This window comes from Mycobacterium sp. MAA66 (assembly GCF_041261665.1).
Lineage (GTDB): Bacteria > Actinomycetota > Actinomycetes > Mycobacteriales > Mycobacteriaceae > Mycobacterium.
Genome location: NZ_JBGCCC010000016.1, coordinates 1 through 55,659 on the forward strand (window position 1 = coordinate 1; position 55,659 = coordinate 55,659).

Sequence of the window (55,659 nt, forward strand, 5' to 3'; positions counted from 1 at the left end):
CGCATTGGGTGCGGGTGGCTTCATCGACCCAGGACGGTAGTTTCGCCATGAAGTTTCCGATGGCGTCGATGTGCTCGGTATTGATGGTGCCATCGCCCTGAGCAGCCGCGGCGTGTTCCCACAATGGCGGCATCGTCTCTCCGGTCAGCGCGACCCGCGGGCCCAGATGCTCGGCGTCGCGGACCCGGCGCCGGGCCTCGGCACTGCTGATCCGCAACCGGATGGCCAGCACCTCAGCCCAGTTCTTCGCCCCGATCTCCTGGGCCGTGGCCTGCGCCTGGGCGGCAGCCAAAATCTGATGATCCACAGCCGGGGCGCAGCGGACCAGCACCTCCCGACGGGACTGCAACTCCAACAACTCAGCCACGCTCAAGCCGGTGTAATCAAACGAGGCGACCTTCGCATGCAACTCCTCCAGCGCCGCGTACGCGGTGAGGATGGTGCTGCGATCCGTTGCCATACTCGAACACTAGTTCGAACCACCGACAAGAAATGACTAGCGTTATTGCGGTGGTCAACCCCGGGTGGTCACATGCGTGCGTTACCGGTTTGCGCAGCATGAAACAATCACAGCCCGTGAAGACCTTCGACGCGCTGTTCGCCGAATTGAGCGAGAAAGCGCAGACCCGGCCGGCCGGCAGTGGCACCGTCGCAGCCTTGGACGCCGGGGTGCATCATCTGGGCAAGAAGATCATCGAAGAGGCCGGCGAGGTGTGGATCGCTGCCGAGTACGAGAGCGACGACGAGCTGGCCGGCGAGATCAGCCAGCTTCTGTACTGGACCCAGGTGCTGATGGTCAAGCGCGGTCTCACCCTCGACGACGTGTACGGCAAGCTATGACCATGCTGCGCGTCGCCGTCCCCAACAAGGGTGCCCTGAGTGAGTCGGCCGCCCACATCCTGTCCGAGGCGGGCTACCGCCGCCGCACGGATCCGAAGGATCTGACAGTCGTCGATCCGGCCAACAAGGTCGAGTTCTTCTTCTTGCGGCCCAAGGACATTGCCATCTACGTCGGCTCCGGGCAGCTCGACTTCGGCATCACCGGTCGTGATCTGGCCGCGGAGTCGATGGCGCCGGTGAGCGAACGACTGGCGCTGGGCTTCGGTTCGTCGACGTTCCGGTACGCGGCACCTGCTGGCCGGGACTGGACGGTGGCCGATCTGGCCGGCAAACGGATCGCCAGTGCCTACCCCAACCTGGTGCGGAAAGACCTGGCGGACAAGGGGATCGAGGCCAACGTGATCCGCTTGGACGGTGCGGTGGAGATCTCGATCCAACTCGGTGTCGCCGATGCGATTGCCGACGTGGTCGGTTCTGGACGGACCCTGGCGCTGCACAATCTGGTGGCTTTCGGTGAGTCCCTGTGTGATTCGGAGGCGGTGCTCATCGAGCGCGCCGACGCGGCACCTGACGCGGCGCGCGATCAGCTGGCCGCGCGGATCCAGGGAGTGGTGTTCGGCCAGCAGTACCTGATGCTCGACTATGACTGCCCGCGTGACGTTTTGGAGCGCGCGACGGCCATCACACCGGGTCTGGAATCGCCGACCATCGCGCCGTTGGCGGACGCTGACTGGGTGGCGGTGCGGGCGTTGGTGCCGCGCCGGCAGGTCAACTCCATCATGGATGAGCTGGCGATCATCGGCGCCAAGGCGATCCTGGCGTCCGATATTCGGTTCTGTCGCTTCTGACCTTTACCGGTGCTAGCGTCTGCTCTGAGTTCTCCCAGGGTTCACAGCCGATTCGGAGGTCGACGTGACGCATGCACTGGTAATGCTGTTGGCGCTGCTCATCGGGGTGGTCGCGGGTTTGCGGGCATTGACCCCGCCCGCGGTCGTCGCCTGGGGCGCCAAACTCGGCTGGCTGCCGGTGGCCGGAACATGGGCCGGCTGGGTAGCCCATCCGATCACGCTGACCGTGCTCACCATCCTGCTGATCGTCGAGCTCGTCACTGACCAGCTGCCCTCCACCCCGGCCCGAACTGTGCCGCCGCAGTTTCTGGCCCGGCTCCTCACCGGCGGTTTTGCCGGTGCGGTGATCGGCGCCGGCTGGCACCATACCTTCACCGCCACCGGGTGCGGCGTGATCGGTGCGGTGCTCGGCACGCTCGCCGGCTTCCACATCCGGCGGACCCTGGTCGAGCGCAACGGCGGTAAGGACCTTCCGGTGGCGATTGCCGAGGACGCCGTCGCGGTGCTCGGCGGATTCGGTGTGGTCGCGCTGGCGACGCTGCTGTAAATGTCTACTGGAGCAACGGCGTTCGACGCCATCATCGTTGGTGCAGGGCAGGCGGGACCGCCACTTGCCGGTCGGTTGACAGAGGCTGGTCATACCGTTGCGGTAATCGAACGCAAGCTGGTCGGCGGCACCTGCGTGAACTACGGCTGCATCCCCACCAAGACTTTGGTAGCCAGCGCCTACGCGGCAAATCTGGCCCGCCGCGGAGCTGAGTTCGGTATCAGCACAGGCGAAGTCGCGGTCGACATGGCCAAAGTCATGGACCGCAAAGACGGCATCGTCACCGCCGATCGCACCGGTGTCGAGAGCTGGCTTGAGGGGATGGACGGCTGCACGCTGCTACGCGGCCATGCGCGGTTCGTCGATCCGCACACGCTGCAGGTGGGTGACCAGACCATCACCGCTGAGCGGATCTTCCTCAACGTCGGTGGACGCGCCTCGGTGCCCGACATTCCGGGTCTGGCCGATGTCGACTATCTGACCAATGTCGGTGTGCTGGAACTCGACACTGTGCCACGGCATCTGGTGATCATCGGCGGCAGTTACATCGGGCTGGAGTTCGCTCAGATGTTCCGTCGATTCGGCGCCGAGGTCACAGTGATCGAACGCGGACCTCGGTTGGCGTCCCGAGAGGACGATGACGTCTGCATTGCGATCAAGGGCATCCTGGAGCGCGAGGGCATCACAATCCACCTGGGCTCCAGCGATATTCGCGTCTCACCACACAGTGACGGCGTCGCGGTGACCACCCGCCCCGACGGCCCGGTGGTCACCGGCACCCACCTACTGGTCGCGGTCGGTCGGGTGCCCAACACCGACGAGCTGGGTTTGGACGCCGCTGGAGTGGCCACCGACGCCCGTGGCTTCATCAATGTGGACGATCAACTGCGGACCAACGTCGAGCACATTTGGGCAATGGGCGACTGCAATGGCCGCGGTGCGTTCACCCACACCTCGTACAACGACTTCGAGATCGTGGCGGCCAATCTGCTCGATGACGAACCGCGCCGGGTCAGCGATCGAATCCCCACCTATGCGTTGTACATCGACCCGCCGTTGGGCCGCGCCGGTATGACCGAGGCTCAGGTGCGGGCCTCGGGACGAAAGGCTTTGGTAGGCAAGCGTCAGATGACTCGGGTGGGTCGAGCGGTGGAGAAAGGCGAGACCCAAGGGTTCATGAAGGTCGTGGTGGATGCCGAGACGCACCAGATTCTGGGCGCGGCCATCCTCGGTGTCGGAGGTGACGAGGTGGTGCACTGCATCCTGGACCTGATGTCAGCCGGGGCGCCCTACACCACCATGACCCACACCGTGCACATCCACCCGACGGTCGCTGAGTTGGTGCCCACCATGCTCGAGGGGCTCAAACCACTGAAATAGCCTGTGTCGCAGCACGTCCGGCAACCAACTGTCGGGTGACCAGGGCTACCCGGCGACCCAGATGCTCGCAGGTGGCGACGTCGGATGGGTGCACGCCTGCCGGGTCGGCATCGACGTCGGTGGCCGCCGCGGCGCCCAGCCAGAAGCCCAGCCGATTCAGCTCGTCCTCGCTGGATCCAGAACTGTTCCAACCTGGCCCGAGCCCGAGGCTCACCCAGTGCATGTGGTGTTGTGCAGCGAAAACCGCAAGTGAAACAAGGGAATTGAGTTTGTCGCCGCTCTTGGATCCGGAGTTGGTGAAGCCCGCCGCGACCTTGTCGCGCCAGGTGCCGAGCTGGCACCGGCGGCCGGTCTGTTCGGCGAAGGCTTGGAACACTGCCGAGACGTTGCCCATGTATGTGGCGCTACCGAAGATGATCGCGTCGGCGCTGTCGAGGCGTCGCCAGTCGTCGTCGGTCAGCTCGCCCAGCCGGATCGGTGTCACGTCGGCTCCGGCCGAGCGGGCACCGACGGCGACCGCGTCGGCCAGTACTGTGGTATGGCCGAAGCCGGATTGATAGGCGACGACCACACTGGGGTTGAAGTCATTCTGGGACATGTGTTTATCCGTTCCGGTCCAGCGGGCCGTGACCCGCGATCTGTTCATAGCGTTCGAGCCAGCCGGGCAGCGGTGTGCCGTCCAGCAATGCCTCCAGCCGGTCCAGGTAGGCCTGGGTGCCGGGGCGGAAACCATTGGCGTTGGGCACACCCAGGCCTCGATGCGTCAAGCGCAGTAGAGTCCCGGCACCGTCGGCGCTGAGTTCGTAGCGCACCACGCCGGGCTCGACGATCTGTTGATGCCATTCGTGCTCGAAAACCTTCGGGGGATCCCATACCAGGATGCGGCCGGTCATCCGTTTCATGTCCGGTGGCACCGGGGGACCGGATGCGACGGTTTCGATGGAACCGCCTTCGCGGGCGCTGATCTGGGTCTTGCCCATCCATTGGTCGCGGTGCGCGGGTTCGGTGATCGCCGCCCACACTCGATCGACCGGATGGGCCAGGCGGCGCTCGAAAATCAGTGTGGCGCGGTCACCTTCGACGACTACTTGGCCTTGAAGCTCGATGCCGGTCATGTGTCCTCCGTGAAAGTCGAATCCAGATGACGCTCGAGGGCGTCGAGGTGGTTGGTCCAGTAGTGCCGGTATCGGTCGATCCATCGGTCCATCTCGACGAGCCCGTCCGCGCGCAGGGCATAGATGCGGCGCTGAGCGTCGGGGCGCACTTCGACCAGTCCGACCTCGCGCAGCACTCGCAGGTGCCGGGAGACCGTCGGTTGGGTCAGGCTGGGCAGCGTGGCCACGAGTTCGCCTGCGGTGCGTTCACCGCCGGCCAATGCATCGAGCAGTGCGCGCCGACTGGGCTCGGCGATGGCTTCGAAGACGTCCACAGCACATATATTACATGCCATCTATATAGATGGCAATAAATATAAAGGCCCTCGGGTCACGCGGGCGTGTGCGCGGGATGGTCAGCGTCGCTGAACCAGCAGCGTCTGCGCCGAAACCCCGATGTAGCCCTGCTTGTCGAACAACTCGGCGCTGGTCACCCCGATGCCGTCCGGCCCGATCGAACCGCGGGCCCGCAACGCGAAATCCGAGCCGACCGGCGCGCGGTGCAGGTGCACGGTGGTGTCGGTGTTCATGAACAGAAATCTGTCCGGATCCAGCGCTGCCCCAACGCCATTGGCTGAATCGACCACCATGGCCAGGTGCTGCAGATCAGTCATGTCCTCATCGTCGATCAGCGACACCAGTGGCCGCATCCAGACCACGGTCGCGCCGGCGTCATCGGGCTGCGGCACCCAGGTCACGGTTTCCAGATACCCGGGCCGGTCCTGCCAGGCATGCCGGTGCCCGGTATCCGGCCCCTGGATCAGGGGCGGGTAACGGTCGAGTGCCGCCTCGCGGGTGTCGCTGGTGGCCAGCAACCAGGCGCTGACCCGAGCGACTGCGCGCTGCGAGCCGTCCGGCCCGGCTGCCGTCATCTCCGCGGTCATCATGCAGATGCGTGCCCCGGGGCGTGACACCCAGGCCCGAACCCGTACCGGCGCAACGGGAATCGCGCCCAAGATGTCCAGCGTCAATCGTCCGACGCGCATGCCCGAAGTGGCTATGTCCTCGATCGCCCGAGTCAGCAGGGCCAGTGGGGGAGAGCCGTGCTGGATGCGGGGATCCCAATTGCTGCAGGTGTTCTCGGTGGAGTCGAACAGCGCCCAATCGCCGTCGACGCCGACGCGCCGGTAGTACGCGTCGCTCATGCGGCATCGAAGCTCTGCGGCCAACCCGGATACGGCGGCGGAGTGCCGCCGAATGCCGGACACAGCTGCTGGTGTGTGCACCAGCTGCACAGCCGCGACGGATTGGGCCGGAAATCGCCTGTCTGCCCGGCATTTTGGATGGCGGTCCAGATGGCCATCAACGTCTTCTCGAACCGCTCGAGCTCATCGAGTTCCGGTGCATAGTCCAGCACCTGACCGTCGGCCAGATACAGCAGCCGCAACCGGGCCGGCACCACACCGCGCAACCGCAGCAACGCCACCGCGTAGAACTTCATCTGGAACATCGCTTTGAACTCGGCCAAGGCGCGCGCCGCCGGCGGCGCCTTGCCGGTCTTGTAGTCGACCACCCGCAGCTCTCCGGTCGGCGCGACATCGATCCGGTCGACGAAGCCGCGCAGCAGCGTGCCGTCGGCAAGTTCGACCTCGACGCGTTGCTCGCAGCTCTGTGGATCGAACCGGGTCGGATCTTCCAGCCGGTAGTAACCCGACAGCAGCGTTCGCGCCTCTTCGAGCAGGGTCTCGCGTAACTCCGGTGCGATCTCGGCGGCCAACTCGGGCTTCTCCGCAACCACCGCGTCCCACGCCGGCGTCACCAATGACAACGCGGTATCGGGTCCCCGGTCGGTCGCCGGCAGCGCATAGAGCTGTTCGAGCGCCGCATGCACCACCGAGCCGCGCAGCTGCGCGGTCGACGGTGGCTCGGGTAGCCGATCGATGGCGCGGAAGCGGTACAGCAGCGGACACTGCTTGAAATCGCTGGCCCGCGACGGTGACAGGGCCGGACGCCGGGTGCGCGCGGTGTCGGTACTCATGCGCGACCCGCCTTCGCTGCTCGCTGGGTCCTCATATCGGCAGCCTATGGCCCGGCGCTGACAAAATTGCCCAACCCGGCCGCTTCCGCCGATGCCGCAGCTGGCAGGCTGACGCGGTGCGAATCACCGGACCCTTCACCGTCGGCGACCGCGTCCAGCTGACCGACGCCAAAGGACGCCACTACACGGTGGTGTTGGCGCCCGGTGGGGAATTCCACACCCATCGCGGCATCATCGCCCACGACTCGGTGATCGACCAGCCCGAGGGCAGCGTCGTGAAATCCACCAACGGTGACCAATTTCTGGTGCTGCGGCCTCTGCTGATCGACTACGTGCTGTCCATGCCACGCGGCGCGCAGGTCATCTATCCCAAGGATGCCGCGCAGATCGTGCACGAGGGCGACATCTTTCCCGGTGCGAGAGTCCTGGAAGCCGGCGCGGGATCAGGCGCGCTGACCTGTTCGCTGCTGCGGGCGGTCGGCCCCGGCGGCAGCGTCACGTCCTACGAGGTGCGCGACGACCACGCCGTCCACGCGGTGCGCAACGTCGAGACCTTCTTCGGCGAGCGGCCGGACAACTGGAACCTGGTGATCGCCGACCTCAACACCTACGAAGGTGAATCAGGGGACAGCGAGGCGACGGGCAGTGGCCAGGTCGACCGCGTGGTCCTCGACATGCTGGCGCCGTGGGACGTGCTGGACACGGTGTCCAAGGCGCTGGTGCCGGGCGGCGTCCTGATCATCTACGTCGCGACTGTCACCCAGTTGTCCCGCACGGTCGAGGCGCTGCGGGAGCAGACCTGCTGGACCGAGCCGCGGTCCTGGGAGTCGCTGCAGCGTGGCTGGGACGTGGTCGGTCTGGCCGTGCGGCCGCAGCATTCGATGCGCGGGCACACCGCGTTCCTGATCAGCGCGCGCCGGTTGGCACCGGGCGCGGTGACGCCGACGCCACTGCGGCGCAAGCGCAACATCTGACCGGGCGGGTCAGCGGGTTGCTGTGGGGGAGGTCGTCGGCGCGGCCGGTACCAGTGGCGGTGACGCCGCGGGAGCGGGTGCGGCCGGGGGTGCTCCGGCACCCGGCTTGCCCGGGCTGAGCAGCAGGTTCGCGGTCTGGCGGTTCAATTGCCAGTCGGTGCCCAGCGGGCTGAACTCCATCGGATAGGTGAACTTGTTGGTCGGCGTGGCCACCGAATTGAGGGTCACCGTCGCCACCACGTTGCCGGGATGGTTGGCCGACCATGCCAGATCGGTGGCGCTGACGTTCAGCGGAATGAAGCCGTTGTCGCCGAGCGCCTTGGTGAACGAGGCGAGCTGGGCCTGATCCTCGGTGGTGGCGTGCTCGATCAGACCGACCTTCTGCTCAGGCGGAACCGAAGGGTCGGCGATTCGATACAGCACCGCGGTGAGCGCATCGGCCGTGGGCAATGGCGCGGCGTTGAGTGATGTCTGTACGGCGGTGGTGGCCGATGGCAGCGGCTCGGCGGCCGGCGGCATGTCCTTGTTGCACCCCGCGACCGCCAGTGCCGCCATGGCAGCGACGGCAGACAGCGCGGTGCGGGTCGCGAACAAGGAGAACTCCTAGCTCATCGCTGACAGCAGGACGAGGGCCGAGGATTTCGACAGTTGCCAGCCGGATGGGCTCGGCCCGGCCACGAAGGTCACTGTCGCAGTGGAGCTGTGGCCGTGGGCCGAGGTTGCTGTGACATCGGCTTTCACGGTGTCGTCCTTCTGCACGAGGTTGGAGACCGAGAAGGTCATCGGCAGCTCGCCCTTGGCCACCGCGTTGTTGTAGGCGTTGTCGGCGCTGATCGACTGCAGGCGCCCGATGCCGCCCTGCACGTAGCTGGCCTTCACGCCGCCGAAGGTGCCGGGCGCGGCCAGGCCGTTGAGGGTGTCGATCAGCTCTTGGTTGCTGGGTTCGGGCGACTGGGACATCGGGATCTGCCAAACCACCGGGACGATCGCCGGGTTTGCCGCGGGCCGCAGTTTGGGCACCGCAATGCCGGCCGCTGCGGCGGCGACCAGAGCTACCGCGGTCACACCGGCGACGAGGGACTTGGGGGGCACGGCAATCCTTTCCAGGTACCCGACTTGGATACGACGGTAACAGTGTCGCCAGTGTGTCGAACCTCCTAGCGCACACATGAATGACGAATCGCCGGTAGCGTTGAGGTATCCACCGCACCACATTCCGGTGCGGGAAAGGAGCGCAAGATGCCTGAGTCAGACCGTCCGGACGCAGTTTCTGGTCACGATGCCATCGAGCTGGAGCAGCTTCGCCGTGAGGCGGCTCAATTGCGTGAGCAACTCACCGCGGCCGTAGGTGCTGGACGCATAACCCGCGATGTGAGCCAGCTCGAGGCCCGGATCGACCAGCTGTCTTCGCGCAACGCCAAGCTGATGGACACCCTCAAGGAAGCCCGGCAACAGTTGCTGGCGCTACGCGAGGAGGTCGATCGACTCGGGCAGCCACCCAGTGGCTACGGCGTGCTGCTGCTGGCCCACGAGGACGACACCGTCGACGTGTTCACCTCGGGCCGCAAGATGCGGCTGACCTGCTCGCCGAACATCGACGTCAAGGAACTCAAGCAGGGCCAGACAGTCCGCCTGAACGAGGCGCTGACGGTGGTCGAGGCCGGCAACTTCGAATCGGTCGGAGAGATCAGCACGCTGCGAGAGATCCTGGCCGACGGCAAGCGCGCACTGGTGGTCGGTCATGCCGACGAAGAGCGCATCGTGTGGCTGGCCGAGCCGCTGATCGCCGCCGAGTTCCTGGAGCCCGAGGTGGTCTCGCTGCTGGACGAGACCGACGACGACCTGCGCGCGCGCAAGCTGCGTCCCGGCGACTCGTTGCTGGTCGACAGCAAGGCCGGGTACGCCTTCGAACGGATTCCCAAGGCCGAGGTCGAGGATCTGGTCCTCGAAGAGGTGCCCGACGTTGCGTACAGCGACATCGGCGGCCTGACCCGGCAGATCGAGCTGATCCGCGACGCGGTGGAGCTGCCGTTCCTGCACAAGGATCTCTACCGGGAGTACTCGCTGCGGCCGCCGAAGGGCGTGCTGCTGTACGGCCCGCCCGGGTGCGGCAAGACCCTCATCGCGAAGGCTGTCGCCAACTCGCTGGCCAAGAAGATGGCCGAGATCCGTGGCGACGACGCCCGCGAGGCCAAGAGTTACTTCTTGAACATCAAAGGCCCCGAGCTGCTCAACAAGTTCGTCGGCGAGACCGAACGGCACATCCGGCTGATCTTCCAGCGGGCCCGGGAGAAGGCCTCTGAAGGCACCCCGGTGATCGTGTTCTTCGACGAGATGGACTCGATCTTCCGGACCCGCGGTACCGGCGTGAGCTCCGATGTGGAGACCACCGTTGTCCCGCAGCTGCTTTCGGAGATCGACGGCGTCGAGGGCCTGGAGAACGTCATCGTCATCGGCGCCTCCAACCGTGAGGACATGATCGATCCGGCGATCCTGCGGCCCGGCCGCCTGGACGTCAAGATCAAGATCGAGCGGCCGGATGCCGAAGCCGCGCAGGACATCTTCAGCAAGTACCTCACCGAGAACCTGCCGGTGCACGCCGACGACCTCGCCGAATTCGGTGGCGACCGCGCGCTGTGCATCAAGACCATGATCGACAGGGTCGTGGACCGGATGTACGCCGAGATCGATGACAACCGGTTCCTGGAAGTCACGTACGCCAACGGCGACAAGGAAGTCATGTACTTCAAGGACTTCAACTCCGGCGCCATGATCCAGAACGTGGTGGACCGGGCCAAGAAGTACGCGATCAAGTCGGTCCTGGAAACCCAGCAGCGCGGCCTGCGGATCCAGCATCTGCTGGACTCGATCGTCGACGAGTTCGCCGAGAACGAGGATCTGCCCAACACCACCAACCCGGACGACTGGGCACGGATCTCCGGCAAGAAGGGCGAGCGGATCGTGTACATCCGCACCTTGGTCACCGGCAAGTCGTCGAGCGCCAGCCGGGCCATCGACACCGAGAGCAACTTGGGCCAGTACCTGTAACTGCCGACTGTGAGGGTTGTGCACGCAAAATCATCGGATTGCGTGCACAACCCTCACATTTTTTGCTGAGGTAATTGCGGTGTCGCGGCATCGGCCCGGTAGCGGTTGCGCGCCAGCAGAGTCAGATGCAGATCGTCGAGCAGCGGGTCCACGAAGTCGGCGCGGTACTCGTCGTCGCTGACCGCTCGGGCCGCCAGGTACATGAAGGTCAGCGTGGTCAGGAACATGACCACATGGATCAGTGCCTGCGGGACCGGCAGCGTCATCCCGAGCAGATGACCGTCGGCCGATCCGCCGTTGGTCAAGGCGCGCAACAACTCCGGGCTGATCAGGATCAGGCCGAAGATGAAGAACAGCAGGCCGGTGGCCGCGGCCGCGGTCATCACCTGCACCGTCTGCGACAGCGCGATGACGATGACGCCGTTCACCCGTTCGGGTAGCGTCAACGGTGCGATGTGCGCCGGATCCGGCAGTTCGGCGAACGGCGTCCCGGCCAGGTCGGCTGACCGGTCGGGTTGCGCGGCCTCGCGGCGCATGGTCGGCCTGACGCGGTTCACGGTGGTGGACACCAGGAAAGTCCCGGCGATGACCAACAGGAACAGCAGCGCCCCTTCCAGCCGGTCAGGGCCGACGGTCGCCGCCATGGTCCAGACCGGACCGTTGAAGAACACCAAAACGGTCAGCAGCATGACCGGTAAGGCCCGCACCAGCAGTGCACCCATGGAAGCCAGGTTCTCCAAGGTCATGCGCAGCGCCCAACCCAGAATCGAACCGATTCCCGTTGCGGTTGCCAGGAGTATCGCGGCGATGATCGCCGAGTTGAGGATCACATCGAAGTGCCGCAACGCGAACGGACCACCGTAGGCCGCGCCGACGGTGATGACGGCGACGGAGACCGCCGCGACGGCTGCCCGTGTCCGTCGGCGGGCGATCCGTGACACCGCTCGGCCGACCAGCGCTGCGGTCGGGAGGACCAGCACGACCATTGCCAATTCGAACCATTGGGAACGGGTCGGTGCACCGTCGATGTCGATGGTGTGGCTGCCGGTGACCAGCACGATCGCGATCGAGACCGCCATCATGACCGCGAACGCCGCCAGAGCGGGAGCCGAGCGTGACCAGACATTGCGCAGCAGTCCACCGGGCCGCAGGACCGCGGGCAGGCCTTTGCGCAAGAACCAGGTCTCCGCTGCGAAACGGTCAGCTGCCGCTGATGTCATGGTGCTCAATCATGCATGGCCAGGTGCGACGACGCCGCGATCAACTGAATCGCCACGCCACCAAAGTTTCGGGTCCGTCAGTTTCGCGTGGTAGCTCGCCGGGACCGCGTTTCGGCATCCGTCTAGTCTTGGCGGCATGCAACGGATCATCGGGACCGAGGTCGAATACGGCATCTCATCGCCGTCGGATCCGACCGCGAATCCGATTCTCACCTCGACCCAGGCGGTACTGGCCTATGCGGCGGCCAGCGGTATCCAGCGGGCCAAGCGCACCCGCTGGGACTACGAGGTCGAATCTCCGCTGCGTGACGCCCGCGGTTTCGATCTCGGGCGGACGAACGGTCCGGCGCCGATCGTGGACGCCGACGAGATCGGTGCGGCCAACATGATCCTGACCAACGGCGCCCGGCTGTATGTCGATCACGCGCACCCGGAGTACTCGGCACCCGAGGTCACCGACCCGATGGACGCCGTGATCTGGGACAAGGCCGGCGAGCGGGTGATGGAGGCCGCCGCCCGGTATGTCGCCAGTGTGCCCGGCGCGGCCAGGCTTCAGCTGTACAAGAACAACGTCGACGGCAAGGGTGCGTCGTACGGCTCGCACGAGAACTACCTGATGAGCCGGCAGACCCCGTTCACCTCGGTGATTGCCGGGTTGACGCCGTTCTTCGTATCGCGGCAGGTGGTCACCGGTTCCGGTCGTGTCGGAATCGGCCAGTCCGGTGACGAGCCGGGCTTCCAGCTGACCCAGCGCGCCGACTACATCGAGGTCGAGGTCGGACTTGAGACCACCCTCAAACGCGGCATCATCAACACTCGCGACGAGCCGCACGCCGACGCCGACAAATATCGCCGGCTGCACGTCATCATCGGCGATGCCAACCTGGCCGAGACCTCGACCTACCTCAAGGTGGGCACCAGCTCGCTGGTGCTCGACCTGATCGAGTTCGGCCCGGCCGAGGGCATCGATCTGTCCGACTTGGCGTTGGCCCGCCCGGTACATGCGGTACACGTCATCAGCCGCGACCCGTCGCTGCGTGCCACTGTCGCGTTGGCGGACGGCCGCGAACTGACCGCCCTTGCGTTGCAACGTATTTACCTGGACCGGGTGGCCAAGCTGCTGGACCGCCGCGACCCGGACCCACAGGCCGACCACGTCGTCGAGACCTGGGCGCACGTACTGGATCTACTGGAACGTGACCCGATGGAGTGCGCCGAGATCCTCGACTGGCCGGCCAAGCTGCGGCTGTTGGAGGGCTTCCGGCAGCGCGAGAACCTGTCCTGGAATGCGCCGCGGTTGCATCTGGTGGACCTGCAGTACTCCGATGTGCGCCTGGACAAGGGCCTCTACAACCGGTTGGTGGCGCGCGGCTCGATGAAGCGGCTGGTCACCGAGCAGCAGGTGCTCGACGCGGTGCACAACCCGCCCACCGACACCCGGGCTTATTTCCGTGGCGAGTGCCTGCGCAGGTTCGGCGCCGACATCGCCGCGGCCAGCTGGGATTCGGTGATCTTCGACCTCGGGGGCGAGTCCCTGGTGCGGATTCCGACGCTGGAACCGCTGCGTGGCAGCAAGGCACATGTGGGCGCCTTGCTGGACTCGGTGGACAGTGCCGTGGAACTGGTGGAACAGCTCACCACGTAAGGCTCGTCAACATTGCTCCTCGCGTCCGCAGTGGCATACCGGGCCACGCGGGCGTGGACCGGTAGGGTGAAGTAACCAGATCGAGCATCAGGAGGCTGCGATGGCTCAGGAACAGACCAAGCGTGGCGGTGGCGGCAGCGAGGACGACGACCAGTCGGGTCCGACCGCAGCCGGACAGGAACGCCGCGAGAAGCTGGCCGAAGACACCGACGACCTGCTCGATGAGATCGATGACGTGCTGGAAGAGAACGCTGAGGACTTCGTGCGCGCGTACGTCCAAAAGGGCGGCCAGTGACATCAGGGTTCGGGCCGTTCGCTGATCGACTGGATGTCACCTCACCGCATCTGAATCTGTCCTCTTTTTCGGACTTTCTCGGCCGGCAGGCACCGCATCTGTTGCCGGCCGCGGACGTGAGGAGCAATTGGGCTTCAGTGGGTGACGCTCGGTCCAGTGGTTCCGAGTTGCCCCACGGCACCACGATCGTCGCGCTGAAGTTTCCCGGCGGCGTGCTGATCGCCGGGGACCGGCGGGCCACCCAGGGCAATATGATCGCCAGCCGCGACGTGCAGAAGGTGCACATCGCCGACGACTACACCGCAACCGGCATCGCGGGTACGGCGGCCATCGCCGTCGAGTTCGCCCGGCTGTATGCGGTCGAGTTGGAGCACTACGAGAAGCTCGAGGGCGTGCCGCTGACCTTCCGCGGCAAGGTCAACCGGTTGGCCATCATGGTGCGCGGCAATCTCGGTGCGGCACTGCAGGGTTTCGTCGCGCTGCCGCTATTGGTCGGCTACGACGTCGATGACACCGACCCGGGGAACGCCGGGCGCATCGTGTCGTTCGACGCCGCCGGCGGCTGGAACCTCGAAGAGGAGGGCTACCAGTCGGTGGGCTCCGGTTCGCTGTTCGCCAAGTCGTCGATCAAGAAGCTGTATTCCCAAGTGACCGATGCGGATTCGGCGCTGAAGGTGGCCATCGAGGCCCTTTATGATGCCGCCGATGACGATTCGGCCACCGGTGGACCGGACCTGGTACGTGGTATTTACCCGACCGCGGTGCTGATCGGTGTTGATGGTGCTGAAGAGGTCGGCAACGAACGGATCGCCGCGCTGGCCCGGGAGGTCATCGCCCACCGCAGTGCCCAATCGCCGACACGGCCGGAGCGCGCGGGAGGTAATGACTGATGAGCTTTCCGTATTTCATCTCGCCCGAACAGGCGATGCGTGAGCGTTCCGAGCTTGCGCGCAAAGGCATTTCGCGAGGCCGCAGTGTGGTCACCCTGGCCTATTCCGGCGGCGTGCTGTTCGTGGCGGAGAACCCGTCGCGCTCGCTGCAGAAGGTCAGCGAACTGTACGACCGCGTGGGTTTTGCCGCGGTCGGCCGGTTCAACGAGTTCGACAATCTCCGCCGCGGCGGCATCCAGTTCGCCGACACCCGGGGCTATGCCTACGACCGTCGGGATGTCACCGGACGGCAGCTGGCCAATGTGTACGCCCAGACCCTCGGCACCATCTTCACCGAGCAGGCCAAGCCCTACGAAGTGGAGCTGTGCGTCGCCGAGGTCGCGCACCACGGTGAGACGAAAGCCCCTGAGCTGTACCGGATCACCTACGACGGATCGATCGCCGATGAGCCGCATTTCGTGGTGATGGGTGGTACCACCGAGCCGATCATCGCCGCGCTGAACGAGTCGTACGCCGAGAACGCCAGCCTGGCCGACGCGGTGAAGATCGCCGTCGACGCGCTGCACGCGGGCGCCGGAGAAGACCGGGTGCTCGACGTGGCGACTCTCGAGGTCGCGATCTTGGACGCGGGCCGGCCACGCCGGGCGTTCCGCCGGATCACCGGTGCGGCGTTGGAAGCCTTGCTGCCCAAGGCCGATGCCACACCCGAGGCATCCGCTGGGGCCGACTCCGCCGAGTAACGGCTCAGGTCAGCCGCCGGCCATCGGCGGTGAAGAAGAGCAGGTGTGCGGGGTCGGGTACCAGATGCACCCGACTGGCACGCTGCGGTGGATTGCGCGCATCGGCCCTGGCGGTGATCGAATGGCCGGCGGCGCCGTCTCCGGCGGTAATCCGGCCGTAGAGGTAGGCATCCGCGCCGAGATCTTCGATCAGTTCGACCACGATCTCGATCCCGCTGCCGGTGCCGAACTCGAAGTGTTCCGGACGGATACCGACGGTCACCTCCGGCCCAGCCGCCGAGATCTGCCGGGGAAGGCGAATTACCCAGTCGCCCAGTGAAACCGAGCCATCGTGCACGCGCAGCGTGAACAGGTTCATCGGCGGTGCGCCGACGAACCCCGCGACGAACACGTTGGCGGGGTCGCTGTACAGCTCACGCGGCGGAGCGCACTGCTGCAGTACTCCGTCGCGCAGCACGGCGACCCGGTCGCCCAAGGTCATCGCCTCGACTTGGTCGTGGGTGACGTACAGCGTGGTGGTGGCCAATTTGCGTTGCAGTGCGGCGATCTGTTTGCGGGTCTGTATCCGTAGCCCGGCATCGAGATTCGACAACGGTTCGTCCATCAGGAATACCTGCGGATGACGCACGATTGCGCGGCCCATCGCCACCCGCTGGCGTTGCCCGCCGGACAGATCCTTGGGCTTGCGGTGCAGGTAAGGCTCCAGATCCAACATCCGAGCGGCTTCGAGTACCCGGTCGCGGATCTCGGCCTTCGGGCGGCGGGCGGTCATGAGCGCGAACCCCATGTTCTGCGCCGCCGTCATGTGCGGGTACAGCGCGTAGTTCTGGAAGACCATCGCGATGTCCCGCTGTTTCGGGTCGGCGTCGGTCACGTCGTTGCCGCCGATCAGGATTCGACCGTCGTCCACGCTCTCCAGCCCGGCCAGCATTCGCAGCGTCGTCGATTTGCCGCAGCCAGACGGGCCGACGAGGACCAGAAACTCACCGTCGTCGATGGACAGGTCAAGGCCGTCCACCGCCGGCCGGTCGGAGCCGGGGAAGTGTCGGCTTGCCTGATCGAATGTCACCGTCGCCATCGGTCACTGCCCGCCCAGGCCGGTCATCGCGATGCCGCGGAGGAAGGAACGCTGCGCCACGGCATAGATGCCGATCAGCGGCAGCAGCATCAGGATCGATGCGGCCATCAACACCGGCCAGCGCGAAACATGTTGTCCCTCGGCCCATACCAGTCCCAGCGTCAACGTGGCGATCTCCGGGCGTTGAATCATGACCAATGGCCACAGGAAATCGTTCCACACGTTCACCCAGGTGAGCACCGCCAGCACCATGAGCGCGGGCTTGGTCTGCGGCAACAGAATTCGCCAGTAGATCCGCCAGGGTGAACAGCCGTCCAGCATGGCGGCCTCCTCCAGATCGGCAGGCAACGTCGCGAAGAACTGCCGCATCAGGTAGGTGCCGAAGGCGGTGCCGAACAGCCCGGGCATGATCATCGCCCATGGCGTATCGGTCCACCCGAACACCCGCATGATGACGAACTGGGGGATCACCGTGACGGTCAGTGGCACCATCAGGGTGGCCAGATACAGCAGGAACACAATGCCCCGACCACGAAAGGGCAAACGCGCGAAGGCATATCCGGCCAGCGAACAGAAGAACACCTGTCCGGCGGTGACGCAACCGGCGTAGAGCACGGTGTTGGCGAACATCCGCCAGAACGGCATCAGTGAGAAAACGTCAGAGTAGTTCGACCACTGCGGATGGGCGGGAAGTAGCGTCGGCCGGCCGATCTCCGCGGGAGTCTTCAACGATCCCGACAATGCCCACAGAATCGGGAACAGCGCGCACCAGGCCATGGTGATCAGCACCGAGTAGATCGCGACAGCGCGTAGCACCACGCGCCTGATCTTCCGTTGGGTGCGGGGGATCGACTGCGACATCAGGTCGGCTCCCGGCGCGCGCGCCTGAGTTGCAGCACTGTCAGGGCCAGCAGGATGGCAAACATCACCCAGGCCAGCGCGCATGCGTAGCCGAATTCGCCGAATGCGAAGGCATGCTGAAACAGCATGATGCCCAGCACATAGGTGGCGCTCTCGGGCCCACCATTGCCGCCGGTGAGCACGTACACCTGATCAAAGGCCTGGAAAGCGTTGATCGTCGAGATGATCAGTACAAAGGACAACGCGCCCCGGATCAGCGGCAGCGTGATCCAGAAGAACCGCCGTACCTCACCGGCACCGTCGATCTTGGCTGCCTCGTAGATGGTTTCGGGAATGCCCTGCATGGCTGCCAGCAGGATCACGGTGGTGAACGGCACGCTTTTCCAGACGCTGACCAGGCACAGGGAGACCATCGCCCAGTGCGGGTCGACCAGCCAGGGCACCGGTCCCAGCCCGAGCCAGCCCAGCATGATGTTCAGCAGCCCGTTGTCGGTGTTGAAGACGAACTGCCACACCACTGCCATCACCACCGCAGACACCGCCAGGGGTATGAAGATGATAGTTCGGAAGATGCTGATGCCCTTGAGTTTTCGGTTCAGAGCGGCCGCGCAGGCCAGGCTGATCAGTACCGTGGGCAGTACTGATCCGGCGGTGAACACCACAGTGTTGCGCAGCGCGATGCCGAACAGTGGGTCTTGGGTGAACAGGTGACGATAGTTGGCCAGCCCGACGAATGTTGCGGGCCGGAACAGATCGCTGCGCTGAAAGCTCATGTACAGCGAAAACCCCAGCGGGAACAACATGAATACGATGACGGCGGCCAGGTTCGGTGCGATGAACAGGCGCCCGGCTCGGGCCCGGGTTCTGCCGGATGGCGCCGCTTGGCGGGTCATGCGCCGCTCAGCACACGGTCGACGTCGCGGGACAGGCCGGCCTTCAGTGACTGCGCGGTGGTGGTCCCGCGGAGCACCGGGCCGAAACTGCGATCCATCAGCGCATCGATCTTGGGCCACGATGGGGTGATGGGTAAGTATCCGGAGTGCGTGGGTCCGTCGGTCAGCACCGCCAGATGGCCAATGCGGCTGTGCGCGTCCGCAAAACCGGCCGACCCGAGTGCGGATTTGAGCACCGGGACGAACAGGCCGGTCTTGCCGATGAGCGCCTGCCCGACAGGTCCGGCGGCGAATTTCACGAACTGCCAGGCTTGTCGGTGATGTCGGCTGTCGGCTGCGATGGCCAGTCCGGTGGTGCCGATATTGGAACAGGCCCGGGTTCCGCGCGGCCCGACCGGAAGCGTGGTGATATCGAAGTCGAGGCCGTCGGCGCCCGAGAAGCTCTGGTACCGCCAGTGACCGGCCAATGCCATGGCCGCTTTGCCCGCCACAAACAGATCCATGGTGGACATCGACTGGGCGTCGATGGCGGTGGGTGAAACCCGGTGTCTGGCAGCGAGATCCGCATAGAACTGCACTCCGTCCAGGAAGGCGTCGTCGTCGAAGTTGAGATGCTCGGGATTCGTCCGTGGCTGGCACCATTGGGCACCGTTGTTCATCGCGAACAACCCGGCCGAGTAGGTCGGCACCCAGGTATCGACGAACCCCCACTGGGTGACCGCGCCTGAAGACGTCCTCTTCGTCAAAGCCTGTGCTGCAGTGAGAAATTCGGCGAAGGTCCAGGATTGCTCCCAGCGCGATGGCGGGGACGGCAAGCCGGCGTCGGTGAACAGCTTCTTGTTGTAGTACAGGAAGTTGCCGGACCACTGCTCGGGCAAGGCGTACTGGCCGCCGTCGAAGGTGAAGGTGCGGTACAAGGAGTCGATGCTGTCGCGGTGCAGTTCATCGGTGAAATCCGGATCCTGGCCGGCGAGGGTGTTCAAGTCCAGGAGGACCCCGCGGTCGGCCAGTGTCGCGTAGGTCAGCTCCCAGGCCATCAGCACATCGGGACAGCGTCCGCCGGCGCAGAAGGTCGACATCTGCTGCACCGGATCTGGGCCGGACAACACGATCCGCACGGGGATGTCCGGGTGCCGGCGACCGAACTCCGTGATGACGCGGCGGCGGGCATCGGCTTCCTCGGGATTGGCGGCGAAGAAGAAGCTCAGCGCATTCTCGTCGGGTTCAGCGCAGGCGGACATCCAGGGCGCCAGGGCCGCTGCGCCCAGCGCGGCGGAGCCGCGCAGTAGCGTGCGGCGGTCGAATCGCTTGGCGTACATGGTGCTCCCAGCATCGCGGCCTACCGTCGATGCTGGCACCTCGGCGGCGTGGCGTCGAGGGCCCGACCGAGAGGGCGATCATGACTCGAACCGATGACGACACCTGGGACCTGGCCTCCAGCGTCGGGGCCACTGCCACCATGGTCGCTGCCGCCCGGGCCATGGCCAGCCGCGAACCGGCGCCATTGATCAACGATCCGTTCGCCGAACCGCTGGTCCGCGCGGTGGGTGTGGACTTCTTCAAGCGTTGGGCCTCGGGCGAACTGGACGACGCCGATCCAGAGACGGTGGCGAACCTGCGGCAGATGGCCGACTGGATGGCGGCGCGCACCTGGTACTTCGACCGCTATTTCGCCGATGCGATGGCAGCCGGTGTGCGTCAGGTGGTGATCCTGGCGTCGGGCCTGGACTCCCGGGCGTACCGGTTGCCGTGGCCGGCGGGCACCACGGTCTTCGAGATCGATCAGCCGCAGGTCGTCGAGTTCAAGAATCGGACCCTTGCCGAGTTGGGGGCCGAGCCGACCGCCGAGCGCCGGGCGGTCGCCGTGGATCTGCGGCAGGACTGGCCGACCGCATTGCGGCAGCAGGGTTTTGCCGAATCTGACCGCACGGCCTGGCTGGTCGAGGGCCTGTTGCGCTACTTGCCACCGGCGGCGCAGGGAGGGCTACTGGACCAGATCGGGGAACTGAGCGCCGTCGGAAGCTGGTTTGCGGGAAACGCGCCGACCGGAGACCGGTCCGATGCCGACCGTGTACAGACCCAGATGCATCAGGTGACTGACAGCTGGCAGGACCACGGTTTTGATCTGGACATCTCGGATCTGGCCTACCCCGGGCAAGACGAAGGGCTGGCCGGATATCTGAACCGGGCGGGTTGGCAGACCGTCTTCACCACGACGCCGGAGATGTTCGCCGAAGCGGGTGTGCGGTCGGTGCCGAGCGAAGATTCCCCGTTCACCAACGCCATCTATGTGCGTGGCATCAAGGGTGCGGACCGGCCCCAGCGCTGAGCGCCACCAATCCGCGTAGCAGTACCGCGACGCCGAATTCGAAGGCATCGTCGGCGCGCTCGGGCTTCGCACTGCCGGTGGCCAGCGCCGCGGTCAGTTCGGGGCCGGCCTCGGTGCCCGTCTGCCACGGCTCGTCCGGTGCGGCGACGTCGAGTGCAGAGCCCAGTACGAACGAGTCGACCAGGGTGATGGCGCGCAGCGTATCGGCCGGATCGAACCCGGCGCGGCCGAAGGTGACCGCCAGGATGTTGTACATCGTGAAGGCGTGGTCGCTGTTGACGGCGTGCGCGGTCAGCAGCGGGATAAGCCGCGGATATCGCGCGTAGCTCTGTCGGTAGGACCGCATGATGTCGGCGACCACGTCGGTCCACGGACGGCGTGGATCATCGGCGGGCAGTGCCACTTCGGACATCGCCCGTTCGCGTAGCAGCTCGATGATCTGCTCACGTCCGGCGACGTGGTTGTACAGCGACGACGGACGGACCTTCAGCACCCGGGCCAGTTCCGGGACGGTGAACCCGCCGGTCCTGTTGACCAGATCCATTGCTGCGCTGGCTATGCGATCCGTGGATAGCAGCGGCACTGGCGGGCGTCCCATGGAATCTTTCTACTACCCCTTTACAGACAGGAGTAATTGGGTTCACAATAAAACGAACGTCATTCGTTTTAGGAGCTCGTTGATGATCACCCTGACCGCCACCGCACCCGAGCCGCTGTCGCGCAGCACCGAGTCGAGCCGTCCTCCGCTGCGGGTTGGCCTGGTGCAACACCGGTGGCGTTCCGACGCCGTCGAGTTGGCCGCGGTGTTGCGCGACGGTATCGACCGCGCTGCCGGTGCCGGCGCCACTCTGGTCTGCCTGCCGGAGATCACCCTGCTCCGGTATCCGGCCGACACCCCGGCCGGACCGAACCCGGGAGATACCGCGGAAGACCTGACCGGCGGGCCCACCTTCGCTCTGGCTGCCGAGGCCGCTCGGGCCAACGGTATATTCGTCCACGCCTCGCTGTATGAAAAGTCCTCGGCCGCAGATGGTTTGGGATTCAACACGGCAATCCTGGTGGCACCGTCGGGTGAATTGGTGGGCCGTACCCGCAAGATGCATATCCCGATCTCGGCCGGCTACTACGAAGACACCTACTTCCGGGCGGGTCCCGCCGATGGTGACCCGTACCCGGTCTACTACCCGGATGGGCTCGGGGCCCGCGTGGGCTTGCCGACCTGCTGGGACGAATGGTTCCCCGAGGTCGCCCGCAACTACTCGCTCGGCGGCGCAGAGATCGTGGTCTACCCGACGGCCATCGGGTCCGAACCGGTCTTCCCGGCATTCGACACCCAGCCGCTGTGGCAGCAGGTCATCGTGGCCAACGGCATCAACAGCGGGCTGTTCATGGTGGTGCCCAACCGGATCGGCGACGAGGGCACGGTCACCTTCTACGGCTCCTCGTTCATCTCCGATCCGTATGGCCGGGTGCTGGTGCAGGCCCCGCGCGACGAGGAGGCGGTGCTGGTCGCCGACCTGGACCTCGACCAGCGCCGTGACTGGCTGGAGTTGTTCCCGTTCCTGCTCACCCGGAGGCCCGAGAGCTACGCCGCGCTGAACCGTCCAGTTGATGTCGACCACCCGTACGGGGCCGGCCACGAGGCCACGGCGGTGGTGAAGTGACCACGTACCTGATGCCGGCGGAGAGCGCGCCGCAGGATCGAGTGTGGATGGCGTTCCCCTCCGAGGGCTACTCGTTGGGGGACACCGAAACCGAAGCCCACGAAGCCCGCTCGACATGGGCGGCGGTGGCGCACGCGGTGGGTGAATTCGAGCCGGTCACCATGGTGGTGGATCCCGCTGAACTGGCGGCTGCCCGGCGTTACCTGTCCGCTGATGTCGAGATCGTCGAGGCACCGCTCAACGATGCCTGGATGCGCGATATCGGTCCGACCTTCGTGCACGCCGACGACGGGTCGGTGGCTGCCGTGGACTGGGTATTCAACGGCTGGGGTGCCCAGGACTGGGCGCAGTGGGATCGTGACTCGAAAATCGGTGCAGCAGTTGGTAACTGGTCCGGAGTTCCGGTGCTCAGCTCGAACCTCGTCAACGAGGGCGGCGGTATCCAAGTCGACGGGCTGGGCACCGTTCTGGTCACCGAGACCGTACAGCTGGACCCTGGCCGCAACCCGGGAGCGACCAAGGCCGATATCGAGGCCGAGCTGGCCCGCACCATCGGTGCCGGCCACGCAGTCTGGTTGCCGCGCGGTCTGACGCGCGATGCACAACGCTTCGGTACTCGTGGCCATGTCGACATCGTGGCGGCGATAACCTCACCGGGCCGGCTGCTGCTGCATTCTCAGCGTGCCGACAGTCACCCGGATCACTTGGTGTGCAAGGAAATCCGCGAATCGCTTGCCGAGACTCATGATGCCGCCGGACGGTCCTGGGAGATTGTCGAACTGCCCGCGCCGGACCTGCTGACCGATGCCGAGGGGTACGTCGATTACAGCTATATCAATCATCTCGTGGTCAATGGCGGCGTGATCGCCTGTGCCTTCGGCGATCCGCGGGATGCCGCCGCGGCGGCGATTCTCGCCGAGCAGTACCCGGGCCGCCGGGTGGTCAGCGTCGACGCCCGCCCGCTGTTCGAGCGAGGTGGTGGCATTCACTGCATCACCCAGCATCAACCCTCGGCTATCAGCTAGCCGATGGAGTGCCCCCGCCGTTGATCTTGCGCTCACGCAGGAGATACCCGAGTGCACAACAACGTCGATGCAAGGTCAATGGACGGGATGCCCGCTTGGGCGGCTGACGTCCCGTCCCTGGTTACCTCGTCGAGGTCATCAGCCGATTGATTGCAGCGCCCACCTCGTCGTGGTTGCCTGCTCCGTTGCGCAACACCCATGAAGTCAGGTGTTCGAGCAGCTCGCGGATTTCCAGCAGAGCCTGGATGCGTTGACCCTCATCGGTTTTGCCGGTCAGCACCCGGGACCACAGTGCGTCCAGATCGAGGACGTTGCGTACCGTCGCGTAGGCCAACGCCACCTCGGACGTGCTGACCGACAGTCGCTGCTGCATGCGGTAGATGGTGCCGGGACCGACCCGATTGATCAGTTCACCGGCGACCGACGTCGCAACGATCTCGCGGCGGAGCGGATGACGGTCGATTTCGGCCCGGGCCTGCGCGGCGACGGCGGTGGGGAAGTATTCCCCGAGCCGGTGGACGAACAGTTCGTGGTCCGGGATCTGCGAGGCCAACAATTCCTGGGACACCAGGTTCTTGGATTGGGCCAGCAATACGGCGATTTCGGGCCGGGTCAGGCCCAGTCCGATCGCACGACGGCGGTCCAGCTCCTGCTCCGACGGCAGCCCCTCGACATCAGGGTCGACACCGGCCTCGTCCTGCAGGTTGCCGATCAGCCTTACGTGACGGTCCAGCAGCGAGCCGGCTTCGGCAGCGGCCATGCTGATCGCCAGGATCTGATCGGCATTGTCGGCCAGCACCCGGGACGCGATGTCGTCGGTCGCGGCGGCGAGCAACGCATTGCGGTGCTCGGTCCCGAGGCTGCCGGCATCCAGCGCTATCTTGAGGTTCACCTCGAGATCCGAGGTTGCCACCCCGGCCGCGTTGTCGATGAAGTCGGTGTTGATGCGGCCGCCGCGCAGGGCGAACGCGATCCGCGCCTGCTGGGTCAAGCCGAGATTGCCGCCTTCGCCGATCACCTTGCAGCGCAACTGCGATGCGGCGATCCGAACCCGGTCGTTGGCCTTGTCCTGGGCCTCGGAATCGGTCTCGTGGTCTGCGCGCACGTAGGTTCCGACGCCACCGTTCCACAGCAGGTCGACCGGTGCGCGCAGCACCGCGGCGATCAGCTGGTCGGGCGTGCATGCGGCTGCCTCGAAGCCCAGCGCAGTCCGGGCCTGTGGCGAAAGTGGTATCGATTTGGCGGTCCGCGGCCACACCCCGCCACCCGTCGAGATCAGCGTCGAGTTGTAGTCCTGCCAGCTCGACTTGGGCAGGGCGAACAGCCGGGCGCGCTCGCCGAACGACACCTGCGGGTCCGGATCGGGGTCGAGGAAGATGTGCCGATGGTCGAAGGCGGCGACCAGTTTTATGTTGCGGGACAGCAGCATTCCGTTGCCGAATACGTCGCCGGACATGTCGCCGATACCGGCTACCGTGAACGGGTCGACGTCGATGTCATGACCTGCCTCAGCGAGGTGACGGCACACCGACAGCCACGCGCCGCGGGCCGTGATGCCCATGGCCTTGTGGTCGTAGCCGGCCGAACCGCCCGAGGCGAAAGCATCGCCGAGCCAGAAATCGTATTCGGCGGCAATGGAATTGGCCAGATCGGAGAAGGTGGCTGTGCCCTTGTCTGCGGCGACCACCAGGTACGGGTCCTCGCCGTCGGGGCACACGGTGTGCGCCGGGTGGCGGACGGTACCGTCGACGATGTTGTCGGTGACGTCGAGCAGGCCACGGATGAAGGTGCGGTAGCCGTCGGCGGGATCGACGCCGTCGCGGCGCAGGACGAACGCGCCCTTGGCGCCGGTGGGCACGATGGGTGCGTTCTTGACGGCCTGGGTCTTCATCAGGCCGAGCACCTCGGTACGGAAGTCTTCGGCGCGGTTGGACCAGCGCAACCCGCCGCGGGCGATGGCTCCGCTGCGCAGGTGTACGCCCTCCACGGTGTCGGAGTGCACGAAGATCTCGCGGTACGGGACCACGGGGCCGGTGATGGACAGCTTTGACGAGTCGATCTTGAACGACACGTAGTTCTTGGGATTTCCGTCGGCTCCGAGCTGAAACCAGTTGGTACGCAGTGTCGCCCGCACAAAGGCATGCAGTGCGCGCCGGATGCGGTCGTCATCGAGTGAGGCGGCGGCGTCCACGAGTCCCGCTACCTCACGGTCCGCCGGATCGGCTGATCCGGTGCCGACGGGGTCCAATCGCGCCTCGAACAGGGTCAGTAGTGCGTTGACGAAATCGGGTGCGCTCACGAGTGAATCGACGATGTAGTCATCGGAGAATCCGAGCCCGGTCTGCCGAATGAACCGGCAGGCCGCTCGGATGAGAACTGCTCGGCGCCAGTCGATTCCGGCCGATGCGATGAGCATGGCGTACCGGTCGACCTGCCAGCGTCCGGCGATGGCGGCCTCGCAGGCCTGGTCGACCAGTCCGAGCGTCGAATCCGGTAGGGAGAGGTCGCCGAATTCATAGCAGTGCCCGGCGTCGCCGGATTGATGGTAGGAGGCCACGCGTAGGCCGAAGTGCTCGAACATCGCGCAGACGTCGGCCAGCAGCGGCGGGTGCCCGGGCCACTGTATGCGGGCGCGGGTATTGAGCCCGTCGGTGTCGAAAGACACACGGGCAGAAGATTTCTGCATGGGGAGAACTACTCCGGTCGATTTTGGGGTAGGAGAGTTGAAGGGGACAGCGAGGGAAATTTATTGCAGCGCGATGTATTTGGTCTCGAGGTATTCCTCGATACCCTCAGATCCGGCCTCGCGGCCGATGCCCGATTCCTTCACCCCGCCGAACGGCGCCGCCACGTCTGAGATGACGCCGCGGTTGACACCCACCATGCCGGCCTCGATCGCTTCGGCAACGCGCAGCGCGCGGTCCAGACCTTGGGTGTAAATGTAGGCAGCCAAGCCATATTCGGTGTTGTTCGCGGCATCGATGCCGGCCTGCTCGCCGTCGAATCCGATGATCGCGGCGACCGGACCGAAGACCTCTTCGCGCAGGATGCGCGCGTCGGTCGAGACACCGTCGAGCACCGTCGGCTGGTAGAAGAAGCCTTCGCCGTCGACGGGCCCGCCACCGGTGGCGGTATCGGCGCCCTTGTCGACCGCGTCGCGTACCAGTTCATCGACCGTGGCGCGCTGTTTGGCGGTGATCAACGGACCGACCTGACTGCCGGGCTGATCGCCCGGGCCGACCCGCAACGCTGCCATGCGTGCGGTGAGCTTCTTGGTGAACTCGGCACGCACCGAGTTGTCGACGTGGATGCGGTTGGCGGCGGTGCAGGCCTCACCCATGTTGCGCATCTTCGCCGCCATCGCACCGTCGACCGCGGAGTCCAGATCGGCGTCGTCGAATACCACGAACGGTGCATTGCCGCCGAGTTCCATCGAGGTGCGCAACACCCGATCAGCGGACTGCGCCAACAGCTTTCGGCCCACACCGGTAGAGCCGGTGAAGGTCAGTTTGCGCATCCGGGGGTCCGCCAGCAGCGGGCCGGTCAGGCCGGCGGCGTCGGTGGTCGGCAGGATGGACAGCACGCCCGCCGGCAGTCCGGCATCGGCGAAGACCTGGCCCAGCAGCAGCATGGTCAGGGGAGTCTCGGCCGCGGGCTTGACGATCATGGTGCACCCGGCCGCCAGCGCGGGGCCGATCTTGCGGGTGCCCATGGCCAGCGGGAAGTTCCACGGGGTGATCGCGAGTGTCGGACCCACCGGCTGCTTGGTCACCAGGATGCGGCCGGCGCCGGTGGGGGACGGGGTGTACCGCCCGTTGATCCGCACCGCCTCCTCGGAGAACCAGCGCAGGAACTCACCGCCGTAGTTCACCTCGCCTTGAGCCTCGGCCAACGGCTTGCCCATCTCCAGGGTCATGGTGAGGGCGAAGTCGTCGCGGCGTTCCATGACGAGTTCCCATGCGCGCCGAAGGATCTCGGCGCGCTCGCGGGACGTGGTGGCGGCCCATGAGCCCTGCGCGGCCACGGCTTCGTCCAGTGCGCGGGCACCGTCGGCGGCCGAGGCATCGGCAACCTGGATCAGCACGGCGTCGGTGGCGGGGTCGTGAACGGCGAATCGTGCTCCGGTGGATGCGGGCACCTGCTTGCCGCCGAGCCACAGCTCGGTGGGCATGGACTCCAGAAGGCTGACGCGGTCGGTCATCGGGCTGCCGCCATCTCGCGCACGATGTCTGCCAAGATCGAGATGCCCTCATCGAGCAGTTCGTCGCTGATCACCAGTGGCGGTAGCAGGCGGATGATGTTGCCGTATGTGCCGCAGGTCAGCACGATCACCCCGCGGTTGAATGCCTCGGCCGCAATGGCTTTGGTGAGTACCGGATCGGGTTCGGCAGTGCCGGATTTGACGATCTCGACGGCCAGCATGCCGCCACGTCCACGCACATCGCCGATCACGCCGGTGTCCGCCAGCGCCTGCAATCGGGGCAGTACCGCAGCCTCGATGGCGCGAGCCCGCGCGGGTAGATCCATCTGGGTCATGGCGTCCAGGGTGGCCAAGGCCGCGGCGCAGGCCACCGGGTTGCCGCCGTAGGTGCCGCCGAGGCCACCGGGGTGAACAGCATCGAGCAGGTCGGCGCGGCCGGTGATGGCGGCCAGCGGCATGCCGCCGGCAATGCCCTTGGCCATCGTGATGATGTCCGGGACGATGCCCTCGTGCTCAGAGGCGAACCAGGCCCCGGTGCGGGCGAAGCCGGTCTGCACTTCGTCGGCGATGAACACCACGCCGTTGGCCTTACACCAATTGACAACGGTGGCAAGGAATCCCGGCGCAGGAACGATGAATCCGCCCTCGCCCTGCACCGGTTCGATGATCACCGCCGCGACTGATGCGGCGCCGATCTGGGTCTCGATCCGGCTGATCGCGGCCTGCGCGGCCGCTTCTCCGGTCAGACCGTCGCGGTACGGGTAGGACGCCGGCATCCGGTAGATCTCCGGTGCGAACGGGCCGAACTGCGACTTGTACGGCATGGCCTTGGCGGTCAGTGCCATCGTCATGTTGGTGCGGCCGTGATAAGCGTGATCGAACGCGACCACCGCCTGACGGCCGGTGGCCAGCCGGGCCACCTTGACCGCGTTCTCCACAGCCTCGGAACCTGAGTTGAAGAACGCGGTGCGCTTGTCGTGGTCGCCCGGGGTCAGTGCGTTGAGCCGCTCGGCCAGCGCCACGTAGCTCTCGTACGGCGTGATCATGAAACAGGTGTGGGTGAAGTGGGAGGCCTGCTGTGCCACAGCGGCGGCAACGGCCGGATGCGAGGCGCCGACACTGGTGACCGCGATACCGGAGCCGAGGTCGATCAGGGAGTTGCCGTCAACATCCACCACGACGCCACCGTCGGCGTCTACCGCGTAGATCGGTACGGACGAGCTGACGCCGCCGGCCACTGCGGCCTGCCGCCGCGCGGTCAGATCGACCGAGCGTGGGCCTGGCAGGGCAGTGACGATGTTGCGCTTCTGCGCCAGTCGATAGGTGATGTCGATCATCGATTGCTCCTTCGGGTCTGCTGGTGATTCTCGACCATGCCGACACTCGCCAACCATAGACGTCATGTCGATGCCGAGTGCGGGGTTGACGCCATTTTGTCTACTGTTCGCCGTGGCCGCACCCACCCACACTTGGCATCGTTGATACCGAAACAACAAGGGGTGAACAGTGACCGAATCGACCCGCCGCACCACGACGCGCACGGCCGGGGCCAAGGCCGCCGCGCCACGCACCAGGCGAGCGACCAAGGCGCCGGCGCCCGCCGCGGATCCGAATCCGGATGCCGTCGAGATCGTTTCGGCCGCACCGGAAGTCAGTGTCGGCACTGACGCCGGATTCGCCTCGTCGCCGTCAGCCGCGGGCAAGCGCCGGCTGCTGCGCAACATGTCCGAGGTGCGGCACTTCTTCCGCACCAACGATGTTCCGGTGTACTTCGTCGGGGCGACCCCGTTCAATCTGCTGGGCCTGGATCGCTGGGTGCGCCGGTTCACGTTCATCGCCTATTACGACGCGTGGGACGGTATGCATCCGCACGTCTTCACCCCCAGCCACAAGCCGTATCAGGAGTTCGCCAGCGGCGAGGAGATCAACAACTGGCTGCTGCGCAACCCCGAGGTCCGGGCACACATGCAGCGCGGCCTGACACCCGGTGTGCGACCCAAGGTGGCGATGGTGTTCTTCGACGCCGAAACCGAGGCCATCTGCGCAGAGCTGGGTTACGACCTGATTCTGCCGCCGGCCCAGCTGCGCGAGCACCTGGACTCCAAGATCGTCACCACTCGGCTGGGCGACGAGGCCGGCGCGCCGAGCGTGCCCAACGTGCTGACCAATGTCGATGACTGGGACCAGCTGACTGTGACGGCCGAAAAGGCCGGGCTGGGAAGCGAACTCGTGGTGCAGACGCCCTACGGCGACTCGGGCAAGACCACGTTCTTCATCTCCTCGGAGGCCGACTGGCGCAAGCACGCCGACGACATCGTCGGCCAGGACATCAAGGTGATGCGGCGGATCAACAACCGGCCTGTCGCAGTGGAGGCCGTGCTCACCAGGTGTGGCACCGTGGTCGGCCCGTTCATGAGCGAGCTCACCGGTTACGACGAGCTGACGCCGTACCGCGGAGGCTGGTGCGGCAACGAGATGTTCCCCGACGTGTTGTCGGCCGAACGCCGGGCCAAGGCGACCCAGTTGGTGCGCCGTCTGGGTGATCGGCTGGCCGCCGAAGGTTATCGCGGCTACTTCGAGGTGGACGTTCTGGTGGATACCGACGACGGTGAGGTGTATCTGGGCGAACTGAATCCTCGGATCAGCGGCGCCACGTCGATCACCAATGTGACCGCGGGCGCCTATGCCGATGTGCCGCTGTTCCTGTTCCATCTGTTGGAGTACATGGACGTCGACTTCGAGCTGGACGTCGATGAGATCAATGACCGCTGGGAGCAGCTGGCCGGGGCCGATGTGTGGAGCCAGATGGTGATCAAGGAGACCGGCGACACTGTGGAACAGCTGGTCAGCACGCCGGCCACCGGTCATTACGCCCTGGACGCCAGCGGCACGCTGGTATTCCGGCGGGCGGCACTGGACTGGCATCAGCTTCAGGATGAAGCCGAGGCGTTCTTCCTGCGTATCTATCCGGTCGGCGACTACCGCTGGAAGGGTGCCGATCTGGGGGTGCTGGTGACCAAGGGCCGGCTGCAGCGCGATGCCGCGCAGGGCGGCACCGCGTTGACCATCCGGGCCAGGCACCTGATCGACTCGATCCGGGCGCAGTACTCGGGGGTTCCGCTGGCCGGTCCGGCGTCGGCCCCCCCGATGTCCGGAGTCAAATCCCTATGATGATGCGATGGCGCCGGCGGCGCGAATCATGGGGGACAGGAGCGGCGGTGCTTGGTGGCGATCCGGGTCGCGCCCCGTCCGAAGTGTCGCTGGACGACTGGCAGTCGGCGCCGAAGCTGCACTGGGCGTTCCAGCACGTAGCCGAATTTTTGCCCACCGCAACGATTTCGCGGGGCGCGGGGCCGGTGGCGCAGCTACCGGCCGCCCCGGCTGACATCGCCGGCATCGCCGTCACGCTGCCCGACGGACTGCCGTCGACTGTTGGCGCGGTGATGGCCGCTACGGCAACGGACGGCTGGCTGGTCACCCATCGTGGCCAGGTGCTGGCCGAGCAGTACTGCGGTGGCATGCAGCCCGCGACGAAGCACCTGCTGATGTCGGTGAGCAAGACTCTGGTCGCTGCGGTGGCCGGGACTTTGGAGGGCAGCGGCGCGCTCAACGTCGATGCGTTGGCTTCCGATTATGTTCCGGCACTGGCCAATTCCGGCTATTACGGCGCAACGGTGCGCCATCTGCTGGACATGCGGTCGGGTGTGGCCTTCTCCGAGGACTACCTGGACCCGGCGGCCGAGGTGCGGGTGCTCGAGCAGGCGATCGGCTGGGCTCCCCGGTCGCTGCCCTGGGTACCGGCCACCATGTACGACTTCCTGGTCACGCTGCGGCAGAAGTCCCCGCACGGCGGCCCGTTCGAGTACCGGTCCTGTGAGACCGACGTGTTGGGCTGGGTGTGCGAGGCCGCGGCCGGAATCCGGATGCCCGAGCTGATGTCGCAGCTGGTGTGGAGCCGCATGGGTGCCGCCCACGACGCCAACATCGGCGTCGATTCGATGGGTACCGGCATGTTCGACGGCGGCATCAGTGCCTGCCTTTCGGACCTGGTCCGGTTCGGTTCGCTGTACCTGAACGACGGAGCTTCGCTGTTGGGGGAGCAGGTACTGCCCGCGTCCTGGGTCGCCGATACCCGTGCCGGCGGCCCGGATTCGCGGGAGGCGTTCGCCTACAGCCCTGGCGACAATCGCATGCCGGGCGGCATGTACCGCAACCAGGTCTGGTTCCCGTATCCCGGCAATGACGTGCAGCTGTGCCTGGGTATCCACGGCCAGATGATCTACCTCAACCGGTCCGCCGGTGTGGTCGCCGCCAAGCTGTCCAGCTGGCCACTGCCACAGCACGCGCACATGCTGTTCTCCACATTGCGCGCGTTCGACGCGGTGTCCGCTGCGCTGTCGTGACCTGGGCGCAGCGCCTGGCTACCACCGCGATCTGCGGAAATAGCTGGGCGCTGTACCTTCCCAGCGTTTGAACGCGTGGGTGAAGTTGGCCGTTTCTGCGTATCCGAGTTGTCGCGAGATCTCTTCCACCGACAGGTCGTGCTCGAGCAGCTCGACGGCCAGCTGGTGGCGGACTTCATCGAGCAGCGTGCGGTAGGAGGTGCCCTCGGCAGCCAGCCGACGGCGCAAGGTCCGTGGATCGATGTGCAGTTCGTCGGCAACTGTCTGCATCGCCGGCAGCTCGCCGGGGTTGTGCAACAGCCGGCTGCGAACCTGTCCGGTGATGCCGACGCGAGACAGCCTGCGCGCGAGTAGTTCCCGACATTGCTGCTCGAGCTTGCGTGCGGTGTTCGCGTCGGCCAGGGGCGATGGCATGTCCAGCAATTCGTGACGTATCGCGAGGCGGTTTGCGCGCTGGCCGGACCGCACCTTCTGCGCGGGAAGCTCCCATGACTCCGCGAGTTTCGCGGCACGACCGGCCTCGAGCGTGGTCTCGGCCCACTGCGGCGTCATCGACAGATGTGCGCCCTGTACGGCGGCGACGAATCCGGCAAGGTCCCGTTCGACGATGAACGCCCTGACGTCCGTTGGTAATTCGCTGTCATCTGCGACGAGATACCCGTACTGATCGTCAGCTTCGATCGAGAACCGGAGGTGCGTCGGGGATAGCGCGAGGTAGGGCAGGATCAGCTCCACCCCCTGCCGCAGGGTGGGACTGGCCAATATCAGGAAACCGATCACCCCGGCCCGCCCCAGCGTGGAGTGTAGTCCCACCTCGATGCCTACGCCCGGTCTATCGCCAAGTCCCGCAATGAGATTGCGGATGACGTCAAACTCTTGGTGTGCCCAGATCTCGGCGTTCTCGTCGTCCAGGTCCGCTTCGGTGATGCCGCTGCCGGCAAGACACTCCGCGGCCGTCATCCCATGTGCGATGCCGCCCTGCACCATGATGCGGACGCCTTCGGTGCCCCGCGGCACCGCCCAGACCGGTGTCACTCCCACTGTCCGAAAATACCAAATCTGCGTCCCGTTGGAACATTCATTCGCGTCGATTCACTCCATAGCGTTTCCCGCAGGGCGCAGGGCCGTAGAAGTGCGACAGCACTCCCAATCGTCCGAGAAAGACCCCAGGACGGACGGAGTGTGGAATGTCGCCAATTGATGTGGCTGATCGGACCGACAGCGAAGCCGGTGCACGAGTGGCTTTGCCGGACCCGGGCGAGCAGGTACCCACGTTGGCGTGGCCCACGGTTGCGCTGTTTCTCGCGAGCGCCGTGGCATTCGCCTTGTCCACCGTCGCCTATCTGTACGGAGCCGTCCCGATGTGGGTCACCATCGCGGTCAACGCGGTGGTGACCTTCACGATGTTCACCGTTGTCCACGACGCGGTGCACTACGCGATCAGTTCTGCGCGGTGGGTCAACGTGGCGATCGGGCGGTTGGCTGTGGTGTTCGTGCAGCCGCTGATCTCGTTTCCGTCGTTCGGGTTCATTCACATTGAGCACCATCGGCATTCGAACGATGACGAGAACGACCCGGATACGTTCGCCTCTCACGGCCCGGCGTGGCAGCTGCCGGTCCGCTGGGCCTTGCTCGATGTTTGGTACGGCAACTACCTGATTCGTCGCCTGCGCAGCCGACCGAAGCCGGAGATCGCCGAAACCTTGGCGTGCGTGACCGTTTCGGTGGCCGGGTTGATCGTCGCGATCATGTCGGGCCATTTCTGGACGATGGCCGTCGTCTTCCTCATCCCGCAACGGATCGCGGTCGTCGTCTTGGCGTGGTGGTTCGACTGGATGCCCCATCATGGCCTGGACGACACCCAGCGCAGTGACCGTTACCGCGCGACCCGAGCGCGCGTCGGCATGGAGTGGCTCTACACGCCGTTGATGTTGTCGCAGAACTACCACCTGGTGCACCACCTGCATCCGTCGGTGCCGTTCTATCGGTACACCAAGACGTGGCGTCGCAACGAGCAGGCCTACTTGGACCGGAACGCCGCCATCTCCACGGTGTTCGGTCAGGAGCTCAGCTCTCACGAGTTCCGGGAATGGAAGCAACTCAACGGCAAGCTCGGTCGAGTGCTGCCGGTGCGGATGCCCGCACACTCGAGTTCTCCGCACGCGGCCTTCCATCGGATACCGGTGGCGGCGGTCGATCCGATCACTGCCGACAGCACATTGGTGACCTTCGCGGTACCCGAGGCCCTCCAGGACGAGTTCCGCTTCGAACCGGGCCAGCACGTCGCGGTGCGCACCGGACTCGGTGGTGAAGGGGTGCGCCGGAGCTACTCGATCTGCGCGCCGGCCACCCGTGCGCAGCTGCGGATCGCGGTGAAACACATTCCGGGCGGGGTGTTCTCGGGTTTCGTGGCCCATCAGCTCAAGGCCGGCGATGTCCTGGAGGTGATGACCCCCAGTGGCAGTTTCAGTTCCACGCTGCATCCGTTGCATCGCAAGCACTACGTGGGCTTGGTCGCCGGCAGCGGCATCACACCGGTGCTGTCGATCCTGGCCACGGTGATGGAGATCGAAACCGAGAGTCGCTTCACTCTCGTCTACGGCAACCACACAAAACAGTCGACGATGTTCCGCGCCGAACTCGACCGCCTGGAATCCCGCTATGCCGATCGTCTGGAAGTCCGTCACGTCTTGTCCCGTGAACCGTTGCACGCTCCTGAACTCTGTGGCCGCATCGACGCGGACAGGCTCGGCGGGTGGCTGACCACGAGCCTTCGACCCGAGACAGTGGACGAATGGTTCCTGTGCGGCCCCGCCGCGATGTCCACCGGCGCGCGGGGGACGCTGCTGGATTGCGGCGTGGACCCGGAGCAGATTCATCTGGAGTTGTTCACCGGTTACGTCCGCACCGAGGTGCCTGCGCGCGATTACCAGGGCGCAACTGTCACCTTTGGGCTGTCCCGGACGCAACGGACCGTCGACCTCGACGCCGGTGACACGATTCTGGAAGCCGCGCTGCGCGCGGGGAGCACCGCCCCCTATTCATGCATGGGCGGCGCCTGCGGCACGTGCCGGGCCAAGCTGCTCGACGGTACCGTCGAGATGGACAACAACTTCGCCCTCGGGCGCAGCGATCTCGATGCCGGCTACATCCTCACCTGCCAGTCGCACCCGACCAGCCCGGCGGTGTCGGTCGACTACGACGCCTGAAAGCGGGCCCCATCCGGAGTCGCCCGAATGGCTCAGGGAATCGGGGGAGTGTCCATCGTCAGCGTTTCGCCCCGGAAGAACGCCGGCTGGTAGGCGCGCATGGCGGCCATCAAGACGACGCCGAACAGCAGGATGCCGAAGCCGAGGTAGAACACCAGGCCGATGCCACCGATCGAGGCGCCGCTACCACTGGACGGGTCCATGCTTTCCCGCACCGAGAGGACGAACACCCAGATCAGCATCGCGCCACCCACCAGCGGGAACAACAGCTTGTAGACGACGTTCTGCGGGCTGAGGAACAGTTCCTTGCGGAAGAACCACACGCAGGCAAAAGCCGTGATGCCGTAATACCAGCAGATCATGATGCCAAGGGCGGCAATGGTATCCAGCAGCGTCCGTTCGGACAGCAGGGTCACGATGGTGTAGAAGCTGGCCGTGACCACGCCCGCGACCACCGTGCTGTACACGGGGGACAGCGACCGCGGATTGACGCTGGCGAACTTCTTGGGGAAGGCCCCGTAGGTGCCCATGGCCAGCATGGTGCGGGCCGCCGGCAGGAACGTGGTCTGCAGGCTGGCGACAGAAGAGGCGAAGACCGCGAGCAATAGCAGCGGACCGCCCCAATTGCCCAGCACCGGGTAGGCCAGTGCACCGAACACGTTCTGTGCGTTGTCCTTGTTGCCCAGTCCCAGCCCGGTCTCGCCGACCCCGGCATACATCATCACCGCGATCGCCACCAGCAGGTAGGTCAACAGGATCGACAGGACGCACAGTAATCCGGCTCGGCCCGGGACCTTGGTCGGGTCCTTACATTCCTCGCCCAGTGTCAGGCAGGTGTCCCAGCCCCAGAAGGCGAATATTGATCCGGTGAGGCCGATCACGAAGGCGCTCACCGTAAGTCCGGACATCGGATTGAACCAGTCCAGATCGAACGACAGGTGCTCTACCGTGCCACCGGATTTCGCGATGGCCATCACCGCGAACCCCACCAGCACGACCATCTGGAATCCGACCAGCACGTACTGCACCCGTTCACTGGTGGTGATACCGCGGCAGGAGATGTACGTGGCGATGGCGATGAACACCACCGTGGAGATGATGTTGACGGCCTTGTGATTGGGCAGATCGGTAATGGTGTCGTTGTGCAGCACCCTGCCCACGAACTGATAGCCGAATTGCACACCGATCGAGGCGAGGTTGGACAGCACGATGATGGTCGCGATCACCATGCCCCAGCCGCACATCCACCCCACGTATGGCCCAAAGGCCTTGGTGGACCAAGTGAACGAGGCGCCGCAGTCGGGCGCCCGGGAGTTCAGCTCGCGGTAGGCATAGGCCGTCAGGAACATCGGGATGAAGCCGGCGATGAGGATCGCGGGCATCTTGAGTCCCACGGCGGCGACGATCAGCCCGATGCTGGCGGTGAGGGTGTAGCCGGGGGCGACCGTGGAGATCCCGAGGATGGCCCCGGTAAAGGTGCCGATGCGGCCTTCGGCCAGGCCTTTGGAGACCAGACCCTCTTCACGTTCGGCGCGCGCTAGTTCGCTGTCGGCCAGATCGTCAGTCATGTTCTGCCCCTTCATCTTTGGGTACCACAAACATCGGCACCTGCAGGACTCGCAGCATCTTCGCCGCGGTTGACCCGAGGAACAGCCGGCGCGGCTGCGCGAGCCGGCTGGACCCGACCATGATCACGTCGCCGTCATGCCAGCCGAGCTTGTTGACCGCTTCCTCGACGGTCGGGCCGGTGGCCACCCGGGAACTGACCGGAACATCGTCCGGCAGGAAGGCTTTGGCTTGATCAAGCGCCTGCTGCGCATGCTGCTGCGCGGTGTCCAGGCTGTCGGCGTCGTCGACGGCGACCAGTGACACCAGACGAAGCGGCGTCTCGGTGGCCCGGCAGAAGCGCAATGCCGTCTTCAGCAGCAGGCTCGCTCCTGGGCGGGTGCCGATCGCGCAGGTGATCTCGCGAATTCGCTCGTTACGCTGCATGCGGGCGCCGCGCGGGGCGATCACCACGGGAATCGGGGAGGCGTGCACCAGGTCGTTGACCACCGAGCCCAATGAGTGGCTGCCGGCGATTCCGCCGCCTGCACCGCCGACGACAAGTGCGTCGGCGCCGAGGGCCTGCACCGCGGCGATCAGGCCCGCGGTGCTGGACTCGTCGAAGCTCAGGTGGGTGGACACGGTGATGTCATTGCGGACCCCGGCCGCGGCGGCGGCCAGCCAGCCGTCGGCTTCCCGGTGCAGTATGTCGCCCGGGGTGGTGGCCAGCACTGATCGCTCGCTGGGCAGCACCATGCACAGGTCGAGTTCGGCGGACAGGGTGCGTGCGATCTGCTCGCCGACCGCGACGGCATCGTCACCTCCGGGGGTGGCGAGGTAGGCGACGGCGATTCGTGGGGTGCTCATCGATCAGCCTTCCTCGCACGCGGCGCCGGTGTGACAGGCCTTCGGCGGTGCCGGAGCCACATCCAGGGATGGGTTGCGATCGAAGAAGCCGACCGGTTTGAGCCAGAAGCTGACGATGTCCGCCGGCATGATCGGCCAGTCCTCGGGGCGCGTGATGTGGTGGATGCCGAACACGTACCACAGCACGACGTCGGTGTTCTCGATCGACCGGTTGGCTGCCGTCCACGCGGACAGACCGTCGTCTTCTTTGTTCTGGGTGACGAATTCGCCTGCGGGCCAACGCTCGTCGGGGGAGTTGGGGGTGACCCACAGGGTGTGCTCGATGGCCCGGCAGCGGGCCAGGATCGGCGAGTCGGGAGCAAACATCGCGGGGAACGCGCCGCCGGGCACCAGCTTGTAGGCCGGTGGGGTACCGAGCCCGTTGCGCACGTTGTCGTTGACCACCTTCCAGGCCCGCTGGGTCTGGAAGTTCATGTCCTGCTTGCCTTCGGACTCGGTGCGCAGCGGCGTGTTGCGCTGGCGCAGCGACAGGCCGTACGGGTTGTCCGGGCCGGTGGGTACCACCTCGGTTTCGGTGGCGTACACCGTGTTCTCGGTGCCATCGACGTCCAGGTCCAGGCGAGCGACCAGGAAATGCTGGTGGTAGGGCGCATAGGTGCGCTGGTCGATCAGGGTGCCGTGCGGGTGCGCCTGCCCCTCGGGGAAGTTGGTCACCACCATGATTCCGGTTGCGCGGACCTCACATTCGATGTTGCCGTCCTGATAGAACCGCCAGTACGTGAGGTACTCGTAATTGGCCACGGTCACATGGAAGGACACGGTGAGCCGGCGCATCCGGCGCACCTCGGTACCGGCGTGATGGTCTGCGTGCTTCCACAGGACGGCGTTGTCCTCTTCGTGGATGCAGATGGCGTTCTTGATGGTGTACGGCTCGCCCTTGCTGTTGTGCAAGACCGCGTCCAGATAGCGGATCTCACCGAGGCAGTCGCAACCCAGCTCCAATGAGGTGGTCATGAAGCCGATGCCCCATTCGCCGATGTCGAAAGCCGTTCGGCGGTAATGGTCTTCGCAGTGGTCCCGGTAGGGCACCATCATCTCGGAGAACGACATCCGGTTGGCCACCGGCCGTATCCGGCCGTTGTCGTTGTAGGTGACCGCGTGCAGCGTCATGCCTTCGCGGTAGTTGAAGCCCACCCGCAGCGACCAGTTCTGCCACTTGAGCAGGTTGCCTTCCAGGGTGAACGAAACCCCTTCGGGCTGAGTGATGTTCAGCGGCTGCAACGGCTCTCTGGTGCTGGCCTTGCGGATACGTTCGGGAATGTGCTGTGGCACATACTCGCCCATCATGTCGGGACGCTCGACGGTGAAGGTGTCCTCGATCTCCAGCAGTTCCATGGTGTTCATGTCGATCACGCAGTGGAACCCGTTGACCGGCCCGGCGTACGGATTGGCGCCCTCTGCGGCCCGGACCCAGGTGTCGGTCCAGCCCAGACGTCGGTCCTTGTACTTGTCCGGCATCACCACCTCGCCGTAGGTCCAGGTGTCCATGAACACCAGGTCCATGTCGGTGATGCCGCGCTTGGCCAGGGCGGCAATCACGTCCGGGTGCTTGCGCAGTACCTCGTCGGCCTCTTCCCACTCGTCGACGGTGAAGTTGGGCTGTACACCGGGGATGTGGTCCCAGGACAACACCGAGCCGGCGCTCAAGGAGACCACGGCCTTGTACGTCGAGTTCGTGGCGGTCTCAAGAAGCGTTGCCAGCGCGCGCCGGTCCGGTACCACTGCGCCGGCGTCGAACGCCGCCACCTGCGCCTTGGGCGGTTCCACCAGCTCGATAGAGGTGTACCGCCACCCCTGACCGACACCGTGTGCCGCACCGAGTATTTCGGTGACCTTGGTGAATTCGGTTGCGGTCAGCGGATCGAGCGGATGGAAGGTGGTCACCAGTGGGCTCCTGTCGGCGGGGTAGTGGTCGGCGGGGTAGTGCAGTCAGGTGTCACTCGTGGGAACTCATGACGTGCTTGATCCGGGTGTAGTCTTCGACGCCGTATATCGACAGATCCTTGCCGTAGCCCGAATACTTGAAGCCGCCGTGCGGCATCTCGGCGGTCAGCATGATGTGGCAGTTGATCCAGACGCACCCGAAATCGAGTGCGCGGCTAAACTTCTCGGCAGTGGCATGATCCTTGGTCCACACACTGGACGCCAGTGCGAATCGCACCCCGTTGGCGAGCTCGATCGCCTCTTCATCCGTGGAGAACGGCTGGACGGTGATGACGGGGGCGAAGGTCTCCTCTTGGACGATCGGGTCGTCCTGGTGGACCCCGCTGATGATTGTCGGCTCGATGAAGAAGCCCTTGTCGCCCCAGCGCTTTCCGCCCGTGACCACGGTGGCGTGCGGCGGCAGGCCCTCCAGCTTCTTGATCACCGTATTGAAGTGGTCGATGTTGTTCATCGGCCCGTAGAACGCTTCAGGGTCGTCGGGCAGGCCGGGACGCAGCTGCTGCGCCGCTGCGCCGAGCGCCGCTACGAATTCGTCGTGGATGGATTCATGCACGATCACCCGAGTTGCCGCCGTGCAGTCCTGGCCGGCGTTGAAACACCCGCCCTCGGCGATACCGGCCGCCGCCTTGGCGATATCGACGTCAGGGAAGACCACCACCGGTGCTTTGCCGCCCAATTCCAGGTGGGTGCGCTTGAGCTGGTGCGCTGCCGACGATGCGACGGCGATGCCCGCCCGCACCGAGCCGGTGATCGAAACCAGGCCTGGCACAGGGTGTTCCACCAATGCGGCGCCGGTCTCGCCGGTGCCCAAGATCACGTTGAGCACACCGTCGGGGAGGATGCCCTTGGACAACCGCGCCAGGACCAAGGTGCTCTCCGGTGTGGTGTCGCTCGGCTTGAGGACCACGGTGTTGCCGGTGGCCAGGGCCGGGCCGATCTTCCAGATTGCCATCAGGAAGGGGAAGTTCCACGGCGCAACTTGCCCGACGACCCCGATCGGTTCGCGGCGGACGTACGAGGTGTAACCCTCCAGATACTCGCCGGCAGACAGACCTTGCACCAGTCGGGCGGCGCCGGCGAAGAAGCGGAGTTGGTTCGCACCCGCGAGGGCTTCTTCGGCGTGCACGATGGCCTTGGGTTGGCCGGTGTTGCGGCACTGTGCCTCGACGATCTCGTCCGCATGGGCCTCGATGGCATCGGCGAGCTTGAGCAGCGCCTGCTGCCGGTCGGCCGGAGTGCTGCGTCCCCAGGTCTGGAAGGCGCGCTCGGCGGCCGCGACCGCTGCGTCCACATCGGCGCGATTGGAAACCGGTGAGCGTCCCACCACGGACTCGTCGACGGGGCTGATCAGGTCAATTGTCTCCGATGATGTCGATGCGACGAATTGCCCGTCGATATAGTTCTTCAGCAGCTCGTCAGACATTGCGCACCGTCCATCTCTTGTGAAATTCATCTGGTCTCTAGCTGGCCAAGTGTGCGCCAGAACACATCCCAGATCATCCGACAATCTGGGGATTTTCTGTGTACTTTTTCGACATTCTGTACATTTCAGCTGGTGACGGTTCCGGTGCGGTGGGTGCTCGATCAATCGGATTTGCATCTGCGTCTGTTGGCAGGTGCGGCCGGGGTCGGGCGTGAGGTGAATCTGGTCTTGACCACGGAGCTGGCCAATCCGGCAGAGTGGCTCTCGGGTGGCGAGTTGGTGCTGACCACCGGGATCGGGCTGCCGGCGGGCGTCAGTGGTCGACGCCGCTATCTGCAGTTGCTGGCACAAAGCGGTGTCGCGGCAGTCGGATTCGGCACCGGCCTGACCTTCGACGCAGTTCCTGACGAATTGGTGACAGGCGCAGAGGAATTCGGGCTCGCGCTCATCGAGGTGCCGCTGCGCACCCCGTTCGCTGCGGTCGTACAGCGGGTCAGCTCGCGGATCGCGGCTCTGCAGTACGACGCCGTCTTGCGTGCCTCCCGGGCACAGCCGCGGATCACCAGGGCCGTGGTCGGCGATGGTCCGCGCGGCGTTGCGGCAGAGTTGGGCCGCGCGCTGAAAGCCGGCATCGTTGTGCTCGATCCGATTGGGACGGTGATCGCGTCCCACCCGGCCAATCTCAGCGTCACGACAATCAATCTGGTGCGGGACTCGGTCGAGCCCGGAACCGCATCAGGCGTGCGAGTGCTCGCCGATGGAACCGCGGTGACCCAGCAGGACATCCGCGTCGGCGGCCGGTCCCACGGAGTGCTCGCCGTGGTCAGTCCGACGGCGCTCAGTCCCGTCGACCAGGTTCTGCTGGGACACGCAAACTCTTTGCTGGCATTGGATTTCGAGAAACCGGTGCGGTTGCGGGAGGCTCAGCGTGGGCTCAACGAACAGGCATTGGGCCTGTTGCTCACCGGTGAACACGACCTCGGTCCGGCGTGGGCGCAGGTGGCCCATGCCTCGGACGGCAAGGGCCGGGTGCGGGTACTGGTGGTCGACATGGACGCGGATGTCGACTCCAAGAAATCCGTGCGCCGGGTGCATACGGCGTTGGTGCGGGCACTGGAGGCGGCGGGACATCAGGTCTTCGTGCACTCGTCAGATATGCGGTTGACGGTGCTGGTGCCGGGTACCGAGACGGTCGAGAGCGCGGCCGCGCTGTTGGCCGGAATCGACCGATCGGCACGCAAGTCGATTCGTAGCGGACTCAGTGGAGTTCAGCCACTGGCACGGCTGGCCGATGCGGCCGCCAACGCCGGGCTGGCTGCGTCGGTAGCTGAACGGGGCGGTGTCCCTTTGGAATTCGCGGCGTTGGCCGGCAGCGCGTTGTTGTCGTTCGGGGAGAGTCGCGAGGTGTTGATCGCACTCGGTGGCGCGGTGCTGGGACCGGTCGTCGAACATGACGCGCGCCACGGCACCGGCTTGCTGACGGCGCTGCGGGCCTATCTGGAGGCCAATGGACACTGGGAGTCCGCCGCCGCTGCGATCGGTGTGCACCGGCACACCATGCGTAAACGCATCGAGACGGTCGAGGCCCTCTTGGGCGTCGACCTTGGGGTGGCCCGGGTGCGGGCCGAGTTGCTGCTGGCGATCTTGGCGCGCGTCCCGGGCGAGGGCTGACGTTGCACTGATACCCCAGGGGGTATCAGTGCAACTGATCACACGCGGTGGCATATACCCCTGGGGGTATGGAAGAGTGGGTGTACCCCATCTGAAGGGCAGTCCGAATCGCGAAGGAGTGCAACATGGCCGACCAACACGCAGTGGGTGATAACCCGACTGCCGTGACGCTGTGGCTGGACCCGGTCTGTCCATTCACCTGGAACACCGCCCGATGGCTCACGTCCGCCGCCGACGCCGGCCGGGCGGAGATCAGTTGGCGACTGCTGAATCTGGCCATCCTCAACGAGGGTCGTGAGATGCCATCACATCTGCAGCAACGAATGCGCGACTCGCGCGCCGTCGGTCGGTTGATGTCGGCGATCCGGCGCGACCTCGGTGAGGGCGCAATGGTGGCCGCCTACTTCACCTTCGGCGCCCGCCATTTCGACCAGGGTGTCCCGGTCAGCGACGACCTCGTCAAGGAGGTGCTGACAGCGGCGGGCGCCTCGGGCCTCACGCCCGACGTGGTGGACGACGCGGCGCTCGATGAACTTGTCGCACAGTCGCATCAGGCCGGACAGGACGCCTACGGCGCCGTCGGCGGCAGCCCGATGCTGACCATCGGTGGGCACACCTTCTTCGGTCCGGTGTTCACCGAGCTGCCCGCGGCCGCACCCGAAACCTTCACTGCGCTGGCCACATTGGCTGCCGTGCCGCAGTTCACCCAGCTGGAACGACCCCGCAACCACTGACGATCGAAAGAGGCGAAAAATGTGTCAGCCCAAGCAGTGTTCGTGCGGCAAGACCACGTGGTCCGGCTGCGGACAGCACATCGATGACGTCAAGCGCGTTGTCCCGGCCGAACAGTGGTGCGACGGCCACCCCGACGCCGGCCAGTCGGACAAGCCGGTGCGGCGTTTTCTACGGTTCGGGCGGTAGCTCGTCATGGTCGGCGATGTCGCCGGTAAGGACGAGGCCATGGCGGCCGTTCTCGCCCGGTTGCGCCGCGCACAAGGCCAGTTGGCCGGCGTCATCTCGATGATCGAGCAAGGCCGCGAGTGCAAGGATGTCGTCACACAGCTCGCCGCGGTGTCCAAGGCGCTGGACCGTGCTGGTTTCAAGATCGTGGCCACCGGGTTGCGTGAGTGCCTGACCGGCACCGCCGAGAACGGTCGCGCGCCGATGACCGAAGCCGAGCTGGAAAAACTCTTCCTGTCGCTTGCGTGACGCGGCCGGCGGGACAGTGCCTCAGCGCGGGCGGGCCCCGTCGAGCATCAGATCGACCAGCCGGCTGACGTAGTCACGGTCGGCCGGCCGAGAGCGCATCGCAATATGCAGATTGAGGGGCCCGCCAAGGGCCTCCAGTACAAGCTCCGGGTCGAGGTCGGGCCGGATGTCGTGACGGTCGACCCCGCGACGCACCAGGATGGCTGCACGCGTCATGCGGATGGACCAGAACTGGTCTTGGGCCGCGACGAGAACGGCGTTGTCGTCGCTCGATCCGGCCAGCCCCAGGCCTGCGATAGAGCGGGCCATAGGGGTGTCGAGGAAGCCGGCGAGCGCCGTGAAGAAGACGATCAGGTCTTCCCGCGTGGAGCCGGTATCCGGCAGTGACAGATCGGCGTCCATCTGGCTGGACAGCGCCTCGGCGATCAGATTTGCCCGGGTGCCCCAGCGTCGATAGATCGAGGTCTCGTGGACGCCGGCGCGGGCGGCGATGTCCGTCATTCGGGTGTTCGCCAGTCCCTCGGTGAACAGCAGGTCTGTTGTAGCTCGCAGGACCGCGTCGCGCACGGCGGCACCGCGTCGGTGTGAAGGGACACCTTGTTTCGCCGACATACATGCAGTATGCACCAACGCAAGTCCTGCTTGCGTTAGCTCCTCGAGCGTGCTTCACTTGGTGCTATCGCAAGTCTAACTTGCGTTATGTCCTCGGAAATGGAGACGACGATGACGACAATTGCGCTGACCAGCAACGGACGGCTGAACGGAACAGTGGAATCCGGCGTCGTGGTCTTCCGCGGTGTGCCCTACGCCGCCTGCGACCGGTTCGGGCCGCCTCGTCCCCTTCCGTCCTGGGCGGGGGAACGGCAGGCCACCGCCGATGGGCCGATCTCCCCGCAATTGCCATCGCGTTTGGAACCGGTCATGGGCGTGCCTGAGTATCACGAACAGTCCGAAGACTGCTTGAGCCTGACCATCACGACGCCTGCAGTCGACAACGCCTCGCGGCCGGTGCTGGTGTGGTTCCACGGTGGAGCATGGGTCTCCGGTGCCGGCAGTTGGCAGTGCTACGGCGGACATCGGCTGGCCCGCGACGGCGACGTCGTCGTGGTTGCGGTGAACTACCGCCTGGGCATGCTCGGCTACCTTCGATCGCCGGGAGTCTCGGATGGCAATCTCGGCCTTGCCGATCAGCTGGCCGCGCTGGGGTGGGTGCACGAGAACATCGCGGCGTTCGGTGGTGACCCGGATGCGGTGACCATCGCCGGCCAGTCCGCGGGTGCTCACAGTGTGCAGTGTCTGCTCGGTATGCCCAAGTCCCGCAACTTATTTCGCCGCGCCATCCTCCAAAGCTCACCGGCCGGACTCGGCCTGGGCAATACCCGCGTGGCGGAGAAGGCCGGCGCGCGATTCCTCGACAAACTCGGCACCGGTCCCAAGACTGCCGCGGTGCCGGCGATCCTGGCGGCCCAGGCGACCGTCGCACGTGCCATGAACCGACCGCTGGGGCTCAACCTCATGACCGGCGTGACGCCTGTTCCGGGCGTCGGCCCGTTGCCGGATGAGGCTGGCTGGGCTGCTGAACTCGACGACCGGGCTCCCGGGCTGGACGTGATCATCGGCACCACCGCACGGGAGATGGCCGCCTTCTACGCACAGAACCCGGTACTCCTGAGGGTCCGGCGGATCCCTGTGGTCGGCCCGGCCGTCGCCAACGCCCTCGAGCAGGTGATCGGTGATGCGGTCTTCGTCAGGCCCGCGCGGCGGCTGGCGTCGCGACTGAGCCGTAGCGGTGCCCGAGTCTGGCTGTACCGATTCGACTATGCCCCTGCCGCTTCACCTTTCGGTGCAGCCCACTGCATCGAACTGCCCTTCCTGCTCGGAGGAGACGCCGACTGGACGGCCGCTCCCATGCTCGCCGGTGCCGACCCACACGACATCGACACGTTGGGAACCCAAATGCGTTCGGCCTGGGTCGGTTTCATCCGAAATGGCAACCCTTCGGCGGACGCCGCGTGGGCACGCTTCACGCCGGACACGTCAATCGTCCGCCACTTTGACGCCTGAGGTCCTGGAAATCGAGGCCCGGGGCGGGTCAGGTGTTCGGTCGCTTGATGATCGTCAGCGACTTGTCCACCTTCTTGAAGTTGGCGAAAGTCGCAGCGGGAACACCGAAAACAGCGCCGAGCACATCGTTCGGCAGTTTGGTGATGGACGCGCCGATACCGATGTCGTCCTCACCTTCCTGGGTGCTGGCGTTGAAGATGATCAGCAGGCTGAGGTCCTGGCTGCCCTTGTTCTCGAAATAGTGCAGTGAACCTTGCGGTGCGAACACCACGTCACCGACGTTGGCCTCGAACTGCTCGGCGTGGCCCTGCGGGTCGAGCATGGACCACGTCGCCACGCCGCTGGTGATGACGTTGATCTCCCAGGCGCTGGGGTGCCAGTGCGGCTCCCGGATGCCACCGGGCTGCAGCGTCACCATTACGATGCTGGCTTCTTCGCCCATCAGCAGCGGCCAATTGCCTTCGTAGGCCTGGCGCAACGTTCCACCGTCGAACTGAGTGGGAGCCATGGTCCCGAGGTGGAACAGGTGCGGCTGCGCGGTGTTGAGTTCGGCTGGGATACGGGGATTGCCGAAACGCGCCGCGTCTTGAGTCATGGCTTCTTCCTGAGTGGTGTTGCGAGGCAAGGTGGTTGAGAGCGCACGGTCGGTGCCCGCGCCGGCCATGGCCGCCGCGCCCACCACACCCGCACCGCCGAGCATCGTTCGTCGATTGATCATCACGCGGCCCAACATAGGACGCCCGACGGTGCCGGCGCACCGCCAAAAGCCACAAATTCCAGCTAGCGGTAAGACGAACGGGCGCCAGCGGTAGCGCGTGCCGGTCTCCCAACCGCGACGATTGGATGAATTCAGGAAAGCCCTCAAATGTGTTACCAGGGAGGACATCGTGACGCCGGCAGTGACATTGACCCTTCAAGACCGGGTCCGACTCGATGACCGAGTGCGAATCGAGCACGCCCGGCGTACGGGTCGGCGCCGCCGTCTGGCTTGGCTGTTGGTGGGCCCGGGTGTGCTGGTGATGCTCGGCGAGAACGACGGCCCGAGCATGATCTCGTATGCCACCGACGGCGCCACGTACGGGTTGGGGTTCTTCCTGCCGTTCACGGTGGTGTTGTTCGCCTTGGCATACGTATGCCAGGAGATGTGCATGCGGGTCGGCGCCGTGACGCACCGCGGCTATGGCGAATTGGTGTTGCAGCGGTACGGGCGGGTCTGGGGCTGGCTGGGTGCCGGCGACCTGGCGGCGACCAATCTGGTGACGCTGATTTCGGAGTTCGTCGCGATCCGAGTTGGTTTGGCCTACTTCGGTATCGGGGCACCCGTGGCCGCGATCGGCGGCGTCCTGCTCGTCGCTGTGGCCGCCGGCAGTCGCCGCTATCGCCGGTGGGAGCGCATCGTGCTGGGCCTGGCGGTGTTCAATGCCCTGTTTATGGTGGCGGCGGTGCTGACGCGCCCGCACTGGTCGGACGTCGGTGGGGCGATGACGACCTTCGCGCCGCTGCCAACCGGACCGGTCCACACGGTGCTCCTGTTGATCGCTTCGACCATCGGCGCCACCGTGACTCCGTGGATGGTCTTCTTCCAGCAGAGCGCCGGTACCGACAAGGGAATCACCACAGGTGATCTGGCACATGGACGCTTCGACACTGCGATCGGTGCAGTTTCAGCGGCGGTGTTCGGCTGTGGTGCGGTGATCTGCGGGGCAGCTCTGTTCGGCCGCGGCGGTGACTCGGTCCAGGGCCTGGACGGCGCCGGGTTCCCGGCCGCCCTGGCCACGGTGAGCGGCCACCCGGTGGCGGCACTGTTCGCGATCGGTCTGGTCGAGGCCGGCGCTGTGGCGGTGCTGACGATTTCGGCCTCCACCGCCTACGCAGCTGCTGAATGTATCGGTGCAACACCGAGTTTCAATGCCGAACCGAGGCGGCCGCGGCTGTTTTTCGGGGTCAACGTCGCGGCTGCGACACTGGCCGCGGTGATCATCCTGATTCCGCATGTTCCGTTGCTGGCAATCGCCCTCAACGCCAACGTACTGGCCACCGTATTGCTGCCGGTCACCCTGGTGTTCCTGATGATGCTCGCCAATGACCGCACCCTGATGGGAAAGCACGCCAACCGCAGGACCACCAACGTCATCGCCGGCGCGACAGTCGCACTGATCGCGCTGGCCGCATTGGGCTATGCCAGCTACTCCTTCCTGCAAGCCATCCACGCGATCCCCGCCGGCTCCTAGCAGACGGCCACAGCACCGGAGGTACCCATGCCCGACTCCACTCCAGATATCGGATTCAGCGACGAGCTCGACGATATACTGGAAGCCGGACAGCTCACGGCTCATCGACAGCAGGCGCTACCGCCGGCTGACCTAGGGCCAAAAACTCTTGCGGCACTGTGGGTTCTGCGAATCACTGCACTGCTGCTGGTGGCGATGGTCACCTACACATTCATCACCCAACTGCACTCAACAACTGGGTAGCCGGTGGTCGAATCCCCAAGCGGTGAAGCACTATTGGCTCCCTTCGATGTGATTGCGCAAGGTGAGTGCCAGCGTGCTGGCGGCCGGGGTCGTGTATTGGGAAGCGGTGGTGGCCATGAACAGGGTCCATGTCATCGCGGGGTTTACCGGGATGGCGAAAAGGTCCGGGAACCGATTGGCCACGCTCGCCGGCAGCACCGCGGTGGCCAATCGGTGACGGATCAGCTCGGCGGCGATCGCGTAGTCCGCCACCTCGTAGGTGGCGACCGGATGGATGCCGGCGGCGGCGAGTGCGGCGTCGAGGCTCTTGCGGATGCCCCAGCCCGGCGGAAAACGGATGACGTTCTCCACGGCCAAGTCGGCGATCTGCACCCGGTTGCGGCCGGCCAGCCGATGGTCGGGGGCGCAGAGCAAGACCATGGGCTCGCGGGTCAGCTCGGTCAGTGCGATACGCGGCGACGGCGATACCGGAATGGAGACGAGGGCCAAGTCCATCTGGCCGTCGGCGATCGCGGCCAGGTGGCCCGTGGAACCGGTGAGGCTCTGCCGCAGATGGACCGTGACCAACCGATGGCGACGGTGAAAATCTTCCAGCGCGACAGGAAGGTTCAGCGCGCCCCACGACATGAGCGTCCCTACCGTGACCGATCCGGTCAGCTGGCCGCGGAAGTCGTCCATCGATGCCTGTGCCCGGCGCGACGCGTGGATCACCTCACGGGCATGGTCGAGGAACGCTTCGCCGGCCGCCGTGAGCGCGATCTGTCGTTTCGTCCGGTCGAACAGCTCGACGCCGAGTTCCTTTTCCAACTTGGCCACCGCAGCCGAAAGTGCCGATTGCACAACGTGAATCCGCTCGGCTGCCCGGGAGAAGTTCAGTTCGGCGGCCACCGCCGTGAAGTATTCCAGCTGGCGAAGTTCCACCAGCCAATCCTATCTTGTTTGGCGATAGTTGATATCGAATTTCTTCGTTGGACGCGATGCATCTTGAGGAGTTGGCTTACAGCAGTCAGTGAAACAAACCGGCGAAGGGACCCCATCATGCGGGCATTGCGTTTCGACCAGTTCGGTGACCCCACCGTCCTCGACGTTGTCGAGGTACCGGACCCCGCTGCGTCGCCTGGCGAGGCGATCATCCGGGTGAAGGCGGCGTCGGTGAACCCGTCCGATGTAAAGAACGTGGCCGGCGCCATGGAAGGCACTGTGCTGCCACGGATCCCGGGACGCGACTTTGCCGGTGTGGTGATCAGCGGTCCCCCTGAATGGGTCGGTGCCGAGGTGTGGGGCACTGGTGGGGATGTCGGTTTCACCCGGGACGGTTCGCACGCGCAGTTGATGTCACTGCCGGTCGAGGCGCTGGTTCGCAAGCCGCAGCGGCTCAGCTTCGACGAGGCGTCCACGGTGGGGGTGAATTTTGTTGTCGCGTGGCTCGGTGCGGTGGAGGCGGCCCAACTCGCGCAGGGGGAGACCATCGCTGTCTTCGGGGTTTCCGGTGGCGTGGGTGGTGCCGTTGCCCAGATCGCAGTTGCCATGGGGGCCAGGGTGATCGGCGTCGACCGGCGCCCGCCGGCGCCGGGTACACCGGCGGCGGACATTGTCGACGACTTCGTCACCTTCGGCCCAGGCGCTGACGTCGGAGCTCAGGTCAAAGCGCTGACCGGCGGCCTCGGCGTCCAGGTGGTGTACGACGCAGTGGGTGGGGTGACCACACCGGCCGCGTTGGCCTCACTCGCACACCAGGGCCGACTGGTGATCATCAGCGCGGTTGGTAGTCGTAGCGTCGAGATCGACCTGATCGACCTGTACCACAACGAAACCCGGATTCTCGGATCAGACAGCCGCAAACTCGATGTCATCGAATCCGGCCGGCGTCTGCAGCAGATCAGTCCGTACTTCGACTCGGGGGTGTTCCGGCCGCTTCCAGTTACTGCGGTGTACCCGATCGAGCACGGACGTGCGGCGTATCAAGCCGTCGCCGATCATGCCGTCGGGCGCGTCGTGATCCATCCCTGACCATCCGTGTCAACCACCAAAGTCGAAGAAAGGCAAGACAATGTCCATGAATCTGACCGAAGAGTCGATAACCGAGGCCGTCCAGCAGACGTTCGACACCGCTACCGATGACCGATTCCGGCAACTGTTCGTCAGTCTGGTGCAGCACCTGCACGATTTCGCCCGCGACGTCCGCCTCACCGGCGATGAATGGTTCGCGGCAATGGATTTCATCGAGCGGATGGGCAAGATCTCGACCCCGACCCGTCAGGAAGTGGTACTGCTGTCCGACATCCTGGGGTTGAGCATGTTGCTGGACAAGATCAACCAGCATGCCGGAGGCTCGGTGACCGACTCGGCCCTGCTTGGTCCGTTCTATGTCGAGGGCCGTCCCGTCGCGGCCAACGGCGCTGACATCTCGGGTGGCGTCGCCGGCACGCCGATGTTCGTCACCGGCCGCGTGGTCGACGAAAACGGCGCCCCAGTCGCCGGCGCCCGAGTCGATACCTGGCACAGCGACGGCGAGGGCTTTTACGACGTGCAGCAGAGCGAGAAGTTGCACGACGAGTTGGCCATGCGCGCACTGTTGACCACCGACGCCGATGGCCGATTCTGGTACCGCTCGATCACACCGCGGTACTACCCGGTGCCTACTGACGGACCGAGCGGGGAGATCATCCGCGCCGCCGGTCGCTCGCCGATGCGGCCGCAGCATGTGCACTTCTGGATCCACGCCGAGGGCCACCAGCCTCTGATCACGCAACTGTTCCGGGGAGACGACAAGTACATCGACAGCGACGCGGTGTTCGCTGCGCAGGATTCGTTGACGGCCGATTACGTGCGGAACCAGCCGGGGACTGCCCCGGACGGCAGCAACGTCGATGAACCGTTCGTCACCCTGGACTGGGTATTCACCCTGTCCCCGGCCCAGAGCAAGGAAGGAGCAGCCTGATGTCCCGGATACCGCTGACCACCGCCGAAGGGCAGCCCGAAGCGATCCGCCGGTTCATGGCGCGCCGCGGCGATCTGAACCTGTTTCGGCTACTTGCCAACACCCCTCAGGTGTTCACCGGATGGACGCAGCTGGTCGATGAGATGCTCGACAGTCCTACTTTCACGGTCCGGATGCGTGAGCTGATCATCCTGCGAGTGGCCCACCTGCAGCGTTCGCCATACGAGCTCAGCCAGCACGTCGGGCTGGCCAGCGCTGCCGGACTTACCGACACGCAGGTCGGCGCCATCACCGGAGACCTGGATACCGCCGAATTCGGTCGCACCGAACGTGTGGTTCTGGACCTGGTGACCGAGCTGTGTACCACGCACCGATTGCACGACGACACCTTTGCGGCAGCACATGACGCTCTGGGTGATGCGGCAATCACCGAACTACTGATGATCATCAGCTGCTACTACGGGCTGGCGCTGGTGCTCAACGCAGTCGACCTCGAAGTCGATGAGACCGCCCGAATCCAGTTGTGAAGGAGCGACCGATGACCCGTATTGCCTATCGTCCACTTGACCAGATGACCGCGCGGGCCCGCGAACTGACCCAGGAGCGGGGAAACCTCAACGTCTATCGGGCTCTGGCCAACGCCGAGAACGTATTCACCGGCTGGATGATCGCCGGCCGCGACGCGCTGACCAGCCGGGTACTTCCGGTCCGACTGCGTGAACTGATCATCCTGCGCGTCGCGTACTTGATGGACAGTCCGTATGAGGTCGCCCAGCACGGGCCGCTGGCGGGTACCGTCGGCGTCACGGAGCAGGATATTGCCGCGTTGTCTCGTCGATCAGGTTGGGAGACAGATGATTTCGATGGTGTGGAAAGGGATGTTTTGCGCCTGACAACTGAACTACTGACCACCCGCGCAGTCGCGGCGGAACTCGTCGAGCAGGTTTATCAGGCCCTCGGGGCCGAGGCCACCGTCGAGGTGCTGATGGTCATCAATCGGTGGTCGGGGCTGGCGCTGATGCTGAACGCGCTCGACATCGACGTCGACGAGGTGGCACGAGTAGTAATACCGACTACCGACGCGACGAGGTAGCAGGGGAGGACCCTTCCCGACAGAGGGCGTCGTCATCGGTGACGGTATGACCATTCTCAACGTGGCCACCGAGGACGAGGCGCGGGCATTGATGGCCGATGAGCCGCTGATTCGACGGGGTCTGCGAATCTATGAGCTAGGGGCATGGGAGCTGCGCGAGGGACGGATGACCGTCGAACTCAGTGCGTCTACGTCACAGTTTCGTTTGGCCTGACAAGGTAATTGGCACTGGATCGCCCGCCGAGGCGTCGTGTCATATTGCGGAATCAGTCGAAATCGTCTGTTTATCAACACCTTTAGCCCCTGGCACGCCGTCGCGCCAGGGGCTATCAGGCTCATCTGCGCTCAGCGGTGGTGGAACAGCAGGGCGCCGGTGTCTCCGCCGAAGGGCTGTTGTAGCTGGGCGGCTTGCTGCGCCGCCCCGCCCGGAGTTGCCACGATTTGTGCGTTGTCGGTGGTTTGAGTGACCTGTAACCCCGTGGCGAAGGTGGCGGCGCCGGCCACCGGCGCGAAGGCGATGGCCACCGCGGCAGCAGAGGCGATCAACGGGAAGATCTGTTTCGCGGTGATATGCATTGGTGTTTCTCGGCTTTCGATTATCTGGCTGGTTTTTCTGCTGCCGTTGTGCAGCTGCCTTCAGCTTCGTCGTTCGGGACTTCGCTGTCGTCATCGTTGGCACCCATCTTCGACTTACCGCTGACTGCAAGACCGCTGGCCGGCCGAGGATTACCGACCAACTACAAGCCCAGCCCCCTGCTAGCCGGAAGATCAGAACGGGTGCCTGCCGTAGCGACTTTTGCCTGGTCAAAGCAGACGATGGAAGCAGTCCAAAAGCGGACACCTCGATCCGACAGGGAGAACCGATCATGAAGAACATCAAGTACTTTGCCCCCGGACTGGCAGCAGTTGCGATCGGCGCGGGCATCATCCTGGCCCCCATCGCGAGCGCCAACACCAGTCCGCTCGTGCCCAATGGCACGGACCCGAATGTTCCTTACACTCAGGGCGTTTACATCTCCAACCACGACGAGGCCAACCAGACGGCCGGCGGTCTGGATCTGCCGTTCTGAGCCACTCGGCACCGACAGTCAACTGACCGCGGTCTGGACGCACCCAAGGGCGCGCCGGGTCGCGGTTAACTGACGTTGGCGTCCAGAAAGCGCAGCACTGCCAGTACCCGACGGTGCGCATCGTTGGTCTCCGGCAGGTCCAGTTTGGACAAGATGCTCCGTACGTGTTTTTCGACCGTGCCCTCGGTCACCCAGATCTTGTGGGCGATACCGAGATTCGACAATCCTTCGGCCATCAGTGCCAGTACATCGCGTTCGCGTGCGGTCAGCGCTTCCAATGGATCGTTGCGCCGGCGGGTGGCGACCAATTCTTGAACCAGCGCCGGATCCACGACGGAGGCGCCGCCCGCAACCCTGCGCAGCGTGTCGATGAAGTCCGAAACGTCGGTGACCCGGCTCTTGAGTAGAAATCCGGTTCGCTGCCCGCTGGCGAGCAGCTCCATGGCGGAGTCCACGTCGATCTCCGCCGATAGCAGCAAGATCGCCGTATTCGGCAGCTCCTCGCGAATCGTCCGCGCAGCGTCCAACCCTTCGGTCGTCTTGGTTGGCGGCATACGGATATCGGTCAGGACCAGGTCGGGGGCCGTGGCCCGGACCAATTCGACAAGCGTGGTCGGATTGTCGGTCTCGCCGACCACGTCGAAGCCCGTCTGTGCCAGCAGGCTGGTCAAGCCGCTACGCAGTAGTACATCGTCCTCGGCTACCACGACCCGTATGACGTCGGTCGCCGCGTCTCCCGTGCTCAATTCCTAGCCTCCCAAGCCGGCCATTTGTGGTGAGCCTAATCGCCTTGAGTGCCGTTGGCGCCGAAACTCCCGTTCGAGGGGATCTGCTGGCGCACCGCCATCGCAGACGTTGCAGCACTCGTTGTCCAAACATGCTGCGGCGGTGGGATATCAGTAATCCCACCGCCGCACGGCGACGCCGGAGTCTGGCCTCAGAACGCCTGGTCGAGCTGACCCGCCGTCGAATTGGCGATGTGGTAGCCCGTTTGGTACTGACTGTAGGAATCGGTGCCCACCGAGACCGTCGGGTCGGTGTTGGCGCTGGCGATGGGGGCCAGGATGATGCCCGCGCCGATCGCAACTGCTGCCAGTCCGGGGGCAAAGTACTTGATGTTCTTCATGATCGGTTCTCCCTGTCGGATCGAGGTGTCCGCTTTTGGACTGCTTCCATCGTCTGCTTTGACCAGGTAAAAGTCGCTACGGCAGGCACCCGTTCCGGCTTTCCGGCTAGCAGGGGCACGCATTTAGCGGTGTCCGCCATGCGAACGCCCACCGCCGGAGCGACTGTGGGTACCGCCGCCGCTGCCACCGTTCATCAGATATCCCTCGCCGCCGTACGGATAGAAACGGGCCGGGGAAGGAGCGTCGTTGAGTTGGACATTGCCGGGCGACTGACACACGGTTCCCGCCCCCGCGGTGCTGCACGAGTATCTGCTCGAAGCCGATGCGTCAGGCGCGGCAGCGAGTATCGTAGCGGCTCCGCACGCTAGCGCCGCCCACATCAGACAGCTTGACGTGAAGGTCATCAGAGCTCCTCAGTGATGTTGCACCCTTGGGTGACAAGTACGGCGAGGCGGATAGGTCACAGCAGGAATGCTTCGCCGCCATAGGGGTAGAACTGGACGGGCGGCCTGCTGTCGTTGATCTGAGCATTGCCGGGCGACTGGCAGATGGTTCCTGCCCCGCTGCTGACGCAGGCCTGCTGTGGTGGGGCAAGGGACGTCGATGCCGATGCGATCGGCGCCGAAATCACCATTGCCGCAGCGGTCAGCCCTAGTAGCGGTGTGATGCTCCTGAGTTTGGTCCACATGGCGGTGCTCCTTGGGTATCAGTCGGTACTGTCCAGATTGGCAGCCGGCGTCGGAGCAGTCGTCCTTGCTGCCGCCCGAATGCTTTTCTGGTCAACCGGCATTCGGATCTTCCGGGTAGCAGGAACGGCAGTGGCGCGCTAGCGGTGACGACATCGAAGCGCCGGTGGCGGACTCTGGAATACGCGTAATCACAACCAACGTGAGAAGGAATGTCATCATGCGGGCTGGAATCAAATGCGCCACATTCGTATTGGCGATCG

58 protein-coding genes (1 of these 58 only partly in view) are annotated in these 55,659 nt (G+C 65.3%); 29 read left to right on the top strand and 29 right to left on the bottom strand.

The features are described from left to right. Nucleotides 1–460 (bottom strand): DUF222 domain-containing protein (locus ABIA30_RS26095; protein WP_370070874.1); only part of this gene is annotated, 460 nt, incomplete at its 3' end. A gap of 98 nt (nt 461–558) precedes the next feature. Here ABIA30_RS26095 and ABIA30_RS26100 point away from each other — a divergent pair. From ABIA30_RS26100 to ABIA30_RS26115, 4 genes are all read left to right on the top strand, one after another. Next, nucleotides 559–840, top strand: a complete 282-nt coding sequence (locus ABIA30_RS26100; RefSeq protein WP_370070876.1) for a phosphoribosyl-ATP diphosphatase — start codon at nt 559–561, stop codon at nt 838–840. A gap of 2 nt (nt 841–842) precedes the next feature. Then, nucleotides 843–1,688, top strand: coding sequence for an ATP phosphoribosyltransferase (hisG, locus tag ABIA30_RS26105; protein WP_370070878.1), 846 nt, complete (start codon nt 843–845; stop codon nt 1,686–1,688). Between the two features lie 64 nt (nt 1,689–1,752). Continuing rightward, a complete protein-coding gene (locus ABIA30_RS26110; RefSeq protein ID WP_370070880.1) occupies nt 1,753–2,235 on the top strand; it encodes a DUF4126 domain-containing protein in 483 nt (160 codons plus the stop codon). Continuing rightward, on the top strand, nt 2,236–3,615 hold the full coding sequence (locus tag ABIA30_RS26115; RefSeq protein WP_370070882.1) for an FAD-containing oxidoreductase: 1,380 nt from the start codon (nt 2,236–2,238) through the stop codon (nt 3,613–3,615). It begins immediately after the preceding gene. Here ABIA30_RS26115 and ABIA30_RS26120 read toward each other — a convergent pair. The 5 genes from ABIA30_RS26120 to ABIA30_RS26140 form a co-directional block, all read right to left on the bottom strand. After that, nucleotides 3,599–4,213 (bottom strand): flavodoxin family protein, encoded by a 615-nt coding sequence (locus ABIA30_RS26120; protein ID WP_370070884.1) that lies wholly within the window; start codon nt 4,211–4,213, stop codon nt 3,599–3,601. The two genes, ABIA30_RS26115 and ABIA30_RS26120, sit on opposite strands and share 17 nt — an antisense overlap. Before the next feature lie 4 nt (nt 4,214–4,217). Continuing rightward, entirely contained in the window at nt 4,218–4,730 is a 513-nt protein-coding gene (locus tag ABIA30_RS26125; RefSeq protein ID WP_370070886.1) for an SRPBCC family protein, read from the bottom strand. Further along, the gene (locus tag ABIA30_RS26130) at nt 4,727–5,044 is read right to left on the bottom strand and encodes an ArsR/SmtB family transcription factor (RefSeq protein ID WP_370070888.1); all 318 of its coding nucleotides are present in this window, start codon (nt 5,042–5,044) and stop codon (nt 4,727–4,729) included. The genes ABIA30_RS26125 and ABIA30_RS26130 overlap by 4 nt, the downstream gene beginning before the upstream one ends. An 81-nt stretch (nt 5,045–5,125) precedes the next feature. Next, nucleotides 5,126–5,914 carry a thioesterase family protein gene (locus ABIA30_RS26135; protein WP_370070890.1) on the bottom strand — a complete coding sequence of 263 codons (789 nt, stop codon included), beginning with the start codon at nt 5,912–5,914 and terminating at the stop codon, nt 5,126–5,128. Then, a complete protein-coding gene (locus ABIA30_RS26140) occupies nt 5,911–6,747 on the bottom strand; it encodes a RecB family exonuclease (RefSeq protein WP_370070892.1) in 837 nt (278 codons plus the stop codon). The genes ABIA30_RS26135 and ABIA30_RS26140 overlap by 4 nt, the downstream gene beginning before the upstream one ends. A gap of 116 nt (nt 6,748–6,863) precedes the next feature. On the opposite strand from ABIA30_RS26140, the gene ABIA30_RS26145 reads away from it, so the two are divergent. Next, a complete protein-coding gene (locus ABIA30_RS26145) occupies nt 6,864–7,721 on the top strand; it encodes a tRNA (adenine-N1)-methyltransferase (RefSeq protein WP_370070894.1) in 858 nt (285 codons plus the stop codon). Nucleotides 7,722–7,730: 9 nt separating this feature from the next. Here the strand turns inward: ABIA30_RS26145 and ABIA30_RS26150 are convergent, their stop codons facing one another. Beyond that, a complete protein-coding gene (locus ABIA30_RS26150) occupies nt 7,731–8,315 on the bottom strand; it encodes a hypothetical protein (RefSeq protein ID WP_370070896.1) in 585 nt (194 codons plus the stop codon). Between the two features lie 9 nt (nt 8,316–8,324). Continuing rightward, nucleotides 8,325–8,813 (bottom strand): hypothetical protein, encoded by a 489-nt coding sequence (locus ABIA30_RS26155; RefSeq protein ID WP_370070898.1) that lies wholly within the window; start codon nt 8,811–8,813, stop codon nt 8,325–8,327. A 147-nt stretch (nt 8,814–8,960) separates the two neighbouring features. On the opposite strand from ABIA30_RS26155, the gene arc reads away from it, so the two are divergent. After that, complete coding sequence (arc, locus tag ABIA30_RS26160) at nt 8,961–10,769, top strand: proteasome ATPase (protein ID WP_370070899.1); 1,809 nt, start codon at nt 8,961–8,963, stop codon at nt 10,767–10,769. Between the two features lie 53 nt (nt 10,770–10,822). Here arc and ABIA30_RS26165 read toward each other — a convergent pair whose 3' ends face one another. Next, nucleotides 10,823–11,989: a hypothetical protein gene (locus ABIA30_RS26165; protein WP_370070901.1), complete on the bottom strand. Its 1,167-nt coding sequence runs from the start codon at nt 11,987–11,989 to the stop codon at nt 10,823–10,825. A gap of 136 nt (nt 11,990–12,125) precedes the next feature. Here ABIA30_RS26165 and dop point away from each other — a divergent pair, with 136 nt between their 5' ends. The 4 genes from dop (at nt 12,126) to prcA (ending at nt 15,559) form a co-directional block, all read left to right on the top strand. Beyond that, nucleotides 12,126–13,634, top strand: a complete 1,509-nt coding sequence (dop, locus tag ABIA30_RS26170; RefSeq protein ID WP_370070903.1) for a depupylase/deamidase Dop — start codon at nt 12,126–12,128, stop codon at nt 13,632–13,634. 100 nt (nt 13,635–13,734) lie between these two features. Further along, nucleotides 13,735–13,929 (top strand): ubiquitin-like protein Pup, encoded by a 195-nt coding sequence (locus tag ABIA30_RS26175; RefSeq protein ID WP_370070905.1) that lies wholly within the window; start codon nt 13,735–13,737, stop codon nt 13,927–13,929. Next, nucleotides 13,926–14,819 (top strand): proteasome subunit beta, encoded by an 894-nt coding sequence (prcB, locus tag ABIA30_RS26180; protein ID WP_370070907.1) that lies wholly within the window; start codon nt 13,926–13,928, stop codon nt 14,817–14,819. The genes ABIA30_RS26175 and prcB overlap by 4 nt, the downstream gene beginning before the upstream one ends. Continuing rightward, nucleotides 14,819–15,559 carry a proteasome subunit alpha gene (gene prcA / locus ABIA30_RS26185; protein ID WP_370070909.1) on the top strand — a complete coding sequence of 247 codons (741 nt, stop codon included), beginning with the start codon at nt 14,819–14,821 and terminating at the stop codon, nt 15,557–15,559. Before prcB ends, prcA begins: the two co-directional genes overlap by 1 nt. A gap of 4 nt (nt 15,560–15,563) precedes the next feature. On the opposite strand, the gene ABIA30_RS26190 is transcribed toward prcA, so the two are convergent. Genes ABIA30_RS26190 through ABIA30_RS26205 form a run of 4 tightly spaced genes read right to left on the bottom strand, consistent with a single transcriptional unit; the run spans nt 15,564 to nt 19,710 of the window. After that, the gene (locus tag ABIA30_RS26190; RefSeq protein WP_370070911.1) at nt 15,564–16,637 is read right to left on the bottom strand and encodes an ABC transporter ATP-binding protein; all 1,074 of its coding nucleotides are present in this window, start codon (nt 16,635–16,637) and stop codon (nt 15,564–15,566) included. Nucleotides 16,638–16,640: 3 nt separating this feature from the next. Beyond that, nucleotides 16,641–17,498, bottom strand: a complete 858-nt coding sequence (locus tag ABIA30_RS26195) for a carbohydrate ABC transporter permease (RefSeq protein WP_370070913.1) — start codon at nt 17,496–17,498, stop codon at nt 16,641–16,643. After that, nucleotides 17,498–18,391, bottom strand: a complete 894-nt coding sequence (locus ABIA30_RS26200; RefSeq protein ID WP_370070915.1) for a carbohydrate ABC transporter permease — start codon at nt 18,389–18,391, stop codon at nt 17,498–17,500. Before ABIA30_RS26200 ends, ABIA30_RS26195 begins: the two co-directional genes overlap by 1 nt. Then, on the bottom strand, nt 18,388–19,710 hold the full coding sequence (locus tag ABIA30_RS26205) for a sugar ABC transporter substrate-binding protein (protein ID WP_370070917.1): 1,323 nt from the start codon (nt 19,708–19,710) through the stop codon (nt 18,388–18,390). The genes ABIA30_RS26200 and ABIA30_RS26205 overlap by 4 nt, the downstream gene beginning before the upstream one ends. Before the next feature lie 80 nt (nt 19,711–19,790). On the opposite strand from ABIA30_RS26205, the gene ABIA30_RS26210 reads away from it, so the two are divergent. Beyond that, entirely contained in the window at nt 19,791–20,720 is a 930-nt protein-coding gene (locus tag ABIA30_RS26210) for a class I SAM-dependent methyltransferase (protein ID WP_370070919.1), read from the top strand. On the opposite strand, the gene ABIA30_RS26215 is transcribed toward ABIA30_RS26210, so the two are convergent. Beyond that, nucleotides 20,692–21,318, bottom strand: coding sequence for a TetR/AcrR family transcriptional regulator C-terminal domain-containing protein (locus tag ABIA30_RS26215; RefSeq protein WP_370070921.1), 627 nt, complete (start codon nt 21,316–21,318; stop codon nt 20,692–20,694). The genes ABIA30_RS26210 and ABIA30_RS26215 overlap by 29 nt on opposite strands. An 82-nt stretch (nt 21,319–21,400) precedes the next feature. Here ABIA30_RS26215 and ABIA30_RS26220 point away from each other — a divergent pair, with 82 nt between their 5' ends. Beyond that, the gene (locus ABIA30_RS26220; protein WP_370070923.1) at nt 21,401–22,384 is read left to right on the top strand and encodes a nitrilase-related carbon-nitrogen hydrolase; all 984 of its coding nucleotides are present in this window, start codon (nt 21,401–21,403) and stop codon (nt 22,382–22,384) included. 11 nt (nt 22,385–22,395) lie between these two features. After that, nucleotides 22,396–23,409: an agmatine/peptidylarginine deiminase gene (locus ABIA30_RS26225; RefSeq protein WP_370071023.1), complete on the top strand. Its 1,014-nt coding sequence runs from the start codon at nt 22,396–22,398 to the stop codon at nt 23,407–23,409. 121 nt (nt 23,410–23,530) lie between these two features. Here the strand turns inward: ABIA30_RS26225 and ABIA30_RS26230 are convergent, their stop codons facing one another. From ABIA30_RS26230 to gabT, 3 genes are read right to left on the bottom strand one after another with little or no spacing between them, the layout of a single operon-like run. Beyond that, entirely contained in the window at nt 23,531–26,095 is a 2,565-nt protein-coding gene (locus tag ABIA30_RS26230; protein WP_370070925.1) for an NAD-glutamate dehydrogenase domain-containing protein, read from the bottom strand. 60 nt (nt 26,096–26,155) lie between these two features. After that, nucleotides 26,156–27,610, bottom strand: a complete 1,455-nt coding sequence (locus tag ABIA30_RS26235) for an NAD-dependent succinate-semialdehyde dehydrogenase (protein ID WP_370070927.1) — start codon at nt 27,608–27,610, stop codon at nt 26,156–26,158. Then, nucleotides 27,607–28,947 carry a 4-aminobutyrate--2-oxoglutarate transaminase gene (gene gabT / locus ABIA30_RS26240; protein ID WP_370070929.1) on the bottom strand — a complete coding sequence of 447 codons (1,341 nt, stop codon included), beginning with the start codon at nt 28,945–28,947 and terminating at the stop codon, nt 27,607–27,609. The genes ABIA30_RS26235 and gabT overlap by 4 nt, the downstream gene beginning before the upstream one ends. A 169-nt stretch (nt 28,948–29,116) precedes the next feature. Here gabT and ABIA30_RS26245 point away from each other — a divergent pair, with 169 nt between their 5' ends. Both ABIA30_RS26245 and ABIA30_RS26250 read left to right on the top strand, forming a co-directional pair. After that, entirely contained in the window at nt 29,117–30,781 is a 1,665-nt protein-coding gene (locus tag ABIA30_RS26245; RefSeq protein ID WP_370070931.1) for a biotin carboxylase, read from the top strand. Between the two features lie 47 nt (nt 30,782–30,828). Next, nucleotides 30,829–32,013 (top strand): serine hydrolase domain-containing protein, encoded by a 1,185-nt coding sequence (locus ABIA30_RS26250; RefSeq protein ID WP_370070933.1) that lies wholly within the window; start codon nt 30,829–30,831, stop codon nt 32,011–32,013. A gap of 18 nt (nt 32,014–32,031) precedes the next feature. Here ABIA30_RS26250 and ABIA30_RS26255 read toward each other — a convergent pair whose 3' ends face one another. Further along, nucleotides 32,032–33,054 carry an AraC family transcriptional regulator ligand-binding domain-containing protein gene (locus ABIA30_RS26255; protein ID WP_370070935.1) on the bottom strand — a complete coding sequence of 341 codons (1,023 nt, stop codon included), beginning with the start codon at nt 33,052–33,054 and terminating at the stop codon, nt 32,032–32,034. Nucleotides 33,055–33,200: 146 nt separating this feature from the next. Here ABIA30_RS26255 and ABIA30_RS26260 point away from each other — a divergent pair, with 146 nt between their 5' ends. After that, the gene (locus ABIA30_RS26260) at nt 33,201–35,222 is read left to right on the top strand and encodes a fatty acid desaturase (protein WP_370070937.1); all 2,022 of its coding nucleotides are present in this window, start codon (nt 33,201–33,203) and stop codon (nt 35,220–35,222) included. Nucleotides 35,223–35,254: 32 nt separating this feature from the next. On the opposite strand, the gene ABIA30_RS26265 is transcribed toward ABIA30_RS26260, so the two are convergent. The 4 genes from ABIA30_RS26265 to ABIA30_RS26280 are packed head-to-tail and all read right to left on the bottom strand — an operon-like array spanning nt 35,255 to nt 41,061. Next, nucleotides 35,255–36,790 (bottom strand): APC family permease, encoded by a 1,536-nt coding sequence (locus ABIA30_RS26265; protein ID WP_370070939.1) that lies wholly within the window; start codon nt 36,788–36,790, stop codon nt 35,255–35,257. Next, nucleotides 36,783–37,634, bottom strand: coding sequence for a universal stress protein (locus ABIA30_RS26270; protein ID WP_370070941.1), 852 nt, complete (start codon nt 37,632–37,634; stop codon nt 36,783–36,785). The genes ABIA30_RS26265 and ABIA30_RS26270 overlap by 8 nt, the downstream gene beginning before the upstream one ends. 3 nt (nt 37,635–37,637) lie before the next feature. Beyond that, nucleotides 37,638–39,581, bottom strand: a complete 1,944-nt coding sequence (locus ABIA30_RS26275) for a primary-amine oxidase (protein ID WP_370071025.1) — start codon at nt 39,579–39,581, stop codon at nt 37,638–37,640. 49 nt (nt 39,582–39,630) lie between these two features. Then, nucleotides 39,631–41,061, bottom strand: a complete 1,431-nt coding sequence (locus tag ABIA30_RS26280; protein ID WP_370070943.1) for an aminobutyraldehyde dehydrogenase — start codon at nt 41,059–41,061, stop codon at nt 39,631–39,633. A gap of 144 nt (nt 41,062–41,205) precedes the next feature. On the opposite strand from ABIA30_RS26280, the gene ABIA30_RS26285 reads away from it, so the two are divergent. From ABIA30_RS26285 to ABIA30_RS26295, 3 genes are all read left to right on the top strand, one after another. Next, complete coding sequence (locus ABIA30_RS26285) at nt 41,206–42,732, top strand: PucR family transcriptional regulator (protein ID WP_370071027.1); 1,527 nt, start codon at nt 41,206–41,208, stop codon at nt 42,730–42,732. A 125-nt stretch (nt 42,733–42,857) separates the two neighbouring features. Further along, complete coding sequence (locus ABIA30_RS26290) at nt 42,858–43,466, top strand: hypothetical protein (protein ID WP_370070945.1); 609 nt, start codon at nt 42,858–42,860, stop codon at nt 43,464–43,466. Nucleotides 43,467–43,692: 226 nt separating this feature from the next. Beyond that, nucleotides 43,693–43,941 carry a metal-sensitive transcriptional regulator gene (locus tag ABIA30_RS26295; protein WP_370071029.1) on the top strand — a complete coding sequence of 83 codons (249 nt, stop codon included), beginning with the start codon at nt 43,693–43,695 and terminating at the stop codon, nt 43,939–43,941. 21 nt (nt 43,942–43,962) lie between these two features. On the opposite strand, the gene ABIA30_RS26300 is transcribed toward ABIA30_RS26295, so the two are convergent. Beyond that, nucleotides 43,963–44,508, bottom strand: a complete 546-nt coding sequence (locus tag ABIA30_RS26300) for a TetR/AcrR family transcriptional regulator (protein ID WP_370070947.1) — start codon at nt 44,506–44,508, stop codon at nt 43,963–43,965. Between the two features lie 156 nt (nt 44,509–44,664). On the opposite strand from ABIA30_RS26300, the gene ABIA30_RS26305 reads away from it, so the two are divergent. Further along, complete coding sequence (locus ABIA30_RS26305) at nt 44,665–46,005, top strand: carboxylesterase/lipase family protein (protein ID WP_370070949.1); 1,341 nt, start codon at nt 44,665–44,667, stop codon at nt 46,003–46,005. 28 nt (nt 46,006–46,033) lie between these two features. Here ABIA30_RS26305 and ABIA30_RS26310 read toward each other — a convergent pair whose 3' ends face one another. Next, nucleotides 46,034–46,723 carry a cupin domain-containing protein gene (locus tag ABIA30_RS26310; RefSeq protein WP_370071031.1) on the bottom strand — a complete coding sequence of 230 codons (690 nt, stop codon included), beginning with the start codon at nt 46,721–46,723 and terminating at the stop codon, nt 46,034–46,036. Nucleotides 46,724–46,892: 169 nt separating this feature from the next. On the opposite strand from ABIA30_RS26310, the gene ABIA30_RS26315 reads away from it, so the two are divergent. Continuing rightward, complete coding sequence (locus tag ABIA30_RS26315; RefSeq protein WP_370070951.1) at nt 46,893–48,236, top strand: NRAMP family divalent metal transporter; 1,344 nt, start codon at nt 46,893–46,895, stop codon at nt 48,234–48,236. Between the two features lie 27 nt (nt 48,237–48,263). Beyond that, nucleotides 48,264–48,479, top strand: coding sequence for a hypothetical protein (locus ABIA30_RS26320; RefSeq protein ID WP_370070953.1), 216 nt, complete (start codon nt 48,264–48,266; stop codon nt 48,477–48,479). A 30-nt stretch (nt 48,480–48,509) separates the two neighbouring features. Here the strand turns inward: ABIA30_RS26320 and ABIA30_RS26325 are convergent, their stop codons facing one another. Beyond that, a complete protein-coding gene (locus ABIA30_RS26325) occupies nt 48,510–49,400 on the bottom strand; it encodes a LysR family transcriptional regulator (protein ID WP_370070955.1) in 891 nt (296 codons plus the stop codon). Between the two features lie 117 nt (nt 49,401–49,517). Between ABIA30_RS26325 and ABIA30_RS26330 the strand changes: the two genes are divergently transcribed. The 5 genes from ABIA30_RS26330 to ABIA30_RS26350 are packed head-to-tail and all read left to right on the top strand — an operon-like array spanning nt 49,518 to nt 52,727. Continuing rightward, a complete protein-coding gene (locus ABIA30_RS26330; protein WP_370070957.1) occupies nt 49,518–50,489 on the top strand; it encodes a zinc-binding alcohol dehydrogenase family protein in 972 nt (323 codons plus the stop codon). A gap of 40 nt (nt 50,490–50,529) precedes the next feature. After that, complete coding sequence (locus ABIA30_RS26335) at nt 50,530–51,420, top strand: dioxygenase (protein ID WP_370070959.1); 891 nt, start codon at nt 50,530–50,532, stop codon at nt 51,418–51,420. Next, nucleotides 51,420–51,947 carry a carboxymuconolactone decarboxylase family protein gene (locus ABIA30_RS26340; protein ID WP_370070961.1) on the top strand — a complete coding sequence of 176 codons (528 nt, stop codon included), beginning with the start codon at nt 51,420–51,422 and terminating at the stop codon, nt 51,945–51,947. The genes ABIA30_RS26335 and ABIA30_RS26340 overlap by 1 nt, the downstream gene beginning before the upstream one ends. Before the next feature lie 11 nt (nt 51,948–51,958). Beyond that, a complete protein-coding gene (locus tag ABIA30_RS26345) occupies nt 51,959–52,513 on the top strand; it encodes a carboxymuconolactone decarboxylase family protein (RefSeq protein WP_370070963.1) in 555 nt (184 codons plus the stop codon). Nucleotides 52,514–52,559: 46 nt separating this feature from the next. Continuing rightward, nucleotides 52,560–52,727: a hypothetical protein gene (locus ABIA30_RS26350; protein ID WP_370070965.1), complete on the top strand. Its 168-nt coding sequence runs from the start codon at nt 52,560–52,562 to the stop codon at nt 52,725–52,727. Between the two features lie 131 nt (nt 52,728–52,858). Here the strand turns inward: ABIA30_RS26350 and ABIA30_RS26355 are convergent, their stop codons facing one another. Further along, nucleotides 52,859–53,089, bottom strand: a complete 231-nt coding sequence (locus ABIA30_RS26355; RefSeq protein ID WP_370070967.1) for a hypothetical protein — start codon at nt 53,087–53,089, stop codon at nt 52,859–52,861. A gap of 290 nt (nt 53,090–53,379) precedes the next feature. On the opposite strand from ABIA30_RS26355, the gene ABIA30_RS26360 reads away from it, so the two are divergent. Then, nucleotides 53,380–53,583, top strand: a complete 204-nt coding sequence (locus tag ABIA30_RS26360; RefSeq protein ID WP_370070969.1) for a hypothetical protein — start codon at nt 53,380–53,382, stop codon at nt 53,581–53,583. A gap of 65 nt (nt 53,584–53,648) precedes the next feature. On the opposite strand, the gene ABIA30_RS26365 is transcribed toward ABIA30_RS26360, so the two are convergent. From ABIA30_RS26365 to ABIA30_RS26375, 3 genes are all read right to left on the bottom strand, one after another. After that, nucleotides 53,649–54,329 carry a response regulator gene (locus ABIA30_RS26365; protein ID WP_370070971.1) on the bottom strand — a complete coding sequence of 227 codons (681 nt, stop codon included), beginning with the start codon at nt 54,327–54,329 and terminating at the stop codon, nt 53,649–53,651. A gap of 191 nt (nt 54,330–54,520) precedes the next feature. Next, nucleotides 54,521–54,709, bottom strand: coding sequence for a hypothetical protein (locus ABIA30_RS26370; protein ID WP_370070973.1), 189 nt, complete (start codon nt 54,707–54,709; stop codon nt 54,521–54,523). Between the two features lie 461 nt (nt 54,710–55,170). Then, complete coding sequence (locus ABIA30_RS26375; protein WP_370070975.1) at nt 55,171–55,398, bottom strand: hypothetical protein; 228 nt, start codon at nt 55,396–55,398, stop codon at nt 55,171–55,173. 218 nt (nt 55,399–55,616) lie between these two features. Between ABIA30_RS26375 and ABIA30_RS26380 the strand changes: the two genes are divergently transcribed. Then, nucleotides 55,617–55,659, top strand: partial view of a hypothetical protein gene (locus ABIA30_RS26380; RefSeq protein ID WP_370070977.1) — the 5' portion only. It continues 185 nt past the right edge of the window; only the first 43 of its 228 coding nucleotides appear in the window; it begins with the start codon at nt 55,617–55,619; the stop codon falls past the right edge of the window.

What these genes read in the sequence shown, in the direction of transcription:
- ABIA30_RS26210 (WP_370070919.1), top strand. Translation starts at nt 19,791, where the DNA reads ATGACTCGAACCGATGACGACACCTGGGACCTGGCCTCCAGCGTCGGG.
- ABIA30_RS26190 (WP_370070911.1), bottom strand. Translation starts at nt 16,637, where the DNA reads ATGGCGACGGTGACATTCGATCAGGCAAGCCGACACTTCCCCGGCTCC.
- ABIA30_RS26100 (WP_370070876.1), top strand. Translation starts at nt 559, where the DNA reads ATGAAACAATCACAGCCCGTGAAGACCTTCGACGCGCTGTTCGCCGAA.
- ABIA30_RS26140 (WP_370070892.1), bottom strand. Translation starts at nt 6,747, where the DNA reads ATGAGTACCGACACCGCGCGCACCCGGCGTCCGGCCCTGTCACCGTCG.
- ABIA30_RS26345 (WP_370070963.1), top strand. Translation starts at nt 51,959, where the DNA reads ATGACCCGTATTGCCTATCGTCCACTTGACCAGATGACCGCGCGGGCC.
- arc (WP_370070899.1), top strand. Translation starts at nt 8,961, where the DNA reads ATGCCTGAGTCAGACCGTCCGGACGCAGTTTCTGGTCACGATGCCATC.
- ABIA30_RS26270 (WP_370070941.1), bottom strand. Translation starts at nt 37,634, where the DNA reads ATGAGCACCCCACGAATCGCCGTCGCCTACCTCGCCACCCCCGGAGGT.
- ABIA30_RS26310 (WP_370071031.1), bottom strand. Translation starts at nt 46,723, where the DNA reads ATGATCAATCGACGAACGATGCTCGGCGGTGCGGGTGTGGTGGGCGCG.
- ABIA30_RS26205 (WP_370070917.1), bottom strand. Translation starts at nt 19,710, where the DNA reads ATGTACGCCAAGCGATTCGACCGCCGCACGCTACTGCGCGGCTCCGCC.
- ABIA30_RS26125 (WP_370070886.1), bottom strand. Translation starts at nt 4,730, where the DNA reads ATGACCGGCATCGAGCTTCAAGGCCAAGTAGTCGTCGAAGGTGACCGC.
- hisG (WP_370070878.1), top strand. Translation starts at nt 843, where the DNA reads ATGCTGCGCGTCGCCGTCCCCAACAAGGGTGCCCTGAGTGAGTCGGCC.
- ABIA30_RS26260 (WP_370070937.1), top strand. Translation starts at nt 33,201, where the DNA reads ATGTCGCCAATTGATGTGGCTGATCGGACCGACAGCGAAGCCGGTGCA.
- ABIA30_RS26220 (WP_370070923.1), top strand. Translation starts at nt 21,401, where the DNA reads ATGATCACCCTGACCGCCACCGCACCCGAGCCGCTGTCGCGCAGCACC.
- ABIA30_RS26115 (WP_370070882.1), top strand. Translation starts at nt 2,236, where the DNA reads ATGTCTACTGGAGCAACGGCGTTCGACGCCATCATCGTTGGTGCAGGG.
- ABIA30_RS26225 (WP_370071023.1), top strand. Translation starts at nt 22,396, where the DNA reads ATGCCGGCGGAGAGCGCGCCGCAGGATCGAGTGTGGATGGCGTTCCCC.
- ABIA30_RS26320 (WP_370070953.1), top strand. Translation starts at nt 48,264, where the DNA reads ATGCCCGACTCCACTCCAGATATCGGATTCAGCGACGAGCTCGACGAT.
- ABIA30_RS26280 (WP_370070943.1), bottom strand. Translation starts at nt 41,061, where the DNA reads ATGTCTGACGAGCTGCTGAAGAACTATATCGACGGGCAATTCGTCGCA.
- gabT (WP_370070929.1), bottom strand. Translation starts at nt 28,947, where the DNA reads ATGATCGACATCACCTATCGACTGGCGCAGAAGCGCAACATCGTCACT.
- ABIA30_RS26360 (WP_370070969.1), top strand. Translation starts at nt 53,380, where the DNA reads ATGAAGAACATCAAGTACTTTGCCCCCGGACTGGCAGCAGTTGCGATC.
- ABIA30_RS26175 (WP_370070905.1), top strand. Translation starts at nt 13,735, where the DNA reads ATGGCTCAGGAACAGACCAAGCGTGGCGGTGGCGGCAGCGAGGACGAC.
- ABIA30_RS26305 (WP_370070949.1), top strand. Translation starts at nt 44,665, where the DNA reads ATGACGACAATTGCGCTGACCAGCAACGGACGGCTGAACGGAACAGTG.
- ABIA30_RS26230 (WP_370070925.1), bottom strand. Translation starts at nt 26,095, where the DNA reads ATGCAGAAATCTTCTGCCCGTGTGTCTTTCGACACCGACGGGCTCAAT.
- ABIA30_RS26295 (WP_370071029.1), top strand. Translation starts at nt 43,693, where the DNA reads ATGGCGGCCGTTCTCGCCCGGTTGCGCCGCGCACAAGGCCAGTTGGCC.
- ABIA30_RS26370 (WP_370070973.1), bottom strand. Translation starts at nt 54,709, where the DNA reads ATGAAGAACATCAAGTACTTTGCCCCCGGACTGGCAGCAGTTGCGATC.
- ABIA30_RS26375 (WP_370070975.1), bottom strand. Translation starts at nt 55,398, where the DNA reads ATGTGGACCAAACTCAGGAGCATCACACCGCTACTAGGGCTGACCGCT.
- ABIA30_RS26165 (WP_370070901.1), bottom strand. Translation starts at nt 11,989, where the DNA reads ATGACATCAGCGGCAGCTGACCGTTTCGCAGCGGAGACCTGGTTCTTG.
- ABIA30_RS26355 (WP_370070967.1), bottom strand. Translation starts at nt 53,089, where the DNA reads ATGCATATCACCGCGAAACAGATCTTCCCGTTGATCGCCTCTGCTGCC.
- ABIA30_RS26340 (WP_370070961.1), top strand. Translation starts at nt 51,420, where the DNA reads ATGTCCCGGATACCGCTGACCACCGCCGAAGGGCAGCCCGAAGCGATC.
- ABIA30_RS26290 (WP_370070945.1), top strand. Translation starts at nt 42,858, where the DNA reads ATGGCCGACCAACACGCAGTGGGTGATAACCCGACTGCCGTGACGCTG.
- ABIA30_RS26235 (WP_370070927.1), bottom strand. Translation starts at nt 27,610, where the DNA reads ATGACCGACCGCGTCAGCCTTCTGGAGTCCATGCCCACCGAGCTGTGG.
- ABIA30_RS26200 (WP_370070915.1), bottom strand. Translation starts at nt 18,391, where the DNA reads ATGACCCGCCAAGCGGCGCCATCCGGCAGAACCCGGGCCCGAGCCGGG.
- ABIA30_RS26330 (WP_370070957.1), top strand. Translation starts at nt 49,518, where the DNA reads ATGCGGGCATTGCGTTTCGACCAGTTCGGTGACCCCACCGTCCTCGAC.
- ABIA30_RS26335 (WP_370070959.1), top strand. Translation starts at nt 50,530, where the DNA reads ATGTCCATGAATCTGACCGAAGAGTCGATAACCGAGGCCGTCCAGCAG.
- ABIA30_RS26120 (WP_370070884.1), bottom strand. Translation starts at nt 4,213, where the DNA reads ATGTCCCAGAATGACTTCAACCCCAGTGTGGTCGTCGCCTATCAATCC.
- prcA (WP_370070909.1), top strand. Translation starts at nt 14,819, where the DNA reads ATGAGCTTTCCGTATTTCATCTCGCCCGAACAGGCGATGCGTGAGCGT.
- ABIA30_RS26215 (WP_370070921.1), bottom strand. Translation starts at nt 21,318, where the DNA reads ATGGGACGCCCGCCAGTGCCGCTGCTATCCACGGATCGCATAGCCAGC.
- ABIA30_RS26350 (WP_370070965.1), top strand. Translation starts at nt 52,560, where the DNA reads ATGACCATTCTCAACGTGGCCACCGAGGACGAGGCGCGGGCATTGATG.
- ABIA30_RS26265 (WP_370070939.1), bottom strand. Translation starts at nt 36,790, where the DNA reads ATGACTGACGATCTGGCCGACAGCGAACTAGCGCGCGCCGAACGTGAA.
- ABIA30_RS26195 (WP_370070913.1), bottom strand. Translation starts at nt 17,498, where the DNA reads ATGTCGCAGTCGATCCCCCGCACCCAACGGAAGATCAGGCGCGTGGTG.
- dop (WP_370070903.1), top strand. Translation starts at nt 12,126, where the DNA reads ATGCAACGGATCATCGGGACCGAGGTCGAATACGGCATCTCATCGCCG.
- ABIA30_RS26135 (WP_370070890.1), bottom strand. Translation starts at nt 5,914, where the DNA reads ATGAGCGACGCGTACTACCGGCGCGTCGGCGTCGACGGCGATTGGGCG.